This window comes from Streptomyces sp. NPDC048417, assembly GCF_040651615.1.
Taxonomy (GTDB): domain Bacteria; phylum Actinomycetota; class Actinomycetes; order Streptomycetales; family Streptomycetaceae; genus Streptomyces.
The window spans coordinates 228,453-283,603 of the sequence record NZ_JBEZKI010000008.1; the positions used below are offsets into that span (position 1 = coordinate 228,453).

A 55,151-nucleotide genomic window follows, 5' to 3' on the forward strand; every position below is an offset into this window, starting at 1 on the left:
TCGACGGGAAAAGCCATGGCCAACACTGGCTCAGCGTGTCAAGGGTGGGTGGCCAGAAAGCGACGGGGCGTTTTCTTGGGAGAGACCTGGCTGTGACTGGCCAGTGATTCGCTGTCGGGCGCGGGTCGGTGGTGGACGGTCGCGGCCACGCGGCGGAGCCGCACATCTGTACAGCCCCGCGCCCCTTGCGGGGCGCCACAGCCGCGCGTCTAGAACACCGACAGACCCGTGAGTGTCGTGAATCTGTCCAACGCCGCCACTCCCGCCACCGAGTTGCCCCGTTCGTCCAGACCCGGGCTCCACACACAGATCGCGCATCGTCCCGGCACCACGGCGATGATCCCGCCCCCGACCCCGCTCTTCCCCGGCAGCCCCACCCGATACGCGAAGTCGCCCGCCGCGTCGTACGTCCCGCAGGTCAGCATGACCGCGTTGACCTGCTTCGCCTGGCTGCGGGTGAGCAGACGGCTGCCGTCGGCCCGGATGCCGTGGCGGGCCAGGAACGTGGCCGCCAGGGCGAGGTCGGCGCAGGAGGCGGCTACGGAGCACTGGCGGAAGTACTGGTCGAGGAGGACCGGGACCTCGTTGTCGATGTTGCCGTAGGAGGCCATGAAGTGGGCCAGGGCGGCGTTGCGGTCGCCGTGCTGGGACTCGGAGGCGGCCACCCCCTTGTCGAAGTCCAGGGCGGCGTTCCCGCTCTCGGCGCGCAGAAAGGCGAGGAGCTCGCCGGCCGCGTCTCCGGTACGGGTCTGGAGGCGGTCGGTGACGACGAGGGCGCCCGCGTTGATGAAGGGGTTGCGCGGGATGCCGTTCTCGTACTCCAGCTGGACCAGGGAGTTGAAAGGGTTGCCGGAGGGTTCGCGGCCGACGTGCTCCCAGAGTTCGTCGCCCTCGCGGCCCAGGTCGAGGGCGAGGGTGAAGACCTTGGTGATGGACTGCGTGGAGAACGGCTGCCGCCAGTCGCCCACGCCGTAGACCGTGCCGTCCAGCTCGGCCACGGCCATGCCGAAGCTGCGGGGATCGCAGGCGGCGAGCGCCGGTATGTAGTCGGCGGGCCGCCCGCGGCCGGGCGTCCGCTCGATCTCCTCCGCGATCCGCTCCAGGACCGGCAGAAAGGCTGGGGACGACGTCATTGTCATGATCACCATTGTGCCTCCGAGCCGGCCCTGGTGCGTACTCGCAGGTCAGACGAGGGGTGAAGCGCTGCCGGCGACGACCTCGGGACGCAGCAGGTCGGCGAGCCGCTCGGCGGGCAACAGACCCTTCTCCAGGACGAGTTCGGCCACACCCCGGCCGGTGACGAGGGCCTCCTTGGCGATGTCGGTGGCCGCCGTGTACCCGATGTACGGGTTGAGGGCGGTGACCAGGCCGATGGAGTTCTCGACGGTGGCCCGCAGCACCTCCGTGTTGGCGGTGATGCCGTCGACGCACCGCTCGGCCAGGGTCAGGCAGGCGTTCCGCAGATGCGTGATGCTCTCCGACAGGGAGTGCAGGATGATCGGCTCGAACGCGTTGAGCTGGAGCTGCCCGGCCTCGGCGGCCATGGTGATGGCGACGTCGTTGCCGATCACCTCGAAGGCGACCTGGTTGACGACCTCGGGGATGACCGGGTTGACCTTGCCGGGCATGATCGACGAACCGGCCTGCACGGGCGGCAGATTGATCTCGCCGAGCCCCGCGCGCGGCCCCGAGGACAGCAGCCGCAGGTCGTTGCAGCTCTTGGAGAGCTTGACCGCGATCCGCTTCAGCACGCCGGACATCTGCACGAACGCACCGCAGTCCTGGGTCGCCTCCACGAGGTTGGCGGCCGTGACCAGGGGCAGCCCGGTGATCTCGGCGAGGTGCCGGCGGGCCGACTCGGCGTATCCGGCGGGCGCGTTGAGGCCGGTGCCGATGGCGGTGGCCCCCAGGTTGATCTCATGGATCAACTTGACGGCCTCGTCAAGACGGCAGCGATCCTCGTCAATCATGACGGCAAAGGTCGAGAACTCCTGACCGAGCGTCATGGGAACCGCGTCCTGCAACTGTGTACGGCCCATCTTGAGCACGTCACGGAACTCGACGGCCTTACGGCCGAAGGCGTCCTGGAGTACGGACATCGCCTTGAGCAGTCCACGCACCGCGAAGACCGTCGCTGTCTTGACGGCGGTCGGGTAGACGTCGTTGGTCGACTGACCGAGGTTGACGTCCTCATTGGGGTGCAGGTACTGGTACTGCCCCTTCCGGTGGCCCAGCAGCTCCAGCGCCCGGTTGGCGACGACCTCGTTGGCGTTCATGTTCGTCGAGGTCCCGGCACCGCCCTGGATGACATCCACGACGAACTGGTCGTGCAGCTTGCCGTCCCGGATCTCCCGGCAGGCGGCGACGATCGCGGCGGCCTTCGCGGGCGCCAGCAGCCCCAGCTCCTCATTGGCGAGCGCGGCGGCCTCCTTGACGGCGGCCAGGGCGTCGATCAGATGCGGGTAGGCGGAGATCGGCGTCCCGGTGATGGGGAAGTTCTCGGTGGCACGGAGAGTGTGTACACCCCAGTAGGCGTCGACGGGAACATCACGGTCACCGAGCAGATCGTGCTCGCTTCGGGTGACGAGGGCGGTGGTCATGAGGGGAGGAGTTCCTCTTTCGGAGGGAGTGATTCTTCAGTGAACGGGACTGAGGCGCCCCGCTGGGGGCGCGGGGCTGTATCGACATGCGGCTCCGCCGCGCGGGCGCGACCGGCCACACCCGGCCCGCAGCCGCCCACGACATGGCCACCCAGCCCACTAGGCGCAAACCGAAACCGGCTCCAGGGAACGAACGGGCCGCACACGCCCGACCTCCCTGCCACCGCCGAGCAACGCCTCACCGGCGAACTCGCTCAGCAGCTCCGGGTCAACCCCGGCCCTCGCCAGCGCAGCGGCCGCCACCGGCACCCGCGCCCGGTTCGCCCCGTCGGCGATCTTCACAGCAACAGCCCGGCCATCCGCCAGCGCGGCGACCTGCACGCCCTCGAACCCGTCCTTCGCCAGCAGCCCCGGCACGGCCCGCATCAGCGCGGCCACGTCACGTCCCGCCCCGGACGCCATCTCGGCATGGTCCCGCATCGCGTCGGCGACCCGTGCCTCCGGCGTCCCCGGCGCGGCGGTCACGATCCGCGACACCGCCCGGGCCAGCCCGTGCAGGGAGATGGAGAACAGCGGCGCCCCGCAGCCGTCCACGGTGGTCCGCGCGATGCGCTGCCCGGACAGGTCCTCGACGATCTCGGCGATCGCCTGCTGGAGCGGGTGCTCCGGCTCCAGACAGTCCGCCAGGGACCAGTCGTTCAGCTTCGCGGTCCACAGCATCGCCGCGTGCTTGCCGGAGCAGTTCTGCGCGAGCCGGGACGGCTGCCGGCCCTCGCGGATCCAGGTGTCCCGGACCGCGGGGTCGTACGGCAGGTCGGGGACGTTGCGCAGGTCGTCCTCGGTGAGGCCGGCGAGGTCGAGGATCCGCCGGGTGCCGGCGAGGTGGCGTTCCTCGCCGGAGTGGCTGGCCGCGGCAAGGGAGAGCAGCTCGCCGTCGAGCGGCAGTCCGGCCCGCAGCATCGCCACGGCCTGGACGGGCTTGACGGCCGAGCGCGGGTAGAACGCGGCCTCGATGTCGCCGAGCTGGAACTCGACCTGGCCGTCGGCGCCGAGGACGACGACGGAACCGTAGTGGATGCCCTCGACGACCCCGCCGCGTATGAGGTGGGCGACGGGGGCGTGGAGGGGTTCACGGACGACGGGTGCGGCCGCGGGGGAACTGCTGTACATCACTGCCTGGTCTCGGGTGAGTCGGGACGGACCGGTTCGCGGTTCACGCGTCGGTGCCGGCGGACGGGCGCGCGAGTCGGCCGCGGATGGCGTACCAGCCGGCGACCAGCGCGGCGACGATCAGCGGCAGGCACAGCACGGTGGTGCGTCCGGCGCCGCCGTCGGCGTACATGAGGACCAGGACGGAGGCGAGGAACGCCAGCGTCACGATCTCGGTCCAGGGGGAGCCCGGCAGTCGGTAGCCGGGACGGGTGAGTTCGCCCTTCTGGGTCTTCCGCCAGAAGAGCAGGTGACAGAGCATGATCATGCCCCAGGTGGCGAGGATGCCGATCGCCGCGAAGTTGAGGACGATCTCGAACGCGTCGGCGGGGACGACGAAGTTGAGGCCGACGCCGAGGACACAGATGCCGCTGGTCAGCAGGATGCCGCCGTACGGGACCTGGGTGCGGCTCATCTTCGCGGTGAACCCGGGGGCGGAGCCGTTGACGGCCATGGAGCGCAGGATGCGGCCGGTGGAGTAGAGGCCGGAGTTGAGTGAGGACATGGCGGCGGTGAGGACGACGAGGTTCATCACGCCGCCGGCCGCCGGTATGCCGACGTGGGACAGGACGGTCACGAAGGGGCTCTCCCCCGCCGTGTACTTGTTCCAGGGCAGCAGCATCGACAGCAGGACGACCGATCCGACGTAGAAGAGGCCGACCCGCCACATGATCGAGTTGATCGCCTTGGGCATGATCTTCTCGGGGTTCTCGGTCTCACCCGCGGCGACGCCGACCAGTTCGACCGAGGCGTAGGCGAAGACGACGCCCTGGATGATCAGCAGCATGGGCAGCAGACCGTTGGGGAAGACGCCGCCGTTGTCGGTGATCAGGGAGGGGCCGGGGGTGGTGCCGTCCACGGGATGCTGGGTGACCAGCAGGAAGATGCCGATGCACATGAAGATCACCAGCGCGCTGACCTTGACGATCGCGAACCAGAACTCCAGTTCGCCGAAGATCTTGACCGAGATGAGGTTGACGGTCAACACGACGGCAAGGGCGATCAATGCGATCAACCATTGTGGGATGTCGGAGAACATCCCCCAGTAGTGCGTGTAGGTGGCGACCGCGGTGATGTCGGCGATGCCGGTGGTCGCCCAGTTCAGGAAGTACATCCAGCCCGCGGTGTACGCGCCCCTCTCGCCCAGGAACTCACGGGCGTACGACACGAAGGCGCCGGAGGAGGGGCGGTACAGGACGAGTTCGCCGAGGGCGCGTACGACAAGGAAGGCGAAGACCCCGCAGACCGCGTACGCGACGAAGAGGGAGGGGCCGGCGTCGGCGAGGCGGCCGCCGGCGCCGAGGAAGAGGCCGGTGCCTATGGCACCGCCGATGGCGATCATGTTGACGTGCCGGTGCTTCAGCGACTTGCTGTAGCCGTGGTCTCCGGCGTCGACGTGACGGGACGAGGGGCGCGTCTCGTCTTTGAGGTGCTGTTCGCTCACGCCTCGGTTCCGCCTTCCGGGTGCTCGTCCGTGCGCGCGGGGCGCACGATGTGGGTGAGGGTCGTCTCGACGCGGTCCAGGTGGTGGCTCATGGCGTCCACGGCGTCGGGTTCGCAACCGTCGATCAGCGCCTCGACGATGGCCCGGTGCTCCCGGTTGGACTGCTCACGGCGGCCGCCCAGTTCGTTGAGGAAGGCCGACTGACGCGCCAGTGCGTCCCGGATCTCCTCGATGACCCGGCGGAAGACCGGGTTCTGGGCGGCCTCGGCCACGGCGAGGTGGAAGAGGGTGTCCATCGCGACCCACGCGGTGGTGTCCGTCTCCCGCTCCATGCGGTCGAGCAGATGGGCCAGGTGGTCCAGGTTCTCCGGGGTGCGGCGCAGCGCCGCGTACCCGGCGACCGGGATCTCGATGTGCCGGCGCACTTCCAGCAGGTCACTGGCCGCGTAGTCGCCGAAGGTGGGGTCCTCGACGGCGCTGGCGACGACGAAGGTGCCCTTGCCGGTCTTGGAGACGGTCAGGCCCATCGTCTGCAGGGCCCGCAGGGCCTCGCGCAGGACGGGCCTGCTGACCTCCAGGGTGCGGCACAGCTCCGCCTCGGAGGGGAGCTTGTCGCCTACGGCGTACTCGCCGCGCTCGATGGCGCCGCGCAGATGCGCCAGTACCGCCTCCATGGCACTCACACGCCGCGGAGGCTGTCCGGCTGTCCGGCTGTCTGACAGGTTCACGAGTGAGATGTTCCGGGTTGCGGGACGAGGCTGTCAAGTTTCCGGAAAGGAAACATTCACGGGGTGCGACACCTGAATGGACAGGCGTCACACCCCGTGGCGGAGCGATGACCGGGTCAGGCGCTGATCGTGTTGGTGGCGAGCAGTCCGAAGAGGGCCAGGCCGATGACGATCCGGTAGATCACGAACGCGTTGAAGGAGTGCTTGGCGACGAACTTCAGCAGCCAGGCGATGGAGGCGTAGGCAACCACGAAGGAGACGACCGTGCCGACGACCAGCGGGGCGGCGCCGACGCCCGCACCCAGGGCGTCCTTGAGCTCGTAGAGGCCGGCACCGGTCAGGGCCGGGATGCCGAGGAAGAAGGAGAGGCGGGTGGCGGCGACCCGGTCCAGGTCGCGGATGAGCGCGGTCGACATGGTGGCGCCGGAGCGGGAGAAGCCGGGGAAGAGCAGGGCGAGGATCTGCGAGCTGCCGACCAGCATGGCGTCCTTGAAGGAGGTGTCGTCCTCACCGCGCTTGTGGCGGCCCATCTGGTCCGCCACCCACATCACCGCGGAGCCGGCGATCAGCGAGCCGGCGACCACCCAGAGCGAGGCGAGCGGGCCGTCGATCAGCGGCTTGGCGGCGAGGCCCACCAGGACGATCGGGATGGTCGCGGCGATCACCCACCAGGCGAACTTGTAGTCGTGGTGGTAGCGCTCTTCCTTGTTGACCAGCCCCCGGCCCCAGGCGGAGACGATGCGCCGGATGTCCTTGAAGAAGTACACCAGCACGGCGGCGATGGCGCCGACCTGGATGACGGCCGAGAACCCGACGACGGACTGGTCGTCGACGGGGATGTTCATGAGCCCCTCGGTGATCTTGAGGTGGCCGGTGGAGGACACCGGGAGGAACTCGGTCACCCCCTCGACTACCCCGAGGACGGCGGCCTGACCGACGGAGATGGCGCTCATGGGATCCAGTTCTGCAGAGTTTGGTCGACAGTGCTGTAGACAGTCTTACAAGGCGCGGTGTCAAGCAAGTCCTAGGCCCACACCGCCTGGGCGATCGCCACTCCGGCGAAGGCCGCCCCGAGCCCCGCCGCCACGCTCGCGACGACGTTGGCCGCAGCGTAGAGCCCGGCGCCCGTCTCGGTCAGCCGCAGGGTCTCGTAGGAGAACGTCGAGTAGGTCGTGAGCGCCCCGCACAGCCCGGTGCCCACCAGCAGCTGGAGGTGGGGGCTCGCCGCGCCCGCCGAGGCCGCACCGGTCAGCAGGCCCAGGATCAGGCACCCGGTGACGTTGACCACGAAGGTACCCCAGGGGAGGACGGAGTCGTGCCTGGCCTGGACGGCGCGGTCGGTGAGGTAGCGCAGCGGAGCACCGACGACGGCCCCGGCGACGACCAACAGCCAGTTCACAACGACTTCTTACCCTTCGCATCCGTTTTGCCGGAGTTCGCGTCCCGTCCGACGTATCGGATGACCTCGCAGCCCTCGGTGCCCGGAAGACGCCGGCGCCCGCGAGGCCGGCCGCGTGGGCGCGGTGCACGATCTCCGGGTAGAGGGGCTTGTGGTGCCAGGTGTCGTCCTCGCCGATGTGGACCGTCAGGCGCAGGGCTCGGCCGGTCAGTCTCGTCATCGCTGCCTCCGGGTGAGGACACGGCGGGTCGCGGTGGCCGCGCACCACACCGCGGCGAGGGCCGCGCACAGGGTCGCGGCGAGGTAGGCCAGGCCCGTGGCGGGCCGGCCGTGGTCGACCAGTTTCTGGATGTCGACGGCATAGGTGGAGAAGGTGGTGAAGCCGCCGAGGACGCCGGTGCCGAAGAAGGGGCGGACGAGGCGGTGCGCGGGCTGCCCTTCGGTGATCAGGACCAGGAACGCGCCGATCACCGCGCAGCCGGTGACGTTCGTCCAGAAGGTCGCCCAGGGGAATCCGCCCGCTGCGGTGGGCAGCGCCAGGGCGAGTGCGTAGCGGGCCACCGCTCCGATCGCGCCACCCGCGGCGACCACCGCGACGACCGGCGCCTGGGCACGCCATTCCGGTCGCCGCCTGGGGCTCGGCTGGACACGGAGGCTCTCGGCTTCCGGGGCTGTCATGGGTCGTGGGTCTCCTGTTCGGCACCGCCCCGACGGGTGCACCAGGGTACCGCCGGGTCTACCCGCCGGTCACTTCGCGGTGGGGGCCGCGCAGACCGCGACACCGGGCTCCCAGACGCTGCCGAGGACCAGGTGGCGGCCGGTCACGCAGACGCTGGTGGCCATGCGGAAGCCGGAGTGGTGGCGGGCGAGGTGGTGGACGACCCTGCCGTGGTCGTCGAGGGCCGTCACGGCGATGGTGCCGGCCGGGCGGTAGGGGGCGTGTACGGCGGCACGCGCGGCGGCCCGGCGGACGGCGGGCGGGGTGCGGTGGAAGAGGTCGAGCGGCGGGTTGCGCGGACCGGCCAGGGCGACCCAGATCAGCTCGCCGTCGCGCCACATGTTGTCGGGCATGCCGGGGAGCTCGGCGAAGAACTCGGCGCGGCCGGCCCGTGGGCCGGTGAGCCAGTAGCGGGTGAGACGGTACGCGCCGGTCTCGGCGACGATCAGGAAGGTGCCGTCGCCGCTCACGGCCAGCCCGTTGGCGAACTGGAGTCCGTCGCAGGCCACTTCGGCGGTGCGGGCGCCGGGCGCGAGGCGCAGCAGGCGGCCGGTGCCGCTGTGCTCGACGATGTCACCGATCCACCGCTCCAGCGGGAAGCGGCGGCTGGAGGCGGTGAAGTACACGGTGCCGTCGGGCAGGGCGACCACATTGCTGGCGAACCGCAGCGGCTCCCCCTCGACCGAGTCGGCGAGGACGCGGACGGCACCGTCGGAGAGGCCGACACGCAGCAGGCCGCGCTCCGCGTCGCAGACCAGCAGGTCACCGTCCGGGAGGAGTTCGAGGCCCAGGGGACGACCGCCGGTCCGGGCCAGCTCGCGGACCCGGGCGGTGTCCGGGTCGCCGAGCCCGTCCAGGCGCAGGATGCGGCCGTCCTCGACGCCGGTCAGGACCCCGCCGTCCGGATCCGTCACCACGTCCTCCGGGCCGCGGCCGCCGATGGCGACGTAGTGGAGTGGGACGAGGCGCGCAGGTCGGTCCATGAACCCCATACTGACAGGCGTGACCGGTCTCACCAGCCCTTCTCGAACATCCGGGCCACTTCGGCGATCCGGATCTCGTCACGCCGGTAGTAGGTGCGGTGCCGGATGCGCCGGGTGCGGAGCAGCCCGAGCCGGGTCAGCATGCCCAGGTGGGTGCCGGCCACCTTGCGGGAGACGCCGAGTTTGACCGCGACGGCCCGGACGGTGACGCCGTTCTCGGTGAGGTCCGCGTGACGCTGGGGCGGGAAGTGGGCCGCCGGATCCTTGAGCCAGTCCAGAATGTCCAGGCGGCTCACGCTCTTGGAGTTCCTCAGCATCCGACCGGCCTCCGTCCGTCCCCTGCCTCCTCGTAGTTCGTTTTCCCACTGTTCCGCAGCCGAAGCCCCCACGTCAGGGACTCGATGAGCGTTGTCCGAGACCGAGCGGCCGTACGAAGTCGGCCGATGGGGGCCTTGCCTTCGCGACCTGCGCCGGACCGAGTGGAGGGGCCCGACCGTCCCCTAACGGCCGGGCCCCTCGTCAGTGGTGGTTCAGCGGTGGCTGAACCACGCCATGGAGGAGAGCGCCTTGTCGTCGTAGCCGAACAGGGCCTGGTTCTCCCAGCCGTTGCCGGAGGTGGCGTCGGTCGGGTCCCAGCCGTTGCCGGTGACGGCGGTCCAGGTCGCCTCCCAGTAGAAGACGCCGAGGCCGCGGCCGCCCGGGACGGCCTCGACGATGTTCGCGACGGCGTTCATCCAGGCCAGCTGGCCGGCCGCGGTGGCCGGGTAGCCGGTGACCAGTTCACCGCTGGTGTCGATCTGGTTCTCCAGCGAGTCGTCCTGGGCGAGGGTGAACGGGTAGGCGGTCTCGGCGATGTAGACCGGCTTGGAGTAGCGGGCGGCCACGTCGTCCAGGGTGGTCTGGGCGGCGGCCAGCGAGCCGTGCCAGTAGCCGTAGTACGACAGCCCGATCACGTCGTAGTTGATGCCGTAGGTCTTGGCGTTGTCGAACCACCAGCGGACCGTGGCGTCGTCGCCCGCGTTGGCCAGGTGCAGGGCGACCAGTGTGCCGGAGGAGACCGCCTTGGCCGCGCTGTAGCCGGAGTTGATGAGGCCGGCGAGCTGGGACCAGTTGTCGGTGGAGCCCTCGGCCCAGAGCATGCCGCCGTTGATCTCGTTGCCGACCTGGACCATGTCGGCGGTGGTGCCCTGCGCCTTCAGCGCGTTGAGGACGTCGTACGTGTGGTTGTAGACGTCGGTCTTGAGCTGGCTGTAGGAGTGGCCGGACCAGGCGGCGGGCTTGGTCTGCTTGCCCGGGTCGGCCCAGCTGTCCGAGTAGTGGAAGTCGACCAGCAGCTTCATGCCGGCCGCCTTGACGCGCTTGGCCATGGCCAGGACGTGCGCCTTGTCGTTGTAGCCGTCGGCCGGGTTGACCCAGACCTTCAGGCGCGCGTAGTTCATGCCGGCGCTCCTGAGGATGGTGACCGCGTCCCCGGTAGTGCCGGAGCTGGTCTTGTAGACGCCGCCCTTGGCCTCGCTCTTGGCGAGCGACGAGATGTCGGCGCCCTTGATGGCCAGGCCCGTCGAGCCGGAGGCGAAAGTCAGGTCGTCGACGTTGATCCAGTTGCCCGCGTTCGCGTCGGAGTTGATGCTGATCGTGCACTGGTTGCCGGTGACCGCGATCGAGGTGACGACCCGGACCCAACTGCTGGTGGAGACCGGCAGGTCGGTCCGCTGCTCCGAACTGCCGCAGTTCTTCAGGGATATGTAGGCGGAGTTCTGCCCGCCGCTGGAGCGGACCCAGGCGGTGAGCGTGTAGGTGCCGTTGGTGAGGCCGGAGAGGTACTGGTACGTCTCCACCTTGTAGGCGGCGGCCGAGTAGTGGCTCAGGCGGTAACTGCCGCCGTGGCCACCGGACTCGGTGTAGGAAGCGCCCGTGTCGCCGTACTCCGACCAGCCGGTGGGTGCGGCCACACCGGCACCGTCCGACTCGAAGCCGCCGTTGGTGAGGGTGCTCGCCGCCTGGGCGGTCCCCGCGGGAAGGGCGGTGAGGGCGAGCCCGGCGAGCAGCGGCAGCAGCAGGGCTCTGAGGGTGCGTCTGGGATGGAACATCATCGTCCGTCGTCCCTTCGACGTGACTGGGCAGGGGTGTCCTCCGGCGGGGCCGGAGGAGGCCCCTCCGCCCACGGCTCTCGTGGCACTCGCGGGCGGAGGGGAGTCTCGGCGGACCCGGGTGCGGCGGCCCGGTCCGCGGCCGGGCTCAGCCGTCGAGTCGTACGACCCGGACGGCGCCCGCGGGGACCGCGAGGCGGCCCGCGGCACGTTCGCCCGTCAGCAGTTCGGTGCCGTGTGCCTCCAGCGGCACCTTGGCGTCGGTGGCGGTGTGGTTGATGGCGAAGAGGAAGGTGCCGTGGTCACCGCTGCGGCGGACCACCTCGACATCGCGGGGCAGGTCGGCGCGTGGCGCGATCCGGGCGTCCTCGGCGGCCCGGCCGAGCAGGGCGTCGAGGCCGTGCGCGTCCAGGCGGGTCGACACGTACCAGGCGGCGCCCTCCCCCAGCCGGTACCGGGTGACGGCCGGGTGGCCGGCGGTGAGGCCGTCGGCGTAGGTCCAGACGGTCTCGGCGGCGCCCGGGACGACGAACTCGGTCCACACGTCGCCGGTCAGTTCAAAGCCGTCGGGCCCGGTGAGGCGCACCCGCTGGTCCTGGAGAAGGGGCGAGAACTCCTCGACGGTGAGGCCGAGGGCGTCGCGCAGCGGGCCCGGGTAGGCGCCCTCGTGCACGGCGTCGTGCTCGTCGACGATCCCGGAGAAGTACGAGACGACCAGGGTGCCGCCGTTCTCGACGTACTCCTTGAGGTTGTTCCCGGCCGCCTCCGTCATCAGGTAGAGGGCCGGTACGACGACAAGGGGATAGGCCGACAAGTCGCTTTCCGGGTGGGCGAAGTCGACCGTGAGGTGGCGGTCGTAGAGGGCCTCGTAGAAGGCATCGGCACGCTCACGCGGGTCGTGGTCCTCGCTGGGGCGCCACTGGAGGTTCTGCGCCCACCAGGACTGCCAGTCCCACAGGACGGCCACGTCCGCCTGGGTGCGGGTGCCCTTGATCTGGGTCAACGAGTCCAGGGCGGAGCCGAGTCCGACGACCTCGCGCCACACCCGGGTCCCGGTGCCGCCGTGCGGGAGCATCGCCGAGTGGAACTTCTCGGCGCCGCGCCGGGACTGCCGCCACTGGAAGAACATCGCGCCGTCGGAGCCGCGGGCCACATGGGCCAGGGAGTTGCGGGCCATCTGCCCGGGCGCCTTGGCCGGATTCCGCGGCTGCCAGTTGACACCCGAGGTGGAGTGTTCGAGCAGCAGCCAGGGGGCGCCGCCGCCGACCGAGCGGGTGAGGTCGGCGGCCATCGCGAGGTTGACGTGGGTACGGCGGCCGTCGGTGATCAGGTAGTGGTCGTTGGTGACCAGGTCGACCTCACGGCCCCAGGCCCAGTAGTCCATGGAGTCGCACTGGCTGAGCGCGGTCATGAAGTTGGTGGTCACCGGGACGTCGGGCGAGAGGCGGTGCAGGATGTCCCGCTCCGCACGGAAGTTCTCGCGGATGGTGGCGTCGGTGAACCGCTTGTAGTCGAGGGCCTGGCCCGGGTTGCCGACGGTCGGGGTGACGCGCGGCGGGTTGATCTGCGCCAGGTCGGTGTAGTGCTGGCCCCAGAAGGCGGTGCCCCAGGCCTCGTTGACCGCGTCGACCGTGCCGTGGGTGTCGGCGAGCCAGCGCCGGAAGTGCGCGGCGCAGGAGTCGCAGTAGCAGGCCGAGACGGGGACGCCGTACTCGTTGTGGACGTGCCACATCGCCAGGGCCGGGTGGTCGCCGTAGCGCTCGGCGAGGCGGGTGGTGATGTCGGCCGCCGCCGCGCGGTAGTCGGCGTTGCTGTGGCAGATGGCGCCGCGCGAGCCGAACTCGTAGCGCACGCCCTGCGCGGTCACCGGCAGGGCCTCGGGGTGGGCCCGGTAGAACCAGGCGGGCGGCGCCACGGTGGGCGTGCCCAGGTCGACGCGGATGCCGTTCTCGTGCAGCAGGCCGATGGCCCGGTCGAGCCAGCCGAAGTCGTACTCCCCCGGCGCCGGCTCCAGCAGGGCCCAGGAGAAGATCCCGACGCTCACCATCGTGACCCCGGCCTCGCGCATCAGCCGGACGTCCTCCTGCCAGACGCTTTCCGGCCACTGCTCGGGGTTGTAGTCCCCGCCGAAGGCGAGCCTGGTCAGGCCCCTGGGGGTGGTGTCCGGCATGGATCTCTCCCGTTTAATCGATCATTTGGGAACGTGCACACACATCGATCGCGGCACAAGCCCAACATAACCGCACAGCAACAACCATTGACAAGTGTCCGGGATGTTTCTCTACTGTGAACGCTCACAGAGCAGGACACGGACTCGCGACGGGCGATGATCCGAGTCTGAGAACGCTCACACATTTTGCATGGCAAGGTCCCCGCGTCGGGCGGGGACCCAGGTCAGGGGAGAGATCCATGCCGCACACGAAGCGCCGCCGCCTCGTGACAACCGCCGTCGCCGTCTCGCTCGGCGCCACCGCCCTCGCCGCCTGCGGCTCGTCCGACGACGACAGCAAGGCCGACTCCGGCCCGGTCTCGCTGACGTACTGGGCCTGGGCGCCCGGTATGGACAAGGTCGTGGACCTGTGGAACAAGGGCGAGGGCAAGAAGGACCAGATCACCGTCACGGTGAAGAAGCAGGCGTCCGGCGACACGCTGGTCACCAAGATCCTCACCGCGCACAAGGCGAAGAACGGCCCCGACCTGGTGCAGGCCGAGTACCAGGCGCTGCCGACGCTGGTCAGCAACGACGCCGTCGCCGACATATCGAAGAGCGTCGGTGACGCCAAGAGCAAGTTCGCGGACGGTGTCTGGCAGCAGGTCACACTGGGCACGGACGCGGTGTACGCGGTGCCGCAGGACATCGGCCCGATGATGTTCTACTACCGCGCGGACCTCTTCAAGAAGTACGGCCTGACCGTCCCCACCACCTGGGACGAGTTCGCGAAGACCGCCCGCGCGCTGAAGAAGAAGGCGCCGGACACCGACCTGACCACGTTCTCCGCCAACGACTCCGGACTGTTCGCGGGCCTCGCCCAGCAGGCCGGCGCCAAGTGGTGGACCACCTCCGGCGACAAGTGGAAGGTCGCCGTCAACGACGCGGCCACCCAGAAGGTGGCCAAGTTCTGGGGCGGTCTGGTCAAGGAGGGCGCCATCGACAACCAGCCGATGTACACCCCGGCCTGGAACAAGGCGCTGAACACCGGCAAGCAGATCGCCTGGGTCTCCGCGGTGTGGGCGCCGGGCACGCTGACCACGGCCGCGCCGGACACCAAGGGCAAGTGGGCGATGGCCCCGCTCCCCCAGTGGTCCGCGTCCGAGGACGTCACCGGCAGCTGGGGCGGCTCGTCCACCGCCGTCACCACCGACTCCAAGCATCAGGAGGCCGCCGCCAAGTTCGCCGCCTGGCTGAACACCGACGGCGACGCGCTCAACGCGCTGGCCAAGGAGGGCGGCATCTACCCAGCGTCCACCTCGGCCCAGCTCAGCGGCGCCTTCTCCAGCCCGCCCGAGTACTTCTCGAACCAGGCGGACTTCTACACCAAGGCCGCCGAGATCGCGAAGACGACCGCGCCCTCCGCGTGGGGCCCGAACGTGAACGTCGCCTACACGTCCTTCAACGACGCGTTCGGTGCCGCCGCGAAGAACAAGTCGGACTTCGGGGCCGCCCTGGACACCATGCAGGAGGCCACGGTCGCCGACATGAAGAAGCAGGGCTTCGAGGTCTCTCAGTGACCAGCCCCACCAGCCGGGGGCCGTACGGGGTCAAGGGGGCCCCGTACGGCCACCCGTCGCCCACCGCAACCCTCAGACGAGCGCGAAGCGCCCCCTACTTCTTCCTTCTCCCCGCCACCGCCCTCTTCGCCCTGTTCTTCGCGCTGCCCATCGGGTACGCGGTCTGGCTCAGCTTCCGCAAGGTGCACGTCTCCGGGCTCGGCCTGGGCGCGGGCGCCCGCAGCGAGGTCTGGGCCGGACTGGAGAACTACCGGGACGCCCTCACCGACCACGAGTTCTGGGCCGGCGCGCTGCGCGTCCTCGGCTACGGCTGCATCGTCGTCCCGGTGATGCTGGGGCTCGCCCTGCTGTTCGCCCTGATGCTCGACTCCGAGCGGGTCCGCCTCGCCCCCTTCACCAGGCTCGCGATCTTCCTGCCGTACGCCATCCCCGGCGTGGTGGCCGCGCTGCTCTGGGGCTTCCTGTACCTGCCGGACGTCAGCCCCTTCTACTACGTGCTCGCGAAGCTGCACCTGCCGCAGCCGAACCTGCTGGACGGCGGCCCGCTGTACCTGGCCCTGTCCAACATCGCGGTCTGGGGCGGCACCGGCTTCAACATGATCGTCATCTACACCTCGCTCAGGTCCATCCCGGCCGAGGTGTACGAGGCGGCGAAGCTGGACGGCGCCACCCCGCTGCAGACCGCCCTCCGGATCAAGATCCCGATGGTGGCGCCCTCGCTGGTGCTGACCTTCTTCTTCTCGATCATCGCGACGCTCCAGGTCTTCAACGAGCCGACCACCCTCAAGCCCCTCACCAACTCGGTCAACACGACCTGGAGTCCGCTGATGAAGGTGTACGTCGACGCCTTCACCAAGGGCGACATCTACTCGGCGGCGGCCGAGGCGACACTGATCGCCATAGCCACGCTGGTGCTGTCCTTCGGGTTCCTGCGGGCCGCGAACCGCCGCAACAAGCAGGAGGCAGCGCAGTGAGCTCTGTTGCCGTCCGCAAGGCCGCCCCGGCCGCGGGCACGACTCCCGGTACCGCCCAGGGGCCGCCGCTGCGCCGCCGGATCGCCCTGGTCCCGACGCTCATGCTCCTCCTCGGCGCGATCTACACGCTCCTGCCGGTGGCCTGGGTGGTGATCGCCTCCACCAAGTCCGGCAGCGAGTTGTTCTCCACCTTCACCTTCCTGCCCGGCACGGGTTTCCTGGACAACCTCAAGGACCTCGACGCCTACCGCGAGGGCATCTACTGGAGCTGGATGGGCAACTCCGCCCTCTACGCCGGCCTGGGCGCCCTGCTGTCGACGTGCGTGTCCGCCTTCAGCGGCTACGCGCTCGCCACGTACCGCTTCCGCGGCCGCGAGTCGATCTTCAACGTGCTGCTCGCCGGCGTCCTGATGCCCCCGGTCATCCTCGCCATCCCGCAGTACCTGCTGCTGGCCAAGGCGAACCTCACGGACTCCTACCTGTCCGTGCTGCTGCCGCAGATCCTCTCCCCGTACGGCGTCTACCTCGCGCGGATCTACGCTGCGGCGGCCGTGCCCACCGACGTGGTGGAGGCCGGGCGGATGGACGGGGCCGGCGAGTGGCGCATCTTCACGCGGATCGCGCTTCCGATGATGATCCCCGGCATGGTGACGGTGTTCCTGTTCCAGTTCGTGGCCGTCTGGAACAACTTCCTGCTGCCGTACATCATGCTGAGCGACGACGAGAAGTTCCCGCTCACACTCGGTCTGTACACGCTCCTCGAACAGGGCGCCAACACCCCGGCCCTGTACACCCTGGTGATCACCGGCGCGTTCCTGGCCGTCCTGCCGCTGATCGCGCTGTTCCTGGTCGTCCAGCGCTTCTGGAGCCTTGACCTGCTGTCCGGGGCCGTAAAGTCATGACCATGGGCAGTAATGCGGGGGGCCGGCGCAAACCGCCGACGATTCACGACGTGGCGCGCGAGGCCGGCGTCTCACGAGGGACGGTCTCGCGTGTGCTCAACGGCGGGCACTACGTCAGCCCCGCCGCCGAGCAGGCGGTGAACGACGCCATCCGCCGCACCGGGTACGTGGTGAACCGGCACGCCCGTTCGCTGATCACCGGACGTTCGGACTCGGTCGGCTTCCTGCTGACCGAGCCCCAGGAGAGGTTCTTCGAGGACCCCAACTTCAATGTGCTGCTGAGCGGTTGCACCCAGGCGCTGGCCGGGCACGACATCCCGCTGCTGCTGATGCTGGCGGGCACGAAGGACGAACGGCGCCGCATCACGCGGTACATCACTGCCGGGCACGTCGACGGGGTGCTGCTGGTCTCCAGCCACTCCGGCGACCGGGTCGCCGAGGAACTGCGGGAGGCGGGTGTGCCCCTCGTCCAGTGCGGCAAGCCCATGGGGCCCGGCACCAAGGTGAGTTACGTGGCGGCGGACGACCGGGACGGCGCCCGGGACATGGTCCGGCATCTGCTGGATGTGGGGCGCCGCCGGATCGGCATGATCACCGGTCCGCTGGACACCCCGGGCGGTGTCGATCGCCTCGCCGGCTACCGGGAGGTGCTCTCGGAAGCGGGCGTCGAGCTCGACGAGCGGCTCGTCGTCTCCGGCGACTACAGCCGGGCCAGCGGCGAGGCGGGCGCCGAACGGCTGCTGTCGCACGCCCCTGACCTGGACGCCTTGTTCGTGGCCTCCGACCTGATGGCACAGGGCGCCCTGGCGGCGCTGCACCGGGCGGGCCGCCGGGTGCCGGATGACATCGCTGTCGGCGGTTTCGACGACTCGGCCGCGGCGACGGAGGCCACGCCCGCCCTCACGACGATCCGCCAGCCCTACGACCGCATCAGCGCCGAGATGGTGCGACTGCTGCTCGCCCAGATAGGCGGTGAGGACCCGGCGGCGGTGATCCTGCCGACGGAACTGGTGCGGCGCGACTCGACCTGAGGCATGGGACGGGCGGTCCGGCAGCCGGTCAGTTTTCGAGAAGCCGTGCCGCCCCTCGCCCTCCTAGCGTGGGTACCACCGGACGGACCGAGCCGGGCAGCCAGGTACGAGGAGCGAGAAGACCATGACCGCAGGCATCCAGACGATCATCTACCCCGTGAAGGACGCGGAGCGGGCCAAGGCCCTGTTCACCGCCCTGCTGGGCGTCGAGCCGTACGCCGACGAGCCGTACTACATCGGGTACAAGGCCGCCGGGCAGGACGTCGGGCTCGACCCGAACGGGCACGCCCAGGGGCTGACCGGCCCGACGCCGTTCTGGCACGTCACCGATCTGCGGGAGCGGCTCGCGGCGCTGCTGGCGGCGGGGGCGGAGCTGGTCCAGGACGCCCGGGACGTCGGCAACGGCCGGCTGGTCGCCTCCGTGAAGGACGCCGACGGGAACATGGTGGGACTGCTCCAGGACCCGGTGGCCTGACCGTCGTACCGCCGCCCTTCGTACGGCCTGCGGAAGACTGCTTGCACCCGCACTAGTTGCACACTCAACGATTGGCCGGATCGGTGCTACGGTGCGGGTATGGCAGTCAAGACGGCCGAGACCCGGCTGGAGGAGCGCTGGCGGGACATCCTGTCGGTGCACGCGCGCACGATGTGCGAGATCGACCGGGTGCTGCACCCGCACGGGCTGGGCGCGAGCGACTTCGAGGTGCTCGACCTGCTGGCGAGCGGGTCGCCCGCCGAAGGTGACCACTGCCGGGTGCAGAACCTGGTGGGGCGGGTCCATCTGAGCCAGAGCGCGCTGTCCCGGCTGATCGGGCGGCTGGAGAAGGACGGCCTGGTGGAACGGTCGGTGTGCGTCGAGGACCGGCGGGGCGTGTGGGTCGCGCTCACCGCCAGGGGCCGCGCCGTGCACGCCGAGGTACGACCGCTGCAGCGGGCCGCGCTGGAGCGGATGCTCGAAGCTCCGGCCGCCGGCTAGAGCGCGAACTCGATGCCGTCCGGCAGGACTTCGATGCCCTCCTCGGCCAGCTGGGCGCGGGCCCGGGAGGCCGGGTCGACCAGGGGGTTCGTGTTGTTGAGGTGGGTGTAGATCCGGCGGGTGCCCGGATGCCGGGCCAGGGCGGCGAGGCTGCCGTGCGGACCGGAGACCGGGAGATGGCCCATGGCGGCCTGCCCGGGTCCGGAGCGGACCGTGGTGCCCATCTCGTCGGCGGTGAAGAAGGTGCCGTCCAGCAGGACGCAGTCGGCCTCCGCGCACAGTTCGTCGAGTGCCTCGTTCCAGGCGCCGACACAGGGCGCGTAGAGCAGGACTCCCCCGGTGGCCAGGTCCTCGACGCGGTACGCCGTGACCCAGCGGCCGTCGGCCTCGGCGAGTGCGGCCGGCACGTACTTCGGGGCCTTGGCGCTCACCGGATGAGCGGTCACGACCAGGCCGCCGGACAGCACGAAACCGCCGTCGGCCAGGCTGTCGGCCCACTCCCAGGGGGCGTAGCGGTCGAGGGCGCCGCGGGCCGGGGTCAGCAGCGTCCGCACCGGCGGGGCCGCGTACACCTTCAGGTCCGGCGCCCCGCGCAGCACGGTCAGACCGGTGACATGGTCGGCCTCGGCGTCGGTGAGCAGCACTCCGCGCACCGGGGTCTCCCGGGGGCCAGGACCCGGCCAGAGCACCGCGGTGGCGGTGAGCTGGGCGCGGATGTCAGGCGAGGCGTTGAGCAGCCACCAGTCCCGGCCGTTGCCGGTCAGGGCCACGCACTCCTGGGTACGGGACGGCAGCTTGCCGTCCCGGGCGGCGGCGCACAGCACGCAGGCGCAGTTCCACTGCGGGAATCCGCCACCGGCGGCGGTGCCCAGCAGGACGACCCTCACGACGATCCGCCCCTCTCGGTCTCCCCGACCCCTGCTGGGATCTTCCCTCAGGATGGGCCGCGCTACCCGTGGCTGGGGGGAACTTCCGGCCGCCCTTCGGGGGGCTGCCGGTCCACCGGGCGCATCGGCGGGATCGGTTCCGACGGGAAGTCGCGCCCGCCGGTCCACAGCGCCGGTACGGCGTCGCACCGGCGGCACAGTTCGTAGGCCACGGCCTCGTAGTTGACCCGCCAGCCGTGGAAGTGCGGCCAGGCCTCCCGCGTGCCGCGTTCCGCGCGGAAGCCGGTCTTCTCCAGCATGGTCACGGCCGCCTCGAACTCACCGTACGTCAGGTCGATCGGGGCGTCCGGGGGCGGGTCGGAGTCGAAGGTCGCCCGTACCGAGGCGGCGATGTCGCGCAGGGCGGTGAACCCGGCGCGCAGCACCAGGCGGGCCTGTGGCGGGGCGGCGCGCGGGGTGAGCGCGAGCTGCAGGGCCGCCGCGTCCATGACGGCGATCAGGCCGACCAGCCAGCTGCGGTAGGGGCGGGGCGAGCGGAACGCCAGCAGCACCGGGTAGGTGGCGTGGCTCTCCCCCATGTCCGCGGCCAGCCGTTCCCAGTCCCGGTACAGCTGGGGCAGCGCGACCTCGGTGTCGACCAGCCACTGCCGGGCCAGGATCTCCGGGCCCCAGGCGGGTTCGCCGGCCCGGGACTGCAGGAGGGTGACCTCCAGTTCGCGGCGGTTGTAGGCCGCGTACAGCGTGGGGAGGTAGGCGATCTGCAGGGCGATGACGACGGGGCCGGTGGCAGCGGCGACGAAGTCGAGCGCGGACAGCCGCAGCCGGGCGCCGCTGGCGAACCCGAGGGTGAACAGGCTGGAGCCGGCCTCCCGGAACGCGGTGCTCCAGGACAGCGGGGAGAACGCGTACAGCAGCAGGCCGAAGCCGAGGAACGCCCCACCGAGCCAGGCGGCGAGCATGCCGATCAGCATCAGCGGGGCGAGCCAGGTCTCCGCCCGGTCGATGGCCCGGTAGTCGCGGCCGCGCGCGGTGAGGCAGAGCAGCTTGCGCAGGGTCCACCACAGCCGGTACACCAGCACGGAGTACAGGCCCCGCGGGACCACGAGGGTGCGCAGGATGCTGCGCAGGACCAGGATCAGTACCAGTCCCCCGGCCACCCCGGAGATCCATTCCATGGGGCCATTCTGACCCGCACGGCGATCTCCCGGTGACCGGGACCCTTCGTCAGCCCGTCAGCCCGTCAGCCCGTCAGCCCGTCGGCCCGTCAGCCCGTCAGCCCATCGGCCGGGCCAGCAGGGTTCGCACGCCCTCGGAGGTGAGCGTCAGCGCGTGCGTCGAGCTGCCGTCGATGGCGAGCGACAGGTTGTCCTCGGGCCACTGCTGGGCGAGTGCGCCCAGCGGCACCAGGCGGTAGCGGGAGACCGTCGGCAGCAGACCGGTCAGCTCTCCCTCCGAGGTGAACACGGGGACGACGGGGTCGCCGTCAGGGCGTTCCAGGACGGGCAGCGCGATCATGGCGGGGTCGGCCGCCTCCGCCGCGTCGTCCGGCACCGGGACCAGCACGTCGCTGTGCGCGAGCGTGTCCAGTGCGTCACGGTCCTCGGCGTTCACGGCCAGCGTGTCGAGCGCCCGCTGGGCCGGCGTCGGAAAGTCGTCGTGTGCGGGTGTCTCCATGACAGATCCCCAGGTAGTGGTGGTACGGGCCGCAGGGACCGGCGAGTACCGGGCGGCCACGGCACGCGTACCCGATCGGGGCCGGGCCATGCGTCCGGGCTCTTGACCCCGGGCGACCGAAGGGCAGCTCCGGCCGGGTGGCGGCGGGACGGGGCGAGGTGGCCGCGGTACGGGGCGAGGTGGCCGCGGTACGGGGCGGAGGCCGGGCCGAGGCGGTGCCCGGGCGATTCGGGAGCCGCACAGCGGCGATTCGGGAGCGGCTCGAGGGCGGCACGGCGGCAATTCGGGGGCGATTCGGGGGCGGTTTCTCGAGGGACACGACGGGTGGCGATGACGACTGACGGTCCGGGCGGGGTGGTCGTACGGGCAGCGGGCCGGACCGGGTGGTCATGCCGACGGCGCCGCAGTGGTCGCGGCCCGGCTCTCCTGTGCGCGGACCCGGCCGCGGCCCAGCGCCAGGGTGCCGAGGAAGCCGAGCGCGAGGGCGGCCAGGACGCCCAGGTTGGCGTACGCCCAGGCGCCGGATGTGCCGCCGAGGCCGAGCGGGCCCAGCAGATAGCCCTGCCAGGTCAGCCAGCTCGCGGAGCTGTTGGTGACCAGGCCCCAGCCGAGGGCCGTGGCGGCCAGGGTGAGCAGCAGGGGCGGCAGCGGTACGTCGCCGTAGCGGCCGGCCGGGCGGTAGAGGTCGGCCTCGTCGTAGTCGCGGCTGCGCAGGGCGAGGTCGGCGAGCATGATGCCGCACCAGGCGGCGATCGGGACGCCGAGGGTGGTGAGGAACCCCATGAACTGGCCCAGGAAGTCGTCGGCGAAGAAGACGATGTAGACCGAGCCGGCGATCATCAGGACGCCGTCGACCAGGGCGGCCAGGTAGCGCGGCACCCGTAGGCCGGCGGAGAGCAGGGCCAGGCCCGAGGAGTAGATGTCCAGGACCGCGCCGCCGACCAGGCCGAGGACGGCGACCACGGCGAAGGGGACCAGGAACCAGGTGGGCAGGATGGTCGTCAGCGCGCCGATGGGGTCGGCGGCGATCGCCTTGGCCAGGACGTCGGAGGAGCCCGCGAGCAGCAGGCCGAAGACCAGCAGGAGGAGCGGGGCGACCGAGCTGCCGAAGGTGGTCCAGCCGATCACGCCCCGGCCGGAGGAACTTCGGGGCAGGTAACGGGAGTAGTCGGCGGCCGCGTTGACCCAGCCGAGTCCGAAGCCGGTCATCATGAACACCAGCGCGCCGATGAACTCCTGCGCGGAGCCGGACGGGATCGCGCGCACCGTCGCCCAGTGGATGTGGTCGGCCACCAGCCCGACGTAGCCGAGGGTGAGGACGCCGGTCACGACCGTGATCACGGTCTGGAGCCGCATGATCAGGTCGAAGCCCATCACTCCGCCGATCACGGTCAGGGCGCAGACCACGATGAGGGCCACCACCTCGGTGCCGGTGCCGCCGCCCCAGCCCAGCCGGGCGAAGACGGTCGCGGTGGCCATGGTGGCGAGGGCGATGAGGACGGTCTCCCAGCCGACGGTGAGCACCCAGGAGACAGCCGACGGCAGCCGGTTCCCGCGCACGCCGTACGCGGCCCGGCTGAGCACCATCGTGGGTGCCGAGCCGCGTTTCCCGGCGACCGCGACGAAGCCGCAGAGCAGGAAGGAGACGAGGATGCCGAGGACTCCGGCGGCCAGTGCCTGCCAGAAGGAGATGCCGAAGCCGAGCGCGAACGCGCCGTAGCTCATTCCCAGGACGGAGACGTTCGCACCGAACCAGGGCCAGAACAGCGTGCGCGGGCTGCCCTTGCGGTCGGCGTCGCCGATCACGTCGAGGCCGTGGGTCTCCACCCGGAGCTGCCGGCCGGTTTCCCGTGCGTCCGCCATCGTCGACCCATCCGTCCAGGTGTGTTGGCTGGAGGCTAGGTCTGCCGCCGACGGGGGTCAAGGCAGGGCGATCAGGGCGGGCAGCGCTCAGCCGGCCCGGAGCGGCAGCGGCGGTCGCCGCCCGCCGGATCTGGGGCTCCGTCAACTCCCTCGGACCGCGACCCGGTTGGGCCAGCACGATTTGACACCGTCCGGCACCCTCTCCAATCTATGATCATGACTTCCATTTTCAACAGGACGGGCGGCTAGCGATGCGTGTGGCTTTCGTCGGCAAGGGCGGCAGCGGCAAGACCACCCTGTCGGCCCTCTTCACCCGTCGGCTGGCGCGGTCCGGCGCGCCGGTCCTCGCGATCGACGGCGACATCAACCAGCACCTGGCCCACGCCCTCGGGCTCGACGAGGACGAGCTGTTCACGGCGCCGCCGCTGAGCGCGCGGACCGGTGCGATCAAGGACTATCTGCGGGGCACGAACCCCCGGATCGCGTCCCGGGAGGCCATGGTCAAGACGACCCCGCCCGGGCGCGGCTCGCGGCTGCTGCGCCTGCTCGGCGACGACGAGGTGCACTCCCACCACGTCCAGGAGGTCGCCGGGGTGCCGCTGATGGTCACCGGGGCGTTCGCCGAGAGCGACCTCGGGGTGGCCTGCTACCACTCCAAGCTCGGCGCGGTGGAGCTCTACCTCAATCATCTGGTCGACGGACCCGGCGAGTACGTCGTCGTCGACATGACGGCGGGCGCCGACGCCTTCGCCTCCGGTCTGTTCACCCGCTTCGACATGACGTTCCTGGTGGTCGAACCGACCCGCAAGAGCCTCTCCGTGTACCGCCAGTACCGGGACCACGCGGCCGAGTTCGGCATTCCGGTCGCCGTGGTCGGCAACAAGGTGACCGGTGCGGACGACCTCGCCTTCCTGCGGGAGCGGGTGGGCGAGGACCTGCTGGCCCACTGCGAGCTGTCGTCGTACGTCCGCGCCCAGGAGCAGGGCCGGGTCGGCGGTGCGCTGGAGCCGCACAACTCCCGGGCCATGGACCGGCTGCGGGCCGCCGTGGACGCGCGGGCCAAGGACTGGGACGTCTTCCAGCGGCACGCCGTGGAGTTCCATCTGCGCAACGCCACCGCCTGGGCGAACGCGGCCACCGGCCAGGATCTGGCCGCCCAGGTCGACCCGGGCTTCCGGCACGGGCCGGCGGCCCTGCCCGCCTTCGCCTGAGACCGCGCTTGTCTGCCGATTCCTCTTCGAGTACCGCCCCTTGAACAGAACAGGACACAGCCCTATGTCGCTCGACGTCTCCCCGCAGCTGCTCGCCGAAGCCGAGAACGGTGCGGTGCGGGAGGAGGACTTCGTGGAAACCGTCCGTACGTCGCTGCCGTACGCCTACCAGCTCATCGCCCGGCTGGCCGCCGAACTGTGCGACGGGAACGCGGAGTTCGCCGACAACCAGACCCCGCCGCCGTCGGAGAAGGAGCGCGGGCAGCTGCTGCGGGCGCTGTCCTCCGACGCGATCCGGGCCGCCCTGGAGCGGCACTTCGCGGTCGCCCTCGCCTTCCAGAACTGCCACCGGGTGGCGGTGTTCCCGCCCGAGGCGCGGGGCGGCCGGACCCACACCCGCTTCACCTCGGCGCGTTCGCAGATCCTCAACCAGTCACCCGAGTTCCGCGACTGCTGAACCGGCCCCCGCCGGCCCTGGTGCGCCGCGGGACCTCAGCTGTCGGGGAGTGTGCCGGCGGGCCGACTCGTCCTCCTGGGCCGTGCGCCGCGGCGTCATCGGCGCCGGCTCCAGGAGGAAGCCCCCGGCCATGCCCCAGGCCGTCCGATCCGACGTGGCCGCTCAGCCGGCGACGATCTCGGCGAACCGCTCGGCGCCCACATTGCCACCGGAGAGGATGACCCCGATCCGGCGCGGCAGCGGCGCCACCCGGTGGGCGAGCAGCGCGGCCAGACCGCTGGCGCCGCTCGGCTCGACGACGGTCTTCATCCGCTCGAAGGCGAACCGCATCGCGTCCCGGATCTGGTCGTCGCTCACCAGTGAGATGTCGTCCACCAGGCGCCGGTTGACGGAGAAGGTCAGCTCGCCGGGGATGTCGGCCGCCTGGCCGTCGGCGATGGTCCTCGGGACGGGAACGGACACCCGGTGTCCGGCCGCCAGGGACCTCCGGGTGTCGTCCCCGGCCTCGGGCTCGACCCCGACCACGCGGATCCCGGGCAGCAGCCCCTTCGCGGCGGTCGCGCTGCCGGCGATCAGCCCACCGCCCCCGACCGGTACCACCAGGGCGTCCAACTCACCCACCTCCTCGATGAGTTCGAGGGCGGCGGTGCCCTGTCCTGCGATCACGTGCGGGTGCTCGTACGGCGGGACCAGCGCGAGTCCGCGTTCGGCGGCGAGGGCCTCGCCGATGGCGACGCGGTCGCCGGTGTAGCGGTCGTACGTCACGATCTCCGCACCGTATCCGGCGGTCGCCTCCAGCTTGGCGCGCGGAGTGTCCTCGGGCATCACGATCACGGCGGTGGTGCCGAGTTCGCGGGCGGCGAGGGCGACGGCCTGGGCGTGGTTGCCGGAGGAGTAGGCGGCGATGCCCTTGGCCAGCTGCTCGGCGGAGAGCCGGGACGCGGCGTTGTAGGCGCCCCGGAACTTGAAGGCGCCGATGCGCTGGAGGTTCTCGCACTTCAGGAAGACCTCGGCGCCGACCAGTTCGTCCAGGGTGCGCGAGCGCAGCACGGGGGTGCGGTGGGCCACTCCCTTGATCCGCGCGGCCGCGTCCTGCACGGCTTGGAGGGTCACGGGCAGGGTGTCGGGCATGTTCGTCCTCCGTTCTGGGCGCCGCCGGGCGCCGGATGGGCGTCGAGCAGAGCCGTTCGACGCCGATCGCATGGAATTATTGTCTATCATCTGGACGAGAAGTCCAGACCCGGTCCGGGCGGGGACACGGAGGCGAGCCGATGGCACAGGAACCGACAGGTACGGCAGGCGAGGCGGCGCGTGCCGAGCAGGACGCGATCATCGCCGCGCTGGCCCCGGTCGTCGAGGGGATCGCGGCGACCTTCGGCGCCTTCTGCGAGGTCGTCATCCATGACTTCCGGCGTCCCGAGCGCTCCGTGGTGGCCATCGCGGGGTCCGTCACCGGCCGCGAGGTCGGCGGGTCGATGAGCGAGATCGGCATGAAGCTGCTGGCGGCCGGCGACGCGGCGGCCGACGAGCTGAACTACCTCACCCGCACCCGGGACGGAAAGCTGGTCAAGTCGTCCACGATGGTGCTGCGCGACGCGGCCGGTACGGCGTTCGGGGCGCTGTGCGTGAACCTCGACGTCACGGCCGTGACCCAGGTACACGCCCTGGTGGGCGACCTGGCCGGGGTCGCGGCCGGGCCCGAGGCACCGCCGACCACGACGTTCGGCGACGACATCACCGCCGTACTGGACTCGATCGTCGACGCCCGCCAGCTGCGCGAGACCAGATCGTGGCCCCAACTCACCCGCGAGGATCGCCTGGAGCTGTTCCGCGACCTGGACCGCCAGGGCGTCTTCGCGGTGCGCGGCGCGGTCCAGCAGATCGCCGCCAGGCTCGGCATCTCCCGCGCGTCCGCGTACAACTACCTGGCGGCGACCCGGGCGGACTAGCCGGACGGCGGCGTCATCCGATGTGCACGACCCGGGCCCAGGCGGGCGGTTCGTCCGGTACGTAGTCGGGGTTGTTCTCGTTGTACGACGTGCCGGTGTACAGGCGGGGGAACAGCCCGACCACCGTCCGGCAGGGCGGCCGGCTCCCCGGCCAGGGTGTCTGTCCGTCGGTCAGGGCCACCACGACGTCCGGGGCGGGACGGGCCCGCAGCGCTCTGGCGAAGCCCGCGCGCAGATCCGTACCGCCGCCGCCCACCAGCCCGATGCCCTCCGCGCGGCACAGCGGGTGCACGGTCCGTGCGGCGGCGTCGCAGGAGACCACGCTGACCAGGTCCCGACGGCCGCCGACGGCGCGGGCGATCGCCGCCACCTCCAGCAGGGCACTGCCCAGTTCGGCGTCGCTGACCGAGCCGGAGGTGTCGATGACGACGCAGACCCGGGGCGGCCGGCGACGCAGGCTGGGGAGCACCACCCCGGGCAGGCCCGCCGAACGGCGTGCGGGGCGGCCGTAGTCGTAGTCGTCGCCGGCGCCCGCGGCGGAGGTCGCCGAGCGGACGGCCGCGCCCAGCAGCTCCCGCCACGGCTGCGGCGGATGGAAGGCCTCCTGCGCCCAGCGCCGCCAGCCGTCCGGGGTGCTGCCCGGGCGCCCGGTGATGGCCTGGGCCACCCGGAACCGCACCCCGTCCCGTTCCTGCTCGCTGAGGCCGTGCGCGCCGTCCGGCCCCAGGTCCCACTCCCGCTCACGGCCGTCGGCGCCGCTGCCGCAGTCCAGCCAGGTGAGGTCCTGCGTCAGCGGTCCGAGCCGGAACCGGCGCAGGTAGTCCTCCATCAGCAGACCCTCGTGCAACCGCAAGTGGTGTGGCCGGACGGCGCCTTGGGGCCGGGCGAGTCCGTCTCCGTAGGCGTCGTCGTTGATCTCCAGGTCCGCCGCGATGTTCATCCGCAGCCGCTCCCCGGCCCCGGTCAGCCCGCGTTGCCTGGCGACCCGGTCACTGCGCCCGTGGTGGTCGCGCAGCAGATGCGACACCTCGTGCACCCAGACGCCGGCCAGGTCCTGCACCGGCATCCGGTCCACGAAGGCGGGCGAGACATAGCACCGCCAGTGGGTGTCGACGGCCATGGTGGGCACCTGCCGGGACTCCACCACATGCAGGGCGAACAGCGCCGTGGCGAGGTAGGGCCGCGCCCGGGCGGCCTGCAACCGGGCGGCGTACAGCTTCTCCAGGTCCAGTGCCCCGGCCGGTCGGGCGGTCATCGTCCGGCCTTCGCGGCGACGCGCTGGGCGGCCCGGTCGGCCCGGCGGGAGACGGACACGGCTCCGGCGAGGCGTTCGACGGCCTCGGGCACGTCCCAGTCCTCCTGACGGAGCGAGGCGAGGGTGGTGGCGGGCACGACCACCAGATCGGGGGCGCCGGTGTCCAGCGCGCGGACCAGCAACGCCCAGGCCGCGTCCCAGCGGGCCCGGTCGGGCCGCTCGCGCACGGCGGCGACCACGCCGTCGAGCACGGCCTGGCGCAGATCACCGCGTTCGGGCAGCTCGGCCGCGCCCGGCTCCGCGAGCAGGGTCTCGGGGTCCGGGAGCTCCATCCGGTCCACGCTCGCGAGCAGTTCGAGGCCCGGGCCGTCCCCTACCGTGCCCCGCACCAGCAGGGAGAGCACGTCCCGGGAGGATCCTGCGGCGTGCGCGAAGGCGACCAGGCGCAGGGTCATGTCCCAGCTGCGGGGTGACGGCCAGGCGCCGCCCCTGCGCGTCTCGCCGCTGGGCAGCCGATGGACGAGCGTGGGCCGGGTGGCGAGCAGGCCGCACACCGCGCGGCGCGCGAAGTCCACGGCGGCGGACAGCTTGTCCGGGTCGAGCCGGGGCAGCGTCGCCCGCGGCCATGTGCCGCCGAGGCCGCGTACGACGACCTCGTGGTCGTGCGCCCACTGCAGATGCACGAACCGGTTGGCCAGCGGCGGGCTCAGCTCCCAGCCGTCGGCCGCCGAGGACCGCGGGTTGGCCGCCGCGACGATCCGTACCCCGGGCGGGAGCCGAAGGGCACCGACCCGCCGTTCGAGGACGAGCCGGAGCAGGGCGGCCTGCACGGCCGGCGGCGCGGTGGACAGCTCGTCCAGGAAGAGCAGGCCCCGGCCGGCCTTCACCAGCCGTACCGCCCAGTCCGGCGGGGCCATCGGGACGCCCTGGACGGCGGGGTCCTCTCCTACGACGGGCAGCCCGGAGAAGTCGGACGGCTCGTGCACACTGGCGATCACCGTGGTCAGCGGCAGGTCGAGGGACTCGGCCAGCCGGGTCAGGGCGGCGGTCTTGCCGATGCCGGGCTCGCCCCACAGCAGGACGGGCAGGTCGGCGGCGACGGCGAGGGTGAGCGCCTCCAGCTGGGTGTCGGGCCGGGGTTCGGTGGCGGAGTCGCCGAGCAGCTTCAACAGGTCTTCGGCGACGTCGAGTTGGGCGTCAATGCGGGTGGGCATGTCTGATCACCTTGGGGTGTGAGTGAGCAAGTGGGTGTGCGTCAGCGCCAGGTGGCGGGGCGTGGACCCAGGCGCGGGTCGCGGGACCGCGGTCGCCGCCGTTGCCGGGTGCGGACGGGGCCGGTGCCAGGTCCGGCAAGGCCCGCCCGGTAGAGGCCGTACGCGATCCGCCGGCGCGCGGCCGACTCCAGTTCGTCCTTCAACGGGCCGTCGCGCAGCACGGCTTCGGGTCCCAGCAGTGCTTCGACGACGGCGAGCGCGCCGGCGATGTCGCCGTGGTCGAGGCGCTCGCGGACGCCGGTGAGGCAGTCCGGGCGGCGGTGTGCCTCGTCGATGATCCGCAGGCAGGGCAGCGGCGGGCCGCCGAGCGCCACCAGCAGTTCCTCGCGCCGGAGTTCGTCCGGGGCGTGGTCCAGCGGGGACAGCACCCCGTCGACCAGGCCGATGCGGTGGCGGGCGCCCCGGCACTCCACGAGACGTGACTGCCCGGCCGGGTCCGGCTGGGTCCGGGCGGGCGCCGAGTATCCGGGCACGAGCGCGCCGGCGACCAGCGGATGCAGCCGGCCGGCGTCGATCAGCCCGGCGCGCAGCAGCTCCAGGTCGGGGAGGGTCCAGGTCGCCGCGTCGGGCAGCACGGACAGCGCACCGGTGTGCCCGCCGGGGCTCGTGGTCGCCGTCCCGTCGGCCGCGAGGTGCAGGACGAGCCGCCGCCGGCCGCGCAGGTGCACGGCGACGGTTCCGCTGTCCCGCCCCTCGGCGCCAAGGCTGTCCCGCCCCTCGGCGCGCAGCACGATCCGGGCCTCGTCCGCCCATCGGTCCGTGGCACACGACGACAGTGCGGGGCCGGTGCCGGAGTGGGTGCACGGTTCGGCGGCGAGGCCCGTGCACGACCCTTCGCCGCCGGTGTGCCGGCCTGCACCGGACCGGGTCCGCAGGTCGCCGGCGGCGCCCGCGTCCCACAGATGGCGGTGCAGGTCGAAGCGGAACCGGCGGCTGGGGCGCGGATGTGGATGTCCCCGGGCGGCGGCCTCGCCCAGGTTTCCGTCCCAGAGCGCGAGGCTGACCCGCTGACCGGCGTCCGCCCAGGCCGGCGGGGTCCGGGCCACGAGCTGTACGGATCCCGACCCGACGTCATATCGGGCGAGTGGCATGGTCAGCCCGGGCCGCAGCAGCCCGTCGGGCGCGATTCTCGGCAGATGCCAGCGCAGCAGGTCGGGAGCGAGCCGACGCAGATCGGCACGGACCCTTTCCCTGACGTCCCGGCCCCGGGTACGGGCCAGGGCACGCAGGTCGAGGTCGACATCGAAACCGGCGGCGGCACACGCCCCCGCCCAGTCCCCGGCGGCACGCCGGGCGGTCGCGGTGTCGATCATGGCGGGCGGCACGGCGAACTCGCGCACCCGCCGCCAGAGGGAGAGCCGGGTGTCCTCGTACACGGGGTGAGTGGCCATCAGCACTCACCTTGCGCGGACGGGACCCCCATTCTGTGAACAGAGTGAGTGGTCATCGCGGGGAGCATACGGCGGGGCCGCTCCGGTCGGCCAGGCAATTACGCGGCGTCCCGCGCGTGACGCGGATCACCTCGGCCGAGTGCAGCGTTCTGTCGCTCTCAGGGCCTTTTCCCAGGTGTAGGCAGCCGGGGAGAGCGGGGACCGTGGGAACCGAGGGAACGGAGCAGGCTCGGGCCGGTGAGTACGACGAGTTCGTGGCGGCCCGCTGGTCGGGGTTGTTCCATCTGGCCCGTCTGCTCACCGGTGGCGATCGGCATCGGGCCGAGGATCTGTTGCAGGAGTCCTTGGTCAAGCTGTGGTTCGTCTGGCCGAAGATCGCCGACGAGGCACCGGAGGCGTACGTCCGCAAGGTGCTGGCCCGCGCGGCCGCGCGGTCGGCACGGCGACGCTGGTGGGGCGAGCGCCCCGTCGAGGAGCTGCCCGAGGTCGCGGCGGCCGGCGACCTGTCGGCGGCCGTCGCCGAGCGTTCCCGCCTGGAGGCCGCGCTCGCCCTGCTGCCCCCGCGCCAGCGGGCCGCGGTCGTCCTGCGCTACTACCAGGATCTGCCCGACCGGCAGGTGGCCGAGGTGCTGGGGTGCCCGGTGGGCACGGTCCGGTCGCACGCGGCGCGCGGTGTGGCCCGGCTGCGTCAGCTGCTGGCCGACGTCATCGAGCCGGTGGGGTGAGGGAGAAGCCATGGATCACTTCGAGCGGCAGTTGACGCGGTTGATGCACGGCGAGCGGGAACCGACGGCGTTCGAGCCCCGGCACCGGGACCGGCTGCGGGCCGGTGTGCGGGCGCGGCGGCGCGTGCGCGCGGCCCGGCGGGCGGCCGGCGGTGTCCTCGCGGCCGCGGGGCTCTGCCTCGGCCTCTTCCTGTGGCCCCACTCCGGCGTCCACGACGAGCCCAGCGCGCCCCACCCGCGGCCCGCGACCAGCCCCGGCCCGACCACGGGTACGACACCGGGGCCGAGCCCCTCCCCCACCGCAACGCCCACCGGGGCCACGGCCTCGGCCCCGCCGCCCGTCAGCACCTCCTCGCCCTCGGCCACCGTCTCGGCCACGAACGGACACTCGGCCTCGTCGACCCCGTCCGGAACGGCCACCCCTGACTCGGGCACGACCTCGTCCAAGGGCACGCCCACGAACACCTCCGCGGACTCCACGCCCACTTCGTCCCCTCCGTCGGCACCCACGACCGAGGGAGCCGACCCGTCGACCTCGCCCGGCTCGGCCGGATAGCGAGCGGCCCTACGCCCCTCCCCACCCCACCCCACCGGGTGTGCCTTCGGTACGCCCCGAGAACCGGTACGAATGCGAAAAACCACTATGAAACGCTCTCAGTTCCTGCCTACCGGAGCCACCTTGCCGACCCCGGCTCCCCCGCCCCCGACCCACCACGACGAGCCGGTCCTGGACCTGGCCGTGCCGGTGTTCAACGAGGAGACCGACCTGGAACCGAGCGTGCGGCGGCTCCACGCCCACCTGCGCGAGACGTTCCCGTACCCCTTCAGGATCACCGTCGCCGACAACGCCAGCACGGACGCGACCCCGCTGATCGCCGCCCGGCTCGCCGGCGAATTCCCCGAGGTGGAGTGGATACGGCTGGCCGAGAAGGGGCGCGGCCGCGCCCTGCGGGCCGCCTGGACGAGATCGCGGGCGACCGTCCTCGCCTACCTCGACGTGGACCTGTCGACCGGACTCGCCGCGCTGCTGCCGCTCGTCGCCCCGCTGCTCTCGGGCCACTCCGACCTGGCCATCGGCACCCGGCTGGCACCCGGCGCCCGGGTGGTGCGCGGCCCCAAGCGAGAGGTCGTCTCCCGCTGCTACAACGTCCTGCTGCGCTGCACCCTTGCGGTCCGGTTCTCGGACGCCCAGTGCGGTTTCAAGGCGGTACGCCGGGACGCCGCCGAGCGGCTGCTGCCGCTGGTGCGGGACTCCGGGTGGTTCTTCGACACCGAGTTGCTGGTCGCCGCCGAGCGGGCCGGGCTGCGGATCCACGAGGTTCCGGTCGACTGGGTGGACGACCCGGACAGCCGGGTCGCGCTGCTGTCCACCGCGCTCGCCGATCTGCGCGGCATCGCCAGGGTCGGCTGGGCGCTGGCCCGGGGCGCGCTGCCGGCGGGCCCGCGCGAACGGCGGTCCGTGACACCGGTCGTCGTCATGGCTCTCACCCATCTCCTGCTGTATGCGGCCGTGCGCCCGGCCACCGGGCCGCAAGTGGCCAACTCCCTCTCACTGCTGGCCTGCTGGACGGTCGCCCAGGCGGCCCTGGGCGCGCTTCCGCTGCCCGCGCTGGCCGTCCGGCTGGCCCTCACCGCCGGTTCGCTCGCCGCTCTGCGGCACACCGTCCCCGCCGCCGGGCACCGCGCCGAACTCGCCGTACTGGCCGCCGCCCATCTGGCCCTCGTGCCCGGGCTGTGACCGCTCGGGCGGAACCGGACGGAGTCCGAGGCCTCGTGACGACACCTGTGACGATCACGCCCCCGGCCCGGCCCGAGGCCCCCGCTCCGGGTTCTCCCGGAACCCCTGTCCTGCGGCGGTGGCTGCGCCGCTACGGCCCGGTCCTCGCGATGTACGGGGTCCTGAAGCTCATCGGGTTCGGCTCGTTCATGTATCTGCTGGACTCGGCCGGGGACTTCCGCAGGAAGCATCCGCGCTTCGGGGGCGGCGCGCACGCCTGGGACGTGCTGGGCACCTGGGACGGCTGGTGGTACCAGCAGATCGCCCTGCACGGCTACCACCCCGAACTGGTCCCGGTCCCCGGCGCCACCGGCCTGATCACCCTCCAGGGCAACTCGGCCGCGTTCTTCCCGCTCTACCCGGCGCTCATGCGGCTGGCCATGGAGGTCACCGGTCTCGGCCCGTTCGGTGCCGGGCTGCTGGTGTCGGTGGTGGCCTCGTTCACGGCGGCACTGGGCATCCACGCCGTCGCCGCGTGGTTCGGCGGCCGCCGGGCGGGGCTGGCGGCGGCCGGGCTCTGGGCCGTGTGGCCGGGGTCCGGCGTGGAGTGGGCGGTCTACTCGGACTCGCTGTATGTGGCGCTCGCCGCCTGGGCGCTGTACGCGGTACTGACCCGCCGCTGGCTGACGGCGGGGGTGCTGACCTTCGCGGCCGGACTCAACCGGCCCACCGCCGCCGCCCTGATCGCCGCGCTCTCCCTGGCCGGACTGCTCGCGCTGCGCCGACGCGAGGACGGCGTCGCCCGTCCGCTGACCGCGATGCTCGTGGCCCCGCTGGGCCTGCTCGGTTACCTCGGCTGGGTGGGCCACCGAATGGGCGACTGGGGCGGCTACTTCACGCTCCAGTCGGGCGCGTGGGGGCACGAGTTCGACTACGGCAGGCAGACCCTGGACGTCCTGACGTCCGTCGCCGTGGGCCACTTCGGCTATCTCTTCGCGCTTCCGTTCGCGGACGTCATCGGGGTCGGTGTCGTACTGCTGGACCTCGCGCTGCTGCCGCTGCTGTTCCGGCTGCGGCCGCCGGCGGTGCTGGTCGTCCACACGGTGCTCACCCTGGCCCTGGTGCTCGGCAGCCAGCAGTACTTCGCCAACGTCTCGCGCTATCTGCTGCCCGCCTTCCCGCTGTTCGTCCCGCTCGCGGTCGCGCTGCGTCGGGTCGGCCTGCCCTGCCAGTTCCTCCTACTGGGCCTCGCGGCACTGGCCTCCGGCTCGTACGCGGGGTACGCGCTGTTCGAACTCGGGGTGCCCTAGGGGGGGTCGGCGGATCAGAGGCGGAGTGGAAATTCACCGATATGGCGTTTGAAGGATCGATTTATCGCACCTCGTAGGGGTGACGCCACGTCTCGGGATCCGGCGCTTGGGGATGGAGTATCCGGCGGGCCCGGATACCTCCCGGGTCCCCGGGCTCCTCAGGGAGTCACCCCCAGACGGAAATGGTCCTCATGCGCCTTCGCCACACCGCGGCCGCCGCATTCGGTGCGCTCGCTCTCGTCGTCACCCTGCCGACCTCCGCGAGCGCCGCCACCGGTGACTTCTCCTACAAGTTCGTGGGCCTCGACGGCTTGCCTCAATCGGCCACTCTCCATGACCCGGTCAGCCCTGGCTGCATCTCCCTGCCCGAGGTCGCGGACCCGGGTGCCTCCGAGCCCGCGTTCGCCCCGCACAACGACACCGACGAGTGGGTGATCGTGTTCACCGAGCCGGACTGCACCGGCGACTCCTGGACGCTGCGTCCGCACGGGAACCCCGCCACGGACCGTCTGACGCTGCGTTCGGTGTTCCTGACCGGACGCCACTGAGCGAAGCCGCCGTCGCCCTGCCCTCGAACCATCGCCCATCCGGGCCCGTAGGGCCTTCGTCGAGCGGCGGCGGCCCTGCTGGTTCCATCGCGGTCCTGCCCTTACCGTCCGCGGTGCCCCGGTCAGCCAGTTCCTCGGCCACTACCGTTGCGGCGCATGGGGCGGGCCGCTTCACCTCGTTCGGTCGTGCTCGCGTCGCGCCGCGGTGTCGCTGCCGTCCCACTCGTAACGGTCCGTGCCGGGCAGGCCCACGAACTGCAGGACCCGCTCCACGAACTCGTCCCGCAGCTGGGCGAGTGTCTCCGGCACGTTGTAGTACGTGGGGATCATGGGGTACACGGTGGCTCCCGCCTCGGTGACGGCCACCATGTTGCGCAGGTGGATGAGGTTCAGCGGCGCTTCCCGCAGGCAGAGCACGAGCTGGCGCCGCTGCTTCAGCATCACGTCCGCAGCCCGCTCGACGAGGCTCTCCGCCTGCCCGTGAGCGATGCGCCCGAGGACGCCGGCCGCACACGGCAGGATGATCATCGCGTCGCTCGGATAGCTGCCGCTGGTCACCGGCCCGGACATGTCGGCCGGATCCAGGAAGCGCACTTTCGGCGACGTCGCCTCCAGGGCCTGGACCACCGCGTCCGAGTCCTCTCCGGTCTGGAATTCGAAGGCGACCAGTTTGCGCCCGTTGGCCGACACCAGAAGGTCGACATGGCCGACCCGGTCATCCCGCTGAAGCGCGGCGAGCAAAGCCTTGGCCACGCCGGTGCCACCCGCGCCCGTGACGGCGACCGTCACGTTCTGCTGGGTCACGATGATCCCCTTTCGTGGCGCGCCGGATGGGCAGTCGCCTGTGACTAGCCGGGCCGGCGATGCCCCGCCCGCAGAGGTCGAGGACCGGCACAGTGCCCAGGTCCGGCACTCCCGCTCATCGGTACCTCACCCGGTGACCGCCAAATCCTGGTGGTCACTCGACCGGCGGCTCCTCCTCCCGCACCGATCACCCTGGTGGCGTGCGCCGCCCGCCCATGGCCTGTCCGGGCGAAAGCCTGTCCGGCCCGGCCCCGATGCCTAGTGCCGTGGCAGGCAACGTTTGCCCGTGAAGGAGCGGCGCCCGGTGCGTGCTCTCGGCGTGCCGGACGGAGGCCCTCGTACTGGACGTACTTGGGTCTTCGGCTGGTGCGGCGAGAGTGCGTGCCGGGCGCCGCGACGGGGCGAACGTTGCCTGTCACGGCAGTAGGTCTCCGCGCGCGGAGGTGGCCCGGACCTGCCCGATGCCGGCGACGCGCGGACCGCGTCCCGCTTGTTCAGGACTTCCGCAGCGGGGGGATGACGGGCAACTCCACCGCGTTGCGGATGTCCTCGACGGTCATCTTGAAGCTGTCCGGGTAGGCGTCGCGCCGGGTGCGACGGGCCGGCTCGGAGGTGCGCCAGCTGTACAGGCACTGCCGGCAGTGGTAGATCTCCCAGACCCCTGCGACGGGGGAGGCGTGGATCTGATCGAGTTCGTCGTGGCCGCAGCGCGGGCACTCGGCGGGTGTTGCGTTCTTCGGGGTCTTGGTGGTCATGGGGGTGTGGTCTCCTTTCAGAGGGGGCAGCGGGCGGTCACCGCTTGGCGAGCTGCTGCAGCTTGGTGAGCCACTCACCCATCTCGGGCAGGTCGTGTACCTGGTTGCCGTAGTTGCCGCGGTTGTCCGGCCTGACCGGGGTGGTGGCGTCGATGATGAGCTTGGCTCCGGTGCCGGGGTTGTCCGACTGGGGCGCGAGCTCCATCAGCGACAGGTGCGGCACGACGATGAGGTCGTCGCCGGGGTTCATCTTGGTGGACAGCGCCCACATCACCTGGGGGAGGTTGAACGGGTCGACGTCCTCGTCCACCACGATCACGGTGGACGCGTAGCCGAGGCCGTGCGGGGTGGTCAGCACCCGCATACCGACCGCCTTCGCGAAGCCGCCGTAGCGCTTCCTGGTGGAGACGATGATGGCCAGTCCGTGGGTGTACATCGCGTTGACGGCCTGGACCTCGGGGAAGTCTCTCTTCAGCTGCTCGTACAGGGGCACGCAGGTGTTGGCGGCCATCAGGTAGTCGATCTCGGTCCACGGCATGCCGAGGTAGAGGTGCTCGAAGACCGGGTTCGACCGGTAGGAGATCTTGTCGATCCGGATCACCGGCATGTTGCGGCCGCCGGAGTAGTGCCCGGTGAACTCACCGAACGGGCCCTCCACCTCCCGCTTGCGGCCCTCGATGACACCCTCGATCACGATCTCGGAGCCCCACGGCACCGGCAGGCCGGTCAGCGGCGCCTCGGCGATCGGGGCGGGGGCGCCGCGCAGCGCGCCGGCCAGCTCGTACTCGTTCTGGTCGTACTCCATCGGGGTGGACGCCACGATCGAGATCACCGGGTCGTTGCCCAGGGTGATGGCGATCGGGAGGTCCTCCCCCCGCTCCTCGGCCTTGCGCAGGTGCAGGCCGATGTCGTGCACCGGTCCGGGCTGGATGGCGAGCTTGCGCGGGCCCTTGACCTCGATGCGGTAGATGCCGACGTTCTGCTTCCCGGAGTTCTCGGGGTCGTCGGGGTCCTTGGAGACGATGCCGGCCTTGTCGATGTAGAAGCCGCCGTCGCCGTCGTTGAGCCGGACCAGGGGGAGGATGTCGAAGATGTTGGCGTCCTCGCCCTCGACTGAGTTCTGTGCCCACAGCGGGTTGTCCCGCCACTCCGGCTCGACCGGGAACTCCGCCCACCGGTTGATGAACTCTTCGACCTGCTCCTTGGTGCCGGTGCTCTTGGGCATGCCCAATGCCAGGGCGTGGTTGGCCCAGGAACCGTGGACGTTCATGGCGATCCGGGCGCTGTCGAAGCCGGCGATGTTGTCGAAGTACAGCGCCGGTGCCGACTCCCCCATGCGGCTGGCGGCGTTCGCGGCGGCGGCGACGTCCGGCTCCGGCATCACCTCCTCGGTGATGCGCAGCAGTTGGCCTTCCTTGTCCAGGGCGTCAAGGAAGCTGCGAAGGTCGTCGTAGGCCATGTCCGTTCTCCTCCAGGGTGGTGACGGTGCGTCAGGAAGCCTGAACACCGTCGGGAATGGGTGCCGTATCGAGCGCGACCGCGCGTGCCGAGCGCATCCCCTCCCAGCGCCTGGCGGCCGGGAACGGCAGGCCGAACTGGTCGAGGACGCGCGCGGTGACGTGATCGACGATGTCGTCGACCGATCGCGGGTGGTTGTAGAAAGCGGGCATCGGAGGCACCATCTGTGCCCCGAGACGGGCCAGCGCCAGCATGTTGTCCAGGTGGATCTCGCTCAGCGGAGTCTCCCGGGGCACCAGCACCAGCTTGCGGCGCTCCTTGAGGACGACGTCCGCGGCGCGTCCCAGCAGGCCGTCGGCGTATCCCGCCCGGATACCGGCCAGGGTCTTCATCGAACACGGCACGATCACCATGCCGTCGGTGCGGAACGATCCCGAGGAGATCGACGCGCCCTGGTCCTCCGGGTTGTGCACCACATCGGCGAGCGCGGCCACCTCGCGGGCCGACAGACCGGTCTCCCACTCGATGGTGGTACGTGCCCAGCGGGACAGCACCAGATGCGTCTCCACTTCCGGCAGCTCCTTCAGCGCCTGCAGCAGCCGCACCCCGAACGGCGCCCCGGTCGCTCCGGTCATCCCCACGATCAGGCGCACGTCGATGCCCTCCTTCATCTGCCAGCCGGATTCCGTCTCGCTCTCCACGCTAGGCGCCTTCGCGGGTCATCGCCGGTAGGGTCTGGACAGGAGGTGTTCAAAATCGGACAGTCCAGGATTGTGGAGATCCCGTTCCGCCCGGCTGCCGGCGCGCTGCCCGGACTGGAGGTACTGCCGCTGGCCCGGCTCGCACGACGGGCCGCCGGGCACGGAGTGGATGTGCGCATGCCGGCGCGGGCCGCCTTCCACCATCTGCTGACGGTCGAGGAAGGGACACTCCGGCTCACCGTGGACGGGGAGCCGCTGCCGGTGCCGCCGAGGGCCTGGCTGTGGATCCGGCCCGAACAGGTCTACCGCTTCGACGAGGGGCTGGAGCATGCGCGGGGCACCCTGATCCTCTTCCAGCTCGGTCTCCTGGACCCGGCCACCATCGCCGCCGCCGGGGTCGACCCGCCCTTTCCATGGGGCCCGCTGCTGCCGTCCGCGAAGGAGGCCGAGCCGGTCGAGCGGACACTCGAACTGCTCATGGAGGCATACAAGGAGACGGGCACGCTGCGGCTGGAAGCGCAGATCGAACTCGTCCGGCATCTGCTGGCGGCGCTGGTGCTGAGGCTGTCCCACCTCTATGTCCGCGAGCGGGGTGCGTCCAGGACCAGCGAGGCGTTCCGGGCGTTCCACGCTGCGGTCGAGCGCGACTTCGCCGAGAGCCGCACGGTCGCCGACTATGCCCGGGCGCTCGGGTACAGCTCGCGGACACTGACCCGCGCCTGCCTCGCGGCGACGGGGGGTACCGCGAAGCAGTACCTGGACGACCGGATCGTCCTTGAGGCCAGGCGCCTCCTCGTCCACACCGAGTTGCCGGCGTCGGCGGTCGCCGGACGACTCGGCTTCCCCACTCCCACGGCCTTCGCGAAGTTCTTCAAGCACCACACCGGCGAAACCCCCACCAACTACCGTTCGCACGCCTTCGGGTCAAAGCCGCGGCAGTAGCGCCGTCCGGAGCACGGAGGTGATCCTCGCCGGGGAAGCCTCAGGCCCCTCGCGCGCGAGCCCGGCGGGCACGATCGCTGCCGCGGAAGCCGCCTACGACGTCGTCCTCACGCACGATGTCGTGCTCCGAGGGGGCCAGGCGCGGCCCCGGACACCCCGGCCACGACTCAGCCCTTCTTGACGGCCACCCCGCCGTAGAAGCCGATGTCCTCGGAGCCCTCCGGCGGGGTGGCTTCCGGGCGCCAGAACGGGACCTGGATCAGGCCGGGTTCGACCAGGTCGAAGCCGTCGAAGAACCGCTCGATCCGGGCGCGGGGGCGCAGGTTCATGGTGGCGGTCGCGTTGTTGTAGACGGCCTGGGCCTCGCTGCGGTCGTCGGCGAAGTCGTCCGTGGCGTGCGAGAGCACCAGGAAGCTGCCGGCCGGGAGCGCGTCGCGCAGGGTGGCCACGATCCGCTCGGGCTCCTCCGCGTCGCGGATGAAGTGCAGGATGGCGACGAGGAACAGGGCGACGGGCTGGTCGAAGTCGATGATCCGGCGGACCTCGGGGTGCTCCACCACGGACCGCGGGTCGCGCAGGTCGGCGAGGACGATGCTGGTGGTGCCGGCCCGGTTGAGCAGCGCGTCGCCGTGCGCCTTCACGATCGGGTCGTTGTCGACGTAGGCGACACGGACGTCCGGGGCGGCCTTCTGGGCGATCTCGTGGACGTTCGGCGAGGTGGGCAGCCCGGTGCCGACGTCCAGGATCTGGCGGACCCCGCTGTCGACGACGTGCCGGACGGCGCGCTGCAGAAAGCCGCGGTTGGCCCGTACCGAGATCCACACCTCGGGCGCGACCGCGGCGAGCTGGTCACCGGCCTTGCGGTCCACGTCGTAGTTGTCCTTGCCGCCCAGCAGGTAGTCGTAGATGCGCGCGGGATGCGGCTTGCTGGTGTCGATCTCCACGGGGCGAGTACCGTCCTGCGTCACGTGTGCTCCTCTCGATGACCGCCCCGGCCCCCCTTGGCACACCGACGGCTGGCGACAGCTTTCCATATCAACTTCGATGCCCATGCACCGAGTTCCGGCTATGGGCCGAACCCCCATCGCCCCTGTCGCGACGTGGCGGTGTCCACGGACGACGCCGCCCGCCCGAGGCCGGCCAGTGAGTGGAGTCGCCCGACCGGCACCGGCCTGGCTACCATCTGGCCCAGGTGCCCGGGCAGGTGGCCCGGATTGGTTGGGGGTTTCTCATGGTCAGTGGTCGTGTGGTGCGGTTCGACAGCACGCGCGGATACGGTTTCATCGCTCCGGACGGTGGCGGAGAGGACGTCTTCCTGCATGTGAACGACATGCAGATGCCCGAGTCCTACGTCCGCCCGGGCGTGGCCGTGGAGTTCGAGATCGAGAGCGGTGAGCGCGGGCCGAAGGCGTCCGGTGTCCGGCTCGCCCGGGGAGCCGACGTCCGGACGCTCGGTCCGGACGACGATTCGCTCTGCGATCTGCTGAGCGCGGACGAGTTCACCCGCGAGGTCACGGAGACACTGCTGGCATCGGCGCCCACGCTCACCGCCGAGGAGATCGTGCGGGTCCGCGGCGCGCTGGCCCAGTTCGCGAAGAACCACGGCTGGATCGAGGGCTGACCCGCCCACGGCGTGCTGGGCGGCCGGCCCAGGCGCCGCGGGAGCGAAGCAGCCGTCCGCCCGCCGTGCGGGCCGCGACCGCCACAGAGCCGGTACGCCCGGTCCCCGCCAGGGGCCGATGGGCAGAGGGCCGACGCCGACGGTGACCTGGACGGCCGGCCCCGCCGGTATCGGCGTCGCGACGGGGGTGCCGGGCCCGGTGTCCTCATGCGGGACACCGAGCAGCCGGCGCGTCCCGGTCAGCGCGGCGCGGGCGGTGTCCCCCGCGCCGAGGAGGCGTTCGGCGCCCTGAGCGGGCATGCCCGGGGTGGCGACCCGGGCCGTCTTCGTCCGCCGGATGTTCGCGGACCGCGCCCGCGGTGGCGCTGACGGAGTGCAATTCGCCCTGGTCGTCGGGCTGTTCTGCCTGTCGACGGCGCCACCGTCGGCGTTTTTGAGCCCGTTGACGGCCGCTGTCACCAATCACCGCCGCGAGCCTCGGCTCCTTGACGGTCCTCCACACCCTGACGGTCGCGGCCGTCCCCGGAGACGAACTCCGCGAGGGACTCGGTGATCACGAGGATCCCGAGCAACACAGCCCAGGCGTAAGGCCGTTGTGTGATCCGGCGCAGCGTCCGACGCCGGTTGCCCCGCCATGCCCCCGCGCGGATCACGCCGGTCAGCATGACAGCGGACGCGTCAGGCGGGCCGCCGGTGGCAGCTTGCGGGCCGCTGCCCGCCCACGGGAACGGGGGCCGTGACGAGGGTCACACTCGCGGCGTCGAACTTTGGCTCTCGCCCCGCATCTAGTCCGCGTCGGTTCACAGAGCGGCTGCGGAGCAACCCCCCCTCCGGGGCCGTCCCGTCCATTCAGCAAGGAACAACTCAATGGGTTTTGTGGCTTATCTGCGCGGCTTCGTCCCCTGGATCGTCGCCGGTGTCGTCTCGGGCGTCGTCGACTGGCGCTGGGGTGCGCTCGGCGGTCTCGTCTCGGGGCTGCTGCTCCTGCTCCAGGACCTCCGTCGGGGGGTCGACCTCGACGCACTGATCCTCGAGGCCAGCACCATCGTGTACTTCGTCGTCATCGGCGCCGTCTCCGTCGCGGACCCGGACTCGTCGCTCCAGGACCACTCCGACGTCCTCTCGTTCGTCTGGCTGGGCGCCACCGCCTGGGGCTCCCTGGCGATCCGGCGTCCCTTCACACTGGGCATCGCCAAGCGCCAGACGCCCCGCGAGTACTGGGACATGCCGGAGTTCCTCCAGGTCAACAACCACATCACCAGTGCCTGGGGAGCCGGCTTCACCTTCATCGCGGTGAGCCTGGCCATCGGCAACGCGGTGGACGCCCCGGCGTGGGTGGGCATCACCGCCCACGTCGTCGGCCTGGTCGGTCCGATCGTCTTCACGAAGGTGTACCCGGAGCGGGCCCAGCGGCGCCTGCTGGAGTCCCAGGGCCTGTCGTCCGTACCCCAGTGACCAGTCGCGTCCGCGTCACCCGGCGGACGCGGCCACGAACGACCGTAGACCCGTCTCACATGGCCGAGCGGGCCGGCGCGACGGTGACCGAGACCGGCGGCAGCCACGCCGTCTACGTCTCCAAGCCCGCCGAGGTAGCCGCGCTGGTCAAGCGGGCCGCCGCCGCGACCACCGTCTGACGTCCGCCGCGGGCGGCCGCGGAACCCTCGCCGCGGCCGCCCGGCCTGATCCAGAACGCGCCCGGCAGCGCCCTGCCGGGCCCGACAAGGAAAGCAGCATGACCGAAGAGACCACCCTCCCCCTGTACCTGCGGGGCCGCTTCGCCCCGGTCCCCGAGGAGCACAGCGCCCACGACCTCACCGTGCGCGGCACCCTCCCGCCCGAACTGGACGGCCGCTACCTGCGCAACGGCCCCAACCCGCTGCCCGGCGAGGACAAGGGGCACTGGTTCACCGGCCCCGGCATGCTGCACGGCATCCGGCTGCGCGACGGCCACGCCGAGTGGTACCGCAACCGGTGGGTCCGCACCCGGGAGCTGGCGGGACATCCGTTCGTCCGCGAGGACGGCAGCGTCGACCTGGCCGCGACGCCCGGCAACACCCATGTCATCCGGCACGCGGACACGGTGCTGGCCCTGTGCGAGGTCGGCCTGCCCTACTGGGTCACCCCGTCGCTGGAGACCGTCGGTCCCTACGACTTCGGCGGCCGGCTGACCACCTCGATGACCGCCCACCCGAAAGAGGACCCGATCACCGGTGAACTGCACCTGTTCGGTACCGGGTTTGCCCCGCCGTATCTCACCTACCACCGGGTCACCCCGGAAGGGGAGCTGCTCGACAGCCGGCCGATAGCGGTGCCGGGCCCGACGATGATGCACGACTTCGCCATCACCGAGCACCACATCGTCTGGATGGACCTGCCCGTCGTCTTCGACCCGGACCTCGCCGGACGCGGCGGCATGCCCTACCGGTGGGACGACGGCTACGGCGCACGGCTCGGCATCATGTCCCGCACACCCGGAAGCACCGAGGTGCGCTGGTTCGACATCGACCCCTGCTACGTCTTCCACGTCGGCAACGCCCACGAGGACGAGCGGGGTCGGATCGTCCTCGACGCGGTGCGCTACGACCGCCTCGGCTTCGACCACGCCTGGGGCGACATCGGCGGGCCCACCGGCCCGGCCGTCGTACCGGAACCGGGTCACACCGGCGCGACCGCCATGCTGTACCGCTGGGCGCTGGACCCGGCGACCGGACGGGTCACCGAGTCCCAACTGGACGACCGGAACGCCGAGTTCCCCACCCACAACGAGACCCTCACCGGCCGTGCGAACCGCTATCTGTACACCGTCTCGGGCGACGGCATCGCCAAGCACGACCTGACGGGCGGGGGCAGCGAGCTGCACGCGACGCCCGGCGCCCGCTACGCGGGCGAGGCGGTGTTCGTCCCGGCGGCGGACGGCGGGAGCGAGGACGAGGGCTGGCTGCTGTCGCTCGTCTCGAACGACGACGGCGAGGCCGGCGAACTGCTCGTCCTCGACGCGCGGGAACTCTCCGTCCAGGCGGTGGTGGAGCTGCCGTACGCCGTCCCGGCCGGTTTCCACGGAAGCTGGCTGCCGGAGCTCACCGAAGAGGCCTAGCCGGAAACTCCGGCACGCAGGGTACGCCGGGAGTTGTGCCCGGCGTACCCCCCTGTGCGAGAGTCCCCCCACCATCAGTGACACGTCCGCACGGAGGCATTCGCTTCATGGTGTTTCTCGATCCCCCCACGGATGAGGAACTCACCCGCAGGGCCCAGTCCGGAGAGACCGCGGCCCTCGGGCTGTTGTTGGCCCGCCACCAGGCGCCGATGCGCGCGGTGGCGCTGAGCCTGCTCGGCCACGGCCCCGACGCGGAGGACGCGGTGCAGGACGCCGTGGTCACCGCGCTACGGCGGATCGGCGACGTACGGGATCCGGCGGCCGTCGGCGCGTGGCTGCGCGCGATCGTGCGCAACACCTCCCGTATGCGGTTGCGCGCCGGTCGGGAGACACCGGGTCTGGACCGGCTCGACCGGCTGGACCCGCGCACCGACGAGCCGTCGCACCCGGAGCGGGTCGTCGACCGGCACGCCCTGCGGGACTGGATCTGGAACGCGATGGCGGAACTGCCGCAGCAGCAGCGGCTGGTGCTGATGCTGCGGCACTTCAGCGGCATCACCTCGTACCAGGAGATCGCCGGTGCCTGCGAGATACCGGTCGGTACGGTCCGCAGCCGGCTCAGCCAGGCCCGGGGAAAGCTCGCCGAGGTGCTGCTGAGGACGGCCACGGAGGCCCACGACGACGCGTCCCGTCTCGTCGAGGACAGCCGCAAGGAGGCCGAACTCACGCTGGAGGGCGCGATACGTGGCCGTCAGCCCAGGGAGATCCTGGAGCTGTGGCCGGCGGAGACCGAACTGGTCGGCGTACTCCGCACGCCGGGAGAACGCTGCCACCCCTTCCCGGCCATGGAACGGACCCGGCAAAGCGGGATCACCCAGCACCTGCGCCACGTGGTGGCCAGCCCGGACATCACCATCTGGGAGATGGCGACCGTCAACCCCGACGGCATCCCGAATCCCTGCCCGCCGACCCTCGCGTGGCTCATGATCCGCAAGCCCGACAGAAGGGTCCGCAGCCTCCGCGTGGTCTTCCCGGGGCGGTCCGCGTGATCCGGGAGACCGCCGAGGCCGCCCTCGCCGAGGACACGGCGCTCACTCTTGCCGCGCAGGCAGGCGAGGTGACCGCGCTCGGTCTGCTGCTCGAACGCCATCGTGCGGGCATGCGCGTGGTGGCGCTGAGCATCCTGGGTCCGGGCCCGGACGCCGAGGACGTACTCCAGGAGGCGGCCCTGACCGCGCTGCGGCGGATCGGCGACGTCCGCGATCCGGGGGCGGTCGGCGCGTGGCTGCGGATGATCGTCCGCAATGCCGCCCGCTCCCTGCTGCGGGCCGCGGTGCTGGCCCGCCCGGTAGCCGAGGGCCTGCACCTGCCGTCGACGGAGGCCGGTCCGGAGCAGTGGCTCGAACAGAGCGCGCTGCGGGACTGGGTCTGGGAGGCCCTGGAGGAGCTGACCCCGGTGCTGCGGCTGCCGTTGGTGCTGCGCCACTTCACCACCGGGGTCAGCTCCTACGAGCAGATCGCCCATGCCTGCGGGGTCCCGGTCGGCACCGTCCGCAGCCGACTCAGCCAGGGCCGGGCCAAGCTCGCGGCCGCGCTCGCCGCCACGGCGGACACCGCGCACGGCGACACCGGCCGGCGTGCCCGGGAGACCCGGACCCAGGCCCGGGAGACGCTGGCCGCCGCCGAGAGCGGGCACTTCGCCCGGCTCCTCACGGAGCGCTGGTCCCCGGAGATCGCGCTGCTCAGAGGGAACGACCGGGTCGGCGGCGGCGACCTCCTGGTCCGTGCCATGGACGGCGACATCGAGGCCGGGGTGCGGCAGCGGCTCGCCGATGCGGTCGCCGGACGGACGCTGGCCGTCTGGGAGATGGACATCGTCAATCCGTCCGACGACCCGGAACACTGCCCGCCCACGGTGGCCTGGCTGATGACGCTCGACGAGGCCGGACGGGTGCACCGGCTGCGGCTCTTCCATCCCCGGCCGCTGCCGACCATGGAGCTGCTCCCGGTGCAGTGACCCGACCGGCCTGCCCCCGTTGCTCCGGCCCCTCAGGCGCCGGGGGCGGCTCCCCCATCGGCTCCGCCCTCGGCTTCGGCTTCGGCTCCGCCCTCGGCTTCGGCTTCGGCGGCGAGGACCTTGGCGCGTACGTCGGCCGGGAAGACGCCGTCGAAGGTGGCCTGCGGGGCGCGGCCGTGGCCCTCCGCCGGGAGCAGTGCGTCGTGGACGACGACGGCTCCCCAGCCGTTGTGCAGTTCCTCCTCGGTGAAGCACGGGTACCAGGGCATGATCGGGCCGTGCCACTGTTCCTGGCGGAGGGTGGGATGCACGCGGGTGGCCAGTGCCCACAGCAGGTCCGAGTCCTTGGCCGGGTCCACGTCGTCGTCGAGGACGTAGACGACCGGGGAGAGCCGCCCGACCCGGGTGCCGTTGAGGACCTCGCCGATGCGGTGGACGAAGCGGGCGGTGTCCATGCCCGGCATCAGCTCGCGCCAGTGGGAGGGGACGGTGATGACGGTCCAGAAGCAGGCGGCGCCGAGCGGCAGCCAGGCCGTGGTGACGGGGATTCCGGCCTTGCGCAGCTCCGAGACGACCTCGGCGGAGATCCCGGCGGCGGGTGCCACGTGGGAGTCGTCGACGGGCCGGCCGGCGGGGGCGAGCGGCCAGACGGGGTCGCTGCGGTAGGTGATGGCCTCGATGCCGAACAGCGGCTGGGGTGAGGTCTCGGGCAGTGCCCAGCCGTGGAACTCGGCGAACGGGCCCTCGACCGCGTCCCGCGTGGCGGAGAGGTGGCCCTCGATGACGACCTCGGCGGAGGCCGGGACTTCGAGGTCGTTGGTCTCGCACTTGACGACGTCGACGGGGCGGCCGAGGAGTGCGCCGAGGTAGGCGCCCTCGTCGACCTCGGTGGGTACGGTCATGCCGCCGACGACGGCGGCGCCGGGGTCGCCGCCCTGGAACAGGGCGTAGGGCATCGGCTGGCCGATGGCCTCCCATTCGCGCCAGATCATGCCGAGGTGCTGGCCGGGCAGAACGAGTCCGGTCATGTGCCGGCCGTCGATCATCATGATCCGGGAGATGGACCAGTTGGTCCACCGGCCGTCGGGGGTCCTGGCGACGATCACGCCCCAGGTGTTGACGTAGGGGCCGCCGTCGCCCTCGTGGACGACCGGGATCGGGAAGCGGTCCAGCCGGGCGTCGTCACCGGTGAGGACGTGCTCCTTGCAGGGCGCGCCGTCGCCGCTCACCCGCCTGGGCGGGAGCAGTTCCCCGGTGCCGGCCTGGGCGAGTCGTTCGACGAGTTCGCCGGCGGTCGTCGTGTACGGCAGGCCGAGCGAGAGGGAGATCCGGGCCAGCGGATGCCCGGGGATGCTCGACAGCGCGCCCGGGGCGCCGACCATGCGGAAGCCCTCGCCGGCGCCCTTGAGGTGCTCGAAGAAGGGGGCGGGGCGGCCGTTCTCGGTGGAGCGCCGGGTGACGGCGGACGCCTCCAGGTCCGGATCGACCACCCGCGAGATGCGCTGGAGGTCGCCCAGCTCTTCGAGCCTGGCGAGGTAGGACCGGAAGTCAGTGGTTTCGGACATCAGTTGATTGCGCCTTTCAGTTCCGAGGGGCGGGGCATCCCGTCCCAGCGCTGCGCGGACGGCACCTGGATGCCGAGTTGGTCCAGCACCCGGACGGCGATGTGCCCGACCAGGTCGTCGATGGTCCCCGGACGGTTGTAGAAGGCCGGCATGGGCGGCACGATCCGTACCCCCATCCGGGAGAGCGCCAGCATGTTCTCCAGATGGATCTCGCTGAGCGGGGTCTCCCTCGGCACCAGCACCAGGGGACGCCGTTCCTTCAGGGTGACGTCGGCGGCGCGCGGGATGAGGCCGTCGGCGTATCCGGTGCGGATCCCTGCGAGGGTCTTCATGCTGCACGGCGCGACGATCATCCCGTCCACCGGGAACGACCCGGACGAGATCGCCGCACCCTGGTCGTTCCACGCGTAGGTCACGTCCGCGAGGTCGGTGACCTCGCGGACCGAGAGGTCGGTCTCCAGATGGATGGTCGCTCTGGCCCACTGGGACAGCACGAGATGGGTCTCCACGTCGGGCTGCTCCCGCAGCCGGCGCAACAGTTCGACACCGAGGACGGCGCCGGTCGCCCCGGTCATCCCCAAGATCACTCGTCGAGGCATGAACAAAACCTTCCGTACACGGTAAGTCCGTACACGGAATAATGTAGAGCACTCGACTTGCGATGGCAAATGCTCCGTGTGCGGAATGACAGTAGGCGGAGGTAACCTGGGCCCATGACGACAGGAGCGCGGTACGACGGAACGCTGGAAGACGGCATGGCCCACCAGCTACGACGCGCCTCGCAGGCGGTGAACGCCTCGTGGCAGCTGCACAGCGGGGGCGACCTCACACCGCCGCAGTTCGCCGTGCTGCATGTCCTGGACGAACAGGGAAGCCTCGATCAGAAGTCCCTCGGCGCGCACGCCGCGATCGACCGGTCCACGCTCACTCCCCTGCTCGACCGGCTGGTGGCGCGTGGCCTCGTCACCAAGAACACGGATCCCGACAACCGCCGCCGGCAGCTGATCACGCTGACCGACGCCGGGCGCGAGCGGGCGGCACTGGGCCGCGAGCAGGTGCGGGAGACGAGCCGCTGGATCGAGGAACTCCTCGGCCCCGACCGCCTCGCGACCCTGACCCTCCTGCTCAAGGAACTCGGGGACGCGGCCCGCGCGCAGTAGCGCCCTTCGCGTTAATCCTCAAGTCATCGTGCCGTGCTCAGCGCACGGGCGAGTCGACGCGCTTCAGGATGCGCTCGGCGTCCTGGCCCAGCCGGCGAAGACGCTCGGGAGACAGGTTGTCCACGACGAGATGCCGGACGTGGGCCGCGTGTCCGGTTGCGGCCGACTCCAGCTTCCGTATGCCGTCGGGCAGCAGGACGGCGTTGGTGAAACGCCCGTCGTCGGGGTCCGGCTCACGCCGGACGTAACCGCGCTTCTCCAGCCGTTTCACCAGGTGCGACAGCCGGGACAGGGACGAGTTGACGACCTCGGCCAGAGTGCTCATGCGCAGGGTCCGGCCGGGGGCCTCGGAGAGCATGGCCAGGGCCATGTACTCGACCATGCTCAGATCCGCGTCCCGCTGCAGCTGCGCGTCCAGGGCCCAGGGCAGCCGGGTGATGAGCCGTACCACCGACATCCATGCGGCCAGTTCGGTCGGCGTGAGCCACGGATCGGCAGGTTCGCCGGTCCCCGGCGACGCGTCGGAGGTGGTCATTTCGGGAGCGTACCAGCCTCCGCGCGCCGCTCGGGGGGCCGCGGGACCGGCTCGGGCACGGCGCTTCGCGGGATCGGGCACGGCCCGCCCGATCCGGTCGGCTCACTTGCCCTTTCATGTGATCCGACCGGATCGGGGCCGGCCAGGCGCTCCGGCCGCGTCGGCCGGCGGCACGATCTCCTTCTTGAGGATCTTGCCGGTGGGCCCCTTGGGCAGGGTGTCCACGAGCCACACCTTCCGCGGGTACTTGTAGGCGGCGACCCGGCCCTTGACGTAGGCACGCAGTTCCTCGGCGGTCGTCCGCGCCCCCGTCCGGAGCACGACCGCCGCGCCCACCTCCTCGCCCAGATCGGGGCTGGGGATGCCGACGACCGCGGCGTCGGCGACCGCCGGGTGCTCGTACAGCACGCCTTCGATCTCACGGGGGTACACGTTGTACCCGCCCCGGATGATCACGTCCTTCTTCCGTCCGACGATCCAGAGATATCCGTCCTGGTCCAGCCGGCCGAGGTCGCCGGTGTGGAACCAGCCGTCCCTGATCGCGGCGGCCGTCTCCGCGGGGCGCCGCCAGTACCCCTTCATCACGTTGTGCCCGCGGACCGCGATCTCGCCGGCCTCCCCCCGCGGTACCTCCCGGCCGTTGTCGGCGTCGACCACCCGTACCTGGACCCCCGAGATCGGGACGCCGACCGAACCGGGCCTGGGCCCGGCCCCCGGGGTGTTGGCCGCGACGACGGGCGAGGTCTCCGACAGCCCGTAGCCTTCGAGTACGGCGCAGCCGAACGCGGCCCGGAAGTCGAGCTGCACCTGGACGGGCATCTCGGCACCTCCGGCGAGACAGACCCGCAGCCGGGAGAGGTCGTAGGCCTCCTTGCCGGGCTCCCGCACGAGCCTGCTGTACACCGTCGGCACCCCGGCGAATACGGTCACCCCGTGCTTCTCGACGATCTCCAGGGCCCGCGCCGCGTCGAACCGCGGCAGCAGCGTGAGGCACGCGCCGGAGGCCACGGCGGCGTTGAGGGTGCAGGTCTGCCCGAAGGCGTGGAACAGCGGCAGCCCGCCGAAGATCACGTCGTCGGCCGTGAGACGGAGCAGTTCGGTGGCCACGATGTCGCAGTTGCGGGCGAGGTTGGCATGGGTCAGTTCGGCGCCCTTCGGCTGGCCGGTCGTCCCCGAGGTGTAGAGAACGACCGCGGTGTCGTCGTCATGACGATCCGTCATGTCCGACGGCAGCGGGGTGGCGTTCGGCAGTTCGTCGAGGGAGCCCGGATCGACGACGACCGCCTCCGCGTCGACCTGCCGCGCACCGGCCTGTGCCTCGTCGGCGAAGTCGTGCCAGGCGAACAGCAGCCGGGCACCCGAGTCGCCGAGGTGATAGGCGACCTCCCGGGACTTGAGCAGGGGATTCATCGGTACGACGACGCCACCGGCCCGGAGTACGCCGTAGTACACGAGGGCGAACTCCGGTACGTCGGGCAGCATGATCGCGACTCGGTCGCCGGGCCGCACGCCACGATCGCGCAGCAGCTCCGCCGTCCGCGCACTGCGCTGGTCCAGCGTGCGATAGGAGAGGGTGGCGTCCCCGAGGCGCAGCGCGGGGCGGTCCGGATACGTCCGGGCGCTGTCGGCCACATGGTGTGCGAGGTTCATGTGAGCCGACGCTAGGCGTGCGGCGCACGGAAATCACTGGGCCCGCGATACGACCCCGGGGCCCGAATTGGTGCCGCTGGACCATTCCGCGAGTAGCTTTGGAGAATGACTCCGGAGTCCCCAGAAGTCGCACAGCAACTGTCCGTGGTGGCGGCGAACGTAGGGTCACATCTCCCGGAGGTCGGCAACGACATCGGGCAGTATGTTCTTGCCGAGATAGCGGAACTCAGGGGCGACTCGACCATTGTCACAATGATGCAGGCGAGCGTCACGGAAAACGCCGGCACGCTGTTGCATGTCTTCGAGAACGAAATTTCCCTGGAGAAGGTCGAGGCGCCCGCGGCCGCGCTCGAGTACGCCAGGAGACTGGCGCAGCGGGGAATTCCCCTCAGTGCGTTGATCAGGGCCTACCGGATCGGGCACTGGCGTTTTCTGCAGTGGTGTCTGGACGAGCTCAACCGGCAGAACGCCGACGAGGAGCTGGCCGTCACGACCAACCGGCGCATGCTGCACGTGAGCTTCGGTTACATCGACCGGATCACCGAGCAGGTCATCGCGGTCTACCAACATGAACGGGACAACTGGCTGCTCAGCCAGACCGCGGCGCGCGCCGCCCGGGTGCGCGACATCCTCGCCACGCGTGACGTCGACCTCAACTCGGTGGAACCGTCGCTCGGTTACCGGCTCCGGCAGAATCATCTCGGGCTGGTGGCGTGGCTGCCCACCCTGACCGTCGAGGGTGCCGGACTCGCCCGGCTGCACCGGATCACCGACGAGATCGCCCAGCGGCTCGGCTGCACCTCCAGGCCGCTGTTCGTCCCCCGGGACGCGATGGTGTCCTGGAGCTGGCTGCCGCTGGGCGCGCACAGCGACGTCCCTTGGCACGAGGTGTCGGACGTGCTGGAGCGCGGTGATCCCTCCCTGCACATATGTGCCGGGAGCGTGGGATACGGAATCGAGGGATTCCGTACCACGCACCGGCAGGCACTGCGCGCGCAGGAACTCGCGGCGGTGGCCGACCCGGTCCCCCGGTTCACCGAATTCTCCACCGTCGCCCCCATCGCCCTGATGGCCACGAACATCGACGACATCCGCGAGTGGGTGTGGGGAATTCTCGGTCCGCTGGCCGTCGACGACGAGAACAGCGCTCGGCTTCGGGAGACCGCTCAGATCTTCCTTGACAGCGGGTGCAGTTACACCGCCACCGCCGCCGCGCAGATTCTGCACAAGAACACGGTGCAATACCGCATCCGAAAGGCCGAGGAGATGATCGGCCATCCGGTCCAGAGTGAGCACACCGATCTGGAGATCGCGCTGCGCGCCGTCCGGTACCTCGGCTCGGCGCTCCTGCGCACGAGCGCCGAGTGAAGTGGCCGGGCGTTCAGGGGGTGTTCGGGTCAGCGGCGCTGCCAGTGCGGTTGGCGTCGCTCCGCGAAGGCGTGGGCGCCCTCCTGGGCGTCGTGGGACGCCAGCACGGGTGCGGTGATCAGGTCCTGGTCGAGGAAGGCGTCCTGGTCGCTGAAAGCCCGCCGTTCGTTGACGACGCGTTTGACGGCCTCGATGGCCAAAGGCGCGTTGAGCGCGATGCTGCTGGCCAGTTCCAGGGCCCGCGTCAGGGCCTGGCCCGGTTCGGTGAGCTCGTTGACCAGGCCGAACCGCTCGGCGCGCTCGGCGGGCAACGACTCGCCCGTGAGGAGGAGTTCGAGCGCGATGTTGTGCGGGATGCGCTCGGGCAGCCGGACCATGCCCCCTTCGGGCGGCACGATGCCGTAGCGGACCTCGGTCTGGCCGAAGGTGGCGTTCCGCGCGGCCACGATCATGTCGCAGGCGAGCGCCATCTCGGTTCCGCCGCCCAGCGCGTAGCCCTCGACGGCGGCGATGAGCGGGGTCGAGATCTTGGCCCGGGTGATGCCCGCGAAGCCCCGGCCCTCGATGATGGGCAGGTCTCCGGCCGCGAAGGCCTTGAGGTCCATGCCCGCGCTGAAGACACCGCCGGCGCCGGTGAGGATGCCGACCCTGAGGTCCTCGTGGGCCTCGAGGTAGTCGACGGCGGTGGCGAGGGCCCGTGCGGTGGCCCCGTCGATGGCGTTGCGGGCCTTGGGCCGGTCGATCGTGATCACGAAGATGCCGTCGATCTCCTCGGTGCGTACGGTCGGTGTGTTCGAGTCCGTGGTCATGACGTGTTTCCCTTCTCTCCCTCACGCTGCTGGCCGTGACGATCCCTCGCGCCGTGGGGCCCCGGCTTCATCCGACGGCCGCGGCCTTGCGCAGTTCCTCGATCCCGGCGGCGTCGAAGCCGAGGTCATGGAGCACGGAATCGGTGTGTTCGCCCAGATCGGGGGCCGGGCGCGGGGGGACCTTGGGCTCCTGGTCGAGCCGCACGGGGCTGTCGATCGTCAGGTGCGGTTCCGCGTTGCCGTCGTCGATCGGCACAAGGATCCGGTTGGCGACGAGTTGGGGGTCGTGGGCGAACTCCTCGAGCGTCTGGGCCACTCCGTAGGTGAGTCCCGCGGCGTCGAGCACCTCGCGCCACTCGGCCAGCGGACGGGCCGCGAACGTCTTGTCCAGCACGCCGACGATCTCGGCGGCGTGGGCGCGGCGGCTCTGCGAGTCGGCGTAGTGCGGGTTCTGGGCGGCCTCGGGGTGGCCGATGGCCTGGAGGAACAGGGGGACCTGCTTGTCCTCGTTGGCGAAGGCCAGCAGCAGCCAGCGGTCGTCCGCGGTGCGGTAGGCGTTGGCGAGCGCGTTCGGCGGGTCGGTCCGGTCGACCGGCCGGGGTGCCTTGCCGCCGACCAGTACGGCCTGCAGCCACATGCCCGCCGCCCAGGCGCCCTCGGCGACCAGTGACGCGGTGACGCGGGCGCCCTCGCCGGTCCGCTCCCGTCGGTACAGCGCGGTCATGATCCCGGCGAACAGGCTGATCGCCGTCGGGTGGTCGCCCGATCCGAACGCGTTGATCGCCGGCGGCGCGTCGTGCTGGCGTGTCACGTCCATGAGGCCGCTGCGCGCCCAGAACGCGGTCACGTCGAAGCCGGGCAGGTGCGCGTCCGGGCCCTGTTCGCCGAAGCCGGTGACATCGGCGTAGATCAGCCGGGCGTTCAGCGGGGCCAGGTCGTCGTACTCCAGACCCAGCTTGGCGCGGGTGTGCGGCGGGAAGTTGGTCACCAGCACGTCCGCCCAGGTCACCAGCCGTTCGACGACGGCCCGGGCCTCGGGCGACTTCAGGTTGAGGGCGATGCTGCGCTTGTTGCGGTTGTCCAGCTGCCAGGGGTAGTTGACGCCCTCGACACGGGGGTTCGGCGGTATACGGCTGAGCGACCGGTAGGCGTCGCCGGAGCCCGGTGGTTCCACCTTGACGACGTCGGCGCCGAAGTCGCCGAGGATGGTGGCCGCGGCGGGCCCGGCGATGAAGCTCGCGAGATCGACGACGTGCAGTCCCTCCAGCAGGGGCGTGTTGCTCATGACGACTCCTTGTCCGCGATGGGTCGCGCGCGGCGCCCTAGGGGGTGACCGCCCCGGCGGGCGCCGCGGCACGCGCCGGATCAGTGGTGGCCGGGCGCCACGGGCGCGAAGGCGCTGTAGCCGGTGATGTCACGGCCGACGATCAGCGCCTGCACGGTGTCGGTGCCCTCGTAGGTGTCGATCGCCTCGATGTCGCACAGGTGCCGGGCCACGTGGTAGTCGAGCAGGATGCCGTTGCCGCCGAGCATGTCGCGGGCGTCGCCGAGAATGGCCCGGGCCCGCTCGGTGTAGTGCATCTTGGCCAGCGCGACCCGGGGCATCGAGTATTCGCCCTCGTCGAGGA

55 protein-coding genes and 2 pseudogenes (2 of these 57 cut by a window edge) are annotated in these 55,151 nt (G+C 71.3%); 23 read left to right on the top strand and 34 right to left on the bottom strand.

The genetic code is table 11. The annotated features are described in order from the left end of the window. The 14 genes and pseudogenes from mptB to AB0D59_RS15140 form a co-directional block, all read right to left on the bottom strand. Positions 1-17: the beginning of a polyprenol phosphomannose-dependent alpha 1,6 mannosyltransferase MptB gene (gene mptB, locus AB0D59_RS15075; protein WP_362564915.1), read on the bottom strand. The gene continues 1,378 nt to the left of window position 1, outside the view; the window shows 17 of its 1,395 coding nt (coding positions 1-17); it begins with the start codon at positions 15-17; the stop codon falls past the left edge of the window. Positions 18-209: 192 nt separating this feature from the next. Next, the gene (locus AB0D59_RS15080) at positions 210-1,148 is read right to left on the bottom strand and encodes a glutaminase (RefSeq protein ID WP_362564917.1); all 939 of its coding nucleotides are present in this window, start codon (positions 1,146-1,148) and stop codon (positions 210-212) included. Between the two features lie 36 nt (positions 1,149-1,184). Then, positions 1,185-2,600 (bottom strand): aspartate ammonia-lyase, encoded by a 1,416-nt coding sequence (aspA, locus tag AB0D59_RS15085; RefSeq protein ID WP_362564919.1) that lies wholly within the window; start codon positions 2,598-2,600, stop codon positions 1,185-1,187. 159 nt (positions 2,601-2,759) lie between these two features. Next, positions 2,760-3,770 (bottom strand): asparaginase, encoded by a 1,011-nt coding sequence (locus AB0D59_RS15090; RefSeq protein ID WP_362564921.1) that lies wholly within the window; start codon positions 3,768-3,770, stop codon positions 2,760-2,762. A 43-nt stretch (positions 3,771-3,813) separates the two neighbouring features. Then, positions 3,814-5,253, bottom strand: coding sequence for an amino acid permease (locus tag AB0D59_RS15095; RefSeq protein WP_362564923.1), 1,440 nt, complete (start codon positions 5,251-5,253; stop codon positions 3,814-3,816). Next, positions 5,250-5,927, bottom strand: coding sequence for a FadR/GntR family transcriptional regulator (locus tag AB0D59_RS15100; RefSeq protein ID WP_362565079.1), 678 nt, complete (start codon positions 5,925-5,927; stop codon positions 5,250-5,252). The genes AB0D59_RS15095 and AB0D59_RS15100 overlap by 4 nt, the downstream gene beginning before the upstream one ends. A gap of 170 nt (positions 5,928-6,097) precedes the next feature. Next, entirely contained in the window at positions 6,098-6,934 is an 837-nt protein-coding gene (locus AB0D59_RS15105; protein ID WP_362564925.1) for an undecaprenyl-diphosphate phosphatase, read from the bottom strand. A gap of 71 nt (positions 6,935-7,005) precedes the next feature. Then, positions 7,006-7,380, bottom strand: a complete 375-nt coding sequence (gene crcB, locus AB0D59_RS15110; protein ID WP_362564926.1) for a fluoride efflux transporter CrcB — start codon at positions 7,378-7,380, stop codon at positions 7,006-7,008. Between the two features lie 82 nt (positions 7,381-7,462). After that, positions 7,463-7,600: pseudogene (locus AB0D59_RS15115) on the bottom strand (DUF190 domain-containing protein); the annotation flags it as partial. Next, the gene (gene crcB / locus AB0D59_RS15120; RefSeq protein WP_362564928.1) at positions 7,597-8,058 is read right to left on the bottom strand and encodes a fluoride efflux transporter CrcB; all 462 of its coding nucleotides are present in this window, start codon (positions 8,056-8,058) and stop codon (positions 7,597-7,599) included. The pseudogene AB0D59_RS15115 and the gene crcB (AB0D59_RS15120), both read right to left, overlap by 4 nt. 69 nt (positions 8,059-8,127) lie before the next feature. After that, on the bottom strand, positions 8,128-9,081 hold the full coding sequence (locus tag AB0D59_RS15125; RefSeq protein ID WP_362564929.1) for an SMP-30/gluconolactonase/LRE family protein: 954 nt from the start codon (positions 9,079-9,081) through the stop codon (positions 8,128-8,130). A gap of 29 nt (positions 9,082-9,110) precedes the next feature. Continuing rightward, the gene (locus tag AB0D59_RS15130; RefSeq protein WP_362564931.1) at positions 9,111-9,398 is read right to left on the bottom strand and encodes a winged helix-turn-helix domain-containing protein; all 288 of its coding nucleotides are present in this window, start codon (positions 9,396-9,398) and stop codon (positions 9,111-9,113) included. Between the two features lie 213 nt (positions 9,399-9,611). Next, entirely contained in the window at positions 9,612-11,171 is a 1,560-nt protein-coding gene (locus AB0D59_RS15135; RefSeq protein WP_362565081.1) for a glycosyl hydrolase 53 family protein, read from the bottom strand. Between the two features lie 148 nt (positions 11,172-11,319). Continuing rightward, complete coding sequence (locus AB0D59_RS15140) at positions 11,320-13,341, bottom strand: beta-galactosidase (RefSeq protein ID WP_362564933.1); 2,022 nt, start codon at positions 13,339-13,341, stop codon at positions 11,320-11,322. A 239-nt stretch (positions 13,342-13,580) separates the two neighbouring features. Between AB0D59_RS15140 and AB0D59_RS15145 the strand changes: the two genes are divergently transcribed. From AB0D59_RS15145 to AB0D59_RS15170, 6 genes are all read left to right on the top strand, one after another. Further along, a complete protein-coding gene (locus AB0D59_RS15145; protein ID WP_362564935.1) occupies positions 13,581-14,900 on the top strand; it encodes an extracellular solute-binding protein in 1,320 nt (439 codons plus the stop codon). After that, positions 14,897-15,874: a sugar ABC transporter permease gene (locus AB0D59_RS15150; RefSeq protein ID WP_362564937.1), complete on the top strand. Its 978-nt coding sequence runs from the start codon at positions 14,897-14,899 to the stop codon at positions 15,872-15,874. The genes AB0D59_RS15145 and AB0D59_RS15150 overlap by 4 nt, the downstream gene beginning before the upstream one ends. Then, on the top strand, positions 15,871-16,776 hold the full coding sequence (locus AB0D59_RS15155) for a carbohydrate ABC transporter permease (protein ID WP_362564939.1): 906 nt from the start codon (positions 15,871-15,873) through the stop codon (positions 16,774-16,776). Before AB0D59_RS15150 ends, AB0D59_RS15155 begins: the two co-directional genes overlap by 4 nt. Beyond that, positions 16,773-17,807, top strand: coding sequence for a LacI family DNA-binding transcriptional regulator (locus AB0D59_RS15160; RefSeq protein ID WP_362564940.1), 1,035 nt, complete (start codon positions 16,773-16,775; stop codon positions 17,805-17,807). Before AB0D59_RS15155 ends, AB0D59_RS15160 begins: the two co-directional genes overlap by 4 nt. A gap of 124 nt (positions 17,808-17,931) precedes the next feature. Continuing rightward, positions 17,932-18,282, top strand: coding sequence for a VOC family protein (locus AB0D59_RS15165; protein ID WP_362564942.1), 351 nt, complete (start codon positions 17,932-17,934; stop codon positions 18,280-18,282). 99 nt (positions 18,283-18,381) lie between these two features. Beyond that, the gene (locus AB0D59_RS15170; RefSeq protein ID WP_362564944.1) at positions 18,382-18,783 is read left to right on the top strand and encodes a MarR family transcriptional regulator; all 402 of its coding nucleotides are present in this window, start codon (positions 18,382-18,384) and stop codon (positions 18,781-18,783) included. On the opposite strand, the gene pqqB is transcribed toward AB0D59_RS15170, so the two are convergent. The 4 genes from pqqB to AB0D59_RS15190 all read right to left on the bottom strand — a co-directional run bounded on the left by pqqB (position 18,780) and on the right by AB0D59_RS15190 (position 23,207). Beyond that, entirely contained in the window at positions 18,780-19,670 is an 891-nt protein-coding gene (gene pqqB, locus AB0D59_RS15175; RefSeq protein WP_362564946.1) for a pyrroloquinoline quinone biosynthesis protein PqqB, read from the bottom strand. The genes AB0D59_RS15170 and pqqB overlap by 4 nt on opposite strands. Positions 19,671-19,732: 62 nt before the next feature. After that, on the bottom strand, positions 19,733-20,845 hold the full coding sequence (locus AB0D59_RS15180) for a hypothetical protein (RefSeq protein WP_362564948.1): 1,113 nt from the start codon (positions 20,843-20,845) through the stop codon (positions 19,733-19,735). 97 nt (positions 20,846-20,942) lie between these two features. After that, a complete protein-coding gene (locus AB0D59_RS15185; protein ID WP_362564950.1) occupies positions 20,943-21,344 on the bottom strand; it encodes an SseB family protein in 402 nt (133 codons plus the stop codon). 387 nt (positions 21,345-21,731) lie between these two features. Further along, entirely contained in the window at positions 21,732-23,207 is a 1,476-nt protein-coding gene (locus tag AB0D59_RS15190; protein WP_362564951.1) for a cytosine permease, read from the bottom strand. Positions 23,208-23,458: 251 nt separating this feature from the next. On the opposite strand from AB0D59_RS15190, the gene AB0D59_RS15195 reads away from it, so the two are divergent. Both AB0D59_RS15195 and AB0D59_RS15200 read left to right on the top strand, forming a co-directional pair. Further along, entirely contained in the window at positions 23,459-24,418 is a 960-nt protein-coding gene (locus tag AB0D59_RS15195) for an ATP-binding protein (RefSeq protein WP_362564953.1), read from the top strand. A gap of 64 nt (positions 24,419-24,482) precedes the next feature. Beyond that, positions 24,483-24,875, top strand: coding sequence for an SCO5389 family protein (locus tag AB0D59_RS15200; RefSeq protein ID WP_362564955.1), 393 nt, complete (start codon positions 24,483-24,485; stop codon positions 24,873-24,875). Positions 24,876-25,037: 162 nt separating this feature from the next. Here the strand turns inward: AB0D59_RS15200 and AB0D59_RS15205 are convergent, their stop codons facing one another. Beyond that, the gene (locus AB0D59_RS15205; protein ID WP_362564957.1) at positions 25,038-26,006 is read right to left on the bottom strand and encodes a threo-3-hydroxy-L-aspartate ammonia-lyase; all 969 of its coding nucleotides are present in this window, start codon (positions 26,004-26,006) and stop codon (positions 25,038-25,040) included. A gap of 140 nt (positions 26,007-26,146) precedes the next feature. Between AB0D59_RS15205 and AB0D59_RS15210 the strand changes: the two genes are divergently transcribed. Further along, entirely contained in the window at positions 26,147-26,824 is a 678-nt protein-coding gene (locus AB0D59_RS15210; RefSeq protein ID WP_362564959.1) for a PAS domain-containing protein, read from the top strand. 13 nt (positions 26,825-26,837) lie between these two features. Here AB0D59_RS15210 and AB0D59_RS15215 read toward each other — a convergent pair whose 3' ends face one another. Genes AB0D59_RS15215 through AB0D59_RS15225 form a run of 3 tightly spaced genes read right to left on the bottom strand, consistent with a single transcriptional unit; the run spans position 26,838 to position 30,744 of the window. After that, the gene (locus AB0D59_RS15215) at positions 26,838-28,079 is read right to left on the bottom strand and encodes a VWA-like domain-containing protein (RefSeq protein ID WP_362564961.1); all 1,242 of its coding nucleotides are present in this window, start codon (positions 28,077-28,079) and stop codon (positions 26,838-26,840) included. Next, the gene (locus AB0D59_RS15220; protein ID WP_362564963.1) at positions 28,076-29,293 is read right to left on the bottom strand and encodes a MoxR family ATPase; all 1,218 of its coding nucleotides are present in this window, start codon (positions 29,291-29,293) and stop codon (positions 28,076-28,078) included. The genes AB0D59_RS15215 and AB0D59_RS15220 overlap by 4 nt, the downstream gene beginning before the upstream one ends. Before the next feature lie 41 nt (positions 29,294-29,334). Beyond that, positions 29,335-30,744, bottom strand: a complete 1,410-nt coding sequence (locus tag AB0D59_RS15225; protein WP_362564965.1) for a hypothetical protein — start codon at positions 30,742-30,744, stop codon at positions 29,335-29,337. A 203-nt stretch (positions 30,745-30,947) separates the two neighbouring features. Here AB0D59_RS15225 and AB0D59_RS15230 point away from each other — a divergent pair, with 203 nt between their 5' ends. The 5 genes from AB0D59_RS15230 to AB0D59_RS15250 all read left to right on the top strand — a co-directional run bounded on the left by AB0D59_RS15230 (position 30,948) and on the right by AB0D59_RS15250 (position 35,044). Next, complete coding sequence (locus tag AB0D59_RS15230) at positions 30,948-31,469, top strand: SigE family RNA polymerase sigma factor (protein WP_362564967.1); 522 nt, start codon at positions 30,948-30,950, stop codon at positions 31,467-31,469. 10 nt (positions 31,470-31,479) lie between these two features. Then, a complete protein-coding gene (locus tag AB0D59_RS15235) occupies positions 31,480-32,025 on the top strand; it encodes a hypothetical protein (RefSeq protein ID WP_362564968.1) in 546 nt (181 codons plus the stop codon). 123 nt (positions 32,026-32,148) lie between these two features. Further along, complete coding sequence (locus AB0D59_RS15240; protein WP_362564970.1) at positions 32,149-33,207, top strand: dolichyl-phosphate beta-glucosyltransferase; 1,059 nt, start codon at positions 32,149-32,151, stop codon at positions 33,205-33,207. 149 nt (positions 33,208-33,356) lie between these two features. Beyond that, positions 33,357-34,496, top strand: a complete 1,140-nt coding sequence (locus tag AB0D59_RS15245; protein ID WP_362565083.1) for a hypothetical protein — start codon at positions 33,357-33,359, stop codon at positions 34,494-34,496. A gap of 191 nt (positions 34,497-34,687) precedes the next feature. After that, the gene (locus AB0D59_RS15250; protein WP_362564971.1) at positions 34,688-35,044 is read left to right on the top strand and encodes a hypothetical protein; all 357 of its coding nucleotides are present in this window, start codon (positions 34,688-34,690) and stop codon (positions 35,042-35,044) included. A gap of 171 nt (positions 35,045-35,215) precedes the next feature. On the opposite strand, the gene AB0D59_RS15255 is transcribed toward AB0D59_RS15250, so the two are convergent. The 4 genes from AB0D59_RS15255 to AB0D59_RS15270 all read right to left on the bottom strand — a co-directional run bounded on the left by AB0D59_RS15255 (position 35,216) and on the right by AB0D59_RS15270 (position 38,714). Beyond that, positions 35,216-35,848: a UbiX family flavin prenyltransferase gene (locus tag AB0D59_RS15255; RefSeq protein ID WP_362564972.1), complete on the bottom strand. Its 633-nt coding sequence runs from the start codon at positions 35,846-35,848 to the stop codon at positions 35,216-35,218. A gap of 494 nt (positions 35,849-36,342) precedes the next feature. Further along, positions 36,343-36,603, bottom strand: a complete 261-nt coding sequence (locus AB0D59_RS15260) for a non-oxidative hydroxyarylic acid decarboxylases subunit D (protein ID WP_362564974.1) — start codon at positions 36,601-36,603, stop codon at positions 36,343-36,345. 37 nt (positions 36,604-36,640) lie between these two features. After that, on the bottom strand, positions 36,641-38,062 hold the full coding sequence (locus tag AB0D59_RS15265) for a non-oxidative hydroxyarylic acid decarboxylases subunit C (protein ID WP_362564976.1): 1,422 nt from the start codon (positions 38,060-38,062) through the stop codon (positions 36,641-36,643). A gap of 31 nt (positions 38,063-38,093) precedes the next feature. Beyond that, the gene (locus tag AB0D59_RS15270; protein ID WP_362565085.1) at positions 38,094-38,714 is read right to left on the bottom strand and encodes a non-oxidative hydroxyarylic acid decarboxylases subunit B; all 621 of its coding nucleotides are present in this window, start codon (positions 38,712-38,714) and stop codon (positions 38,094-38,096) included. A gap of 93 nt (positions 38,715-38,807) precedes the next feature. On the opposite strand from AB0D59_RS15270, the gene AB0D59_RS15275 reads away from it, so the two are divergent. Continuing rightward, on the top strand, positions 38,808-39,704 hold the full coding sequence (locus AB0D59_RS15275) for a helix-turn-helix transcriptional regulator (protein ID WP_362564978.1): 897 nt from the start codon (positions 38,808-38,810) through the stop codon (positions 39,702-39,704). A 167-nt stretch (positions 39,705-39,871) separates the two neighbouring features. Here the strand turns inward: AB0D59_RS15275 and AB0D59_RS15280 are convergent, their stop codons facing one another. Next, positions 39,872-40,672, bottom strand: coding sequence for an SAM-dependent methyltransferase (locus AB0D59_RS15280; RefSeq protein WP_362564979.1), 801 nt, complete (start codon positions 40,670-40,672; stop codon positions 39,872-39,874). A gap of 263 nt (positions 40,673-40,935) precedes the next feature. On the opposite strand from AB0D59_RS15280, the gene AB0D59_RS15285 reads away from it, so the two are divergent. The 6 genes and pseudogenes from AB0D59_RS15285 (at position 40,936) to AB0D59_RS15310 (ending at position 46,436) form a co-directional block, all read left to right on the top strand. Beyond that, the gene (locus AB0D59_RS15285; RefSeq protein WP_351736365.1) at positions 40,936-41,325 is read left to right on the top strand and encodes a cold shock domain-containing protein; all 390 of its coding nucleotides are present in this window, start codon (positions 40,936-40,938) and stop codon (positions 41,323-41,325) included. Positions 41,326-42,192: 867 nt separating this feature from the next. Next, the gene (locus AB0D59_RS15290) at positions 42,193-42,780 is read left to right on the top strand and encodes a hypothetical protein (protein WP_362564981.1); all 588 of its coding nucleotides are present in this window, start codon (positions 42,193-42,195) and stop codon (positions 42,778-42,780) included. Positions 42,781-42,839: 59 nt separating this feature from the next. Next, positions 42,840-42,959 (top strand): annotated as a pseudogene (locus tag AB0D59_RS15295) (alpha/beta hydrolase); the annotation flags it as partial. A gap of 98 nt (positions 42,960-43,057) precedes the next feature. Beyond that, on the top strand, positions 43,058-44,419 hold the full coding sequence (locus tag AB0D59_RS15300; protein WP_362564983.1) for a carotenoid oxygenase family protein: 1,362 nt from the start codon (positions 43,058-43,060) through the stop codon (positions 44,417-44,419). Between the two features lie 107 nt (positions 44,420-44,526). Continuing rightward, entirely contained in the window at positions 44,527-45,468 is a 942-nt protein-coding gene (locus tag AB0D59_RS15305; RefSeq protein WP_362564984.1) for a sigma-70 family RNA polymerase sigma factor, read from the top strand. Further along, entirely contained in the window at positions 45,465-46,436 is a 972-nt protein-coding gene (locus tag AB0D59_RS15310; RefSeq protein WP_362564986.1) for a sigma-70 family RNA polymerase sigma factor, read from the top strand. The genes AB0D59_RS15305 and AB0D59_RS15310 overlap by 4 nt, the downstream gene beginning before the upstream one ends. Positions 46,437-46,468: 32 nt before the next feature. Here the strand turns inward: AB0D59_RS15310 and AB0D59_RS15315 are convergent, their stop codons facing one another. Beyond that, complete coding sequence (locus AB0D59_RS15315) at positions 46,469-48,001, bottom strand: UbiD family decarboxylase (protein WP_362564988.1); 1,533 nt, start codon at positions 47,999-48,001, stop codon at positions 46,469-46,471. Next, positions 48,001-48,600, bottom strand: a complete 600-nt coding sequence (locus AB0D59_RS15320) for a non-oxidative hydroxyarylic acid decarboxylases subunit B (protein WP_362564990.1) — start codon at positions 48,598-48,600, stop codon at positions 48,001-48,003. The genes AB0D59_RS15315 and AB0D59_RS15320 overlap by 1 nt, the downstream gene beginning before the upstream one ends. Positions 48,601-48,714: 114 nt before the next feature. Here AB0D59_RS15320 and AB0D59_RS15325 point away from each other — a divergent pair, with 114 nt between their 5' ends. Then, positions 48,715-49,161: a MarR family transcriptional regulator gene (locus tag AB0D59_RS15325; RefSeq protein WP_362564992.1), complete on the top strand. Its 447-nt coding sequence runs from the start codon at positions 48,715-48,717 to the stop codon at positions 49,159-49,161. Positions 49,162-49,198: 37 nt separating this feature from the next. On the opposite strand, the gene AB0D59_RS15330 is transcribed toward AB0D59_RS15325, so the two are convergent. Together AB0D59_RS15330 and AB0D59_RS15335 are read right to left on the bottom strand one after the other, a co-directional pair. Beyond that, positions 49,199-49,696, bottom strand: coding sequence for a MarR family transcriptional regulator (locus AB0D59_RS15330; RefSeq protein ID WP_362564994.1), 498 nt, complete (start codon positions 49,694-49,696; stop codon positions 49,199-49,201). A gap of 114 nt (positions 49,697-49,810) precedes the next feature. Next, complete coding sequence (locus AB0D59_RS15335; protein ID WP_362564996.1) at positions 49,811-51,346, bottom strand: long-chain fatty acid--CoA ligase; 1,536 nt, start codon at positions 51,344-51,346, stop codon at positions 49,811-49,813. A 252-nt stretch (positions 51,347-51,598) separates the two neighbouring features. Here AB0D59_RS15335 and AB0D59_RS15340 point away from each other — a divergent pair, with 252 nt between their 5' ends. Then, positions 51,599-52,714: a helix-turn-helix domain-containing protein gene (locus AB0D59_RS15340; protein WP_362564998.1), complete on the top strand. Its 1,116-nt coding sequence runs from the start codon at positions 51,599-51,601 to the stop codon at positions 52,712-52,714. A 29-nt stretch (positions 52,715-52,743) separates the two neighbouring features. Here the strand turns inward: AB0D59_RS15340 and AB0D59_RS15345 are convergent, their stop codons facing one another. The 3 genes from AB0D59_RS15345 to AB0D59_RS15355 all read right to left on the bottom strand — a co-directional run. Next, the gene (locus AB0D59_RS15345; protein WP_362565000.1) at positions 52,744-53,523 is read right to left on the bottom strand and encodes a crotonase/enoyl-CoA hydratase family protein; all 780 of its coding nucleotides are present in this window, start codon (positions 53,521-53,523) and stop codon (positions 52,744-52,746) included. Between the two features lie 67 nt (positions 53,524-53,590). Beyond that, positions 53,591-54,808, bottom strand: coding sequence for a CoA transferase (locus tag AB0D59_RS15350; RefSeq protein WP_362565002.1), 1,218 nt, complete (start codon positions 54,806-54,808; stop codon positions 53,591-53,593). An 80-nt stretch (positions 54,809-54,888) separates the two neighbouring features. Then, positions 54,889-55,151, bottom strand: the end of a protein-coding gene (locus tag AB0D59_RS15355; RefSeq protein ID WP_362565004.1) for an acyl-CoA dehydrogenase family protein. The gene runs 1,015 nt beyond the window's last position; only the last 263 of its 1,278 coding nucleotides appear in the window; its start codon lies off the right edge, out of view — the gene reads right to left on this strand; its stop codon occupies positions 54,889-54,891.

Bases quoted from the DNA above. Each gene is read 5' to 3' on its own strand.
- AB0D59_RS15080 (WP_362564917.1), bottom strand. From the start codon at position 1,148: ATGGTGATCATGACAATGACGTCGTCCCCAGCCTTTCTGCCGGTCCTG.
- aspA (WP_362564919.1), bottom strand. From the start codon at position 2,600: ATGACCACCGCCCTCGTCACCCGAAGCGAGCACGATCTGCTCGGTGAC.
- AB0D59_RS15090 (WP_362564921.1), bottom strand. From the start codon at position 3,770: ATGTACAGCAGTTCCCCCGCGGCCGCACCCGTCGTCCGTGAACCCCTC.
- AB0D59_RS15100 (WP_362565079.1), bottom strand. From the start codon at position 5,927: ATGGAGGCGGTACTGGCGCATCTGCGCGGCGCCATCGAGCGCGGCGAG.
- AB0D59_RS15105 (WP_362564925.1), bottom strand. From the start codon at position 6,934: ATGAGCGCCATCTCCGTCGGTCAGGCCGCCGTCCTCGGGGTAGTCGAG.
- crcB (WP_362564928.1), bottom strand. From the start codon at position 8,058: ATGACAGCCCCGGAAGCCGAGAGCCTCCGTGTCCAGCCGAGCCCCAGG.
- AB0D59_RS15125 (WP_362564929.1), bottom strand. From the start codon at position 9,081: ATGGACCGACCTGCGCGCCTCGTCCCACTCCACTACGTCGCCATCGGC.
- AB0D59_RS15130 (WP_362564931.1), bottom strand. From the start codon at position 9,398: ATGCTGAGGAACTCCAAGAGCGTGAGCCGCCTGGACATTCTGGACTGG.
- AB0D59_RS15135 (WP_362565081.1), bottom strand. From the start codon at position 11,171: ATGTTCCATCCCAGACGCACCCTCAGAGCCCTGCTGCTGCCGCTGCTC.
- AB0D59_RS15140 (WP_362564933.1), bottom strand. From the start codon at position 13,341: ATGCCGGACACCACCCCCAGGGGCCTGACCAGGCTCGCCTTCGGCGGG.
- AB0D59_RS15145 (WP_362564935.1), top strand. From the start codon at position 13,581: ATGCCGCACACGAAGCGCCGCCGCCTCGTGACAACCGCCGTCGCCGTC.
- AB0D59_RS15160 (WP_362564940.1), top strand. From the start codon at position 16,773: ATGACCATGGGCAGTAATGCGGGGGGCCGGCGCAAACCGCCGACGATT.
- AB0D59_RS15165 (WP_362564942.1), top strand. From the start codon at position 17,932: ATGACCGCAGGCATCCAGACGATCATCTACCCCGTGAAGGACGCGGAG.
- AB0D59_RS15170 (WP_362564944.1), top strand. From the start codon at position 18,382: ATGGCAGTCAAGACGGCCGAGACCCGGCTGGAGGAGCGCTGGCGGGAC.
- AB0D59_RS15180 (WP_362564948.1), bottom strand. From the start codon at position 20,845: ATGGAATGGATCTCCGGGGTGGCCGGGGGACTGGTACTGATCCTGGTC.
- AB0D59_RS15185 (WP_362564950.1), bottom strand. From the start codon at position 21,344: ATGGAGACACCCGCACACGACGACTTTCCGACGCCGGCCCAGCGGGCG.
- AB0D59_RS15190 (WP_362564951.1), bottom strand. From the start codon at position 23,207: ATGGCGGACGCACGGGAAACCGGCCGGCAGCTCCGGGTGGAGACCCAC.
- AB0D59_RS15195 (WP_362564953.1), top strand. From the start codon at position 23,459: ATGCGTGTGGCTTTCGTCGGCAAGGGCGGCAGCGGCAAGACCACCCTG.
- AB0D59_RS15200 (WP_362564955.1), top strand. From the start codon at position 24,483: ATGTCGCTCGACGTCTCCCCGCAGCTGCTCGCCGAAGCCGAGAACGGT.
- AB0D59_RS15205 (WP_362564957.1), bottom strand. From the start codon at position 26,006: ATGCCCGACACCCTGCCCGTGACCCTCCAAGCCGTGCAGGACGCGGCC.
- AB0D59_RS15210 (WP_362564959.1), top strand. From the start codon at position 26,147: ATGGCACAGGAACCGACAGGTACGGCAGGCGAGGCGGCGCGTGCCGAG.
- AB0D59_RS15215 (WP_362564961.1), bottom strand. From the start codon at position 28,079: ATGACCGCCCGACCGGCCGGGGCACTGGACCTGGAGAAGCTGTACGCC.
- AB0D59_RS15220 (WP_362564963.1), bottom strand. From the start codon at position 29,293: ATGCCCACCCGCATTGACGCCCAACTCGACGTCGCCGAAGACCTGTTG.
- AB0D59_RS15225 (WP_362564965.1), bottom strand. From the start codon at position 30,744: ATGGCCACTCACCCCGTGTACGAGGACACCCGGCTCTCCCTCTGGCGG.
- AB0D59_RS15235 (WP_362564968.1), top strand. From the start codon at position 31,480: ATGGATCACTTCGAGCGGCAGTTGACGCGGTTGATGCACGGCGAGCGG.
- AB0D59_RS15245 (WP_362565083.1), top strand. From the start codon at position 33,357: ATGTACGGGGTCCTGAAGCTCATCGGGTTCGGCTCGTTCATGTATCTG.
- AB0D59_RS15250 (WP_362564971.1), top strand. From the start codon at position 34,688: ATGCGCCTTCGCCACACCGCGGCCGCCGCATTCGGTGCGCTCGCTCTC.
- AB0D59_RS15260 (WP_362564974.1), bottom strand. From the start codon at position 36,603: ATGACCACCAAGACCCCGAAGAACGCAACACCCGCCGAGTGCCCGCGC.
- AB0D59_RS15265 (WP_362564976.1), bottom strand. From the start codon at position 38,062: ATGGCCTACGACGACCTTCGCAGCTTCCTTGACGCCCTGGACAAGGAA.
- AB0D59_RS15285 (WP_351736365.1), top strand. From the start codon at position 40,936: ATGGTCAGTGGTCGTGTGGTGCGGTTCGACAGCACGCGCGGATACGGT.
- AB0D59_RS15290 (WP_362564981.1), top strand. From the start codon at position 42,193: ATGGGTTTTGTGGCTTATCTGCGCGGCTTCGTCCCCTGGATCGTCGCC.
- AB0D59_RS15300 (WP_362564983.1), top strand. From the start codon at position 43,058: ATGACCGAAGAGACCACCCTCCCCCTGTACCTGCGGGGCCGCTTCGCC.
- AB0D59_RS15305 (WP_362564984.1), top strand. From the start codon at position 44,527: ATGGTGTTTCTCGATCCCCCCACGGATGAGGAACTCACCCGCAGGGCC.
- AB0D59_RS15315 (WP_362564988.1), bottom strand. From the start codon at position 48,001: ATGTCCGAAACCACTGACTTCCGGTCCTACCTCGCCAGGCTCGAAGAG.
- AB0D59_RS15320 (WP_362564990.1), bottom strand. From the start codon at position 48,600: ATGCCTCGACGAGTGATCTTGGGGATGACCGGGGCGACCGGCGCCGTC.
- AB0D59_RS15325 (WP_362564992.1), top strand. From the start codon at position 48,715: ATGACGACAGGAGCGCGGTACGACGGAACGCTGGAAGACGGCATGGCC.
- AB0D59_RS15330 (WP_362564994.1), bottom strand. From the start codon at position 49,696: ATGACCACCTCCGACGCGTCGCCGGGGACCGGCGAACCTGCCGATCCG.
- AB0D59_RS15335 (WP_362564996.1), bottom strand. From the start codon at position 51,346: ATGAACCTCGCACACCATGTGGCCGACAGCGCCCGGACGTATCCGGAC.
- AB0D59_RS15340 (WP_362564998.1), top strand. From the start codon at position 51,599: ATGATGCAGGCGAGCGTCACGGAAAACGCCGGCACGCTGTTGCATGTC.
- AB0D59_RS15345 (WP_362565000.1), bottom strand. From the start codon at position 53,523: ATGACCACGGACTCGAACACACCGACCGTACGCACCGAGGAGATCGAC.
- AB0D59_RS15350 (WP_362565002.1), bottom strand. From the start codon at position 54,808: ATGAGCAACACGCCCCTGCTGGAGGGACTGCACGTCGTCGATCTCGCG.